Source organism: Klebsiella sp. P1954 (assembly GCF_018199955.1).
Lineage (GTDB): Bacteria > Pseudomonadota > Gammaproteobacteria > Enterobacterales > Enterobacteriaceae > Klebsiella > Klebsiella pneumoniae.
In genome coordinates, this window is the sequence record NZ_CP073373.1 from 2,742,233 (window position 1) to 2,799,903 (window position 57,671).

Here is a 57,671-nt window from a genome sequence, read left to right on the forward strand (position 1 = left end):
TATCGTCTTGGCGAAGCGTTCAATGCCAAAGGTATTCCAGGGTTTGAGGGAGTGGTTCATAGTGGCTTCCTGATGCAAAATCGGCGTTAGTTTATCGTATCTGGCGGGGGAAGGCTTGTCTGATTACAGGGGCAATGATATTGCGGGGCGTTACCGGTGGTGATGTGGTGTACCGGTGCGGGCTACAGAACGCGACAGGCCCGTAGCCCCGGTAAGCGCAGCGCCACCGGGGGAGATATACCCCACACAGCAAAAAAACCCGCACCTTTCGGGACGGGGTTCTTTTTAAACGCAAAAACAAAAAGCCCGGTCTTTTGACCGGGCTTTCTGCTTTATTTGATGCCTGGCAGTTCCCTACTCTCACATGGGGAGACCCCACACTACCATCGGCGCTACGGCGTTTCACTTCTGAGTTCGGCATGGGGTCAGGTGGGACCACCGCGCTAGTGCCGCCAGGCAAATTCTGTTTTATCAACACGTCTCACCAACGTATCGATTAATCTGTATCAGAGCTGAAAATCTTCTCAATCCGCCAAAACATCTTCGGCGTTGTAAGGTTAAGCCTCACGGTTCATTAGTACCGGTTAGCTCAACGCATCGCTGCGCTTACACACCCGGCCTATCAACGTCGTCGTCTTCAACGTTCCTTCAGGAGACTTAAAGTCTCAGGGAGAACTCATCTCGGGGCAAGTTTCGTGCTTAGATGCTTTCAGCACTTATCTCTTCCGCATTTAGCTACCGGGCAGTGCCATTGGCATGACAACCCGAACACCAGTGATGCGTCCACTCCGGTCCTCTCGTACTAGGAGCAGCCCCCCTCAATTCTCCAGCGCCCACGGCAGATAGGGACCGAACTGTCTCACGACGTTCTAAACCCAGCTCGCGTACCACTTTAAATGGCGAACAGCCATACCCTTGGGACCTACTTCAGCCCCAGGATGTGATGAGCCGACATCGAGGTGCCAAACACCGCCGTCGATATGAACTCTTGGGCGGTATCAGCCTGTTATCCCCGGAGTACCTTTTATCCGTTGAGCGATGGCCCTTCCATTCAGAACCACCGGATCACTATGACCTGCTTTCGCACCTGCTCGCGCCGTCACGCTCGCAGTCAAGCTAGCTTATGCCATTGCACTAACCTCCTGATGTCCGACCAGGATTAGCTAACCTTCGTGCTCCTCCGTTACGCTTTGGGAGGAGACCGCCCCAGTCAAACTACCCACCAGACACTGTCCGCAACCCCGGTAAGGGGCCAACGTTAGAACATCAAACATTAAAGGGTGGTATTTCAAGGTTGGCTCCACGCAGACTGGCGTCCACGCTTCAAAGCCTCCCACCTATCCTACACATCAAGGCTCAATGTTCAGTGTCAAGCTATAGTAAAGGTTCACGGGGTCTTTCCGTCTTGCCGCGGGTACACTGCATCTTCACAGCGAGTTCAATTTCACTGAGTCTCGGGTGGAGACAGCCTGGCCATCATTACGCCATTCGTGCAGGTCGGAACTTACCCGACAAGGAATTTCGCTACCTTAGGACCGTTATAGTTACGGCCGCCGTTTACCGGGGCTTCGATCAAGAGCTTCTCCTTACGGATAACCCCATCAATTAACCTTCCGGCACCGGGCAGGCGTCACACCGTATACGTCCACTTTCGTGTTTGCACAGTGCTGTGTTTTTAATAAACAGTTGCAGCCAGCTGGTATCTTCGACTGGTCTCAGCTCCACCCGCAGGGGCTTCACCTACACACCAGCGTGCCTTCTCCCGAAGTTACGGCACCATTTTGCCTAGTTCCTTCACCCGAGTTCTCTCAAGCGCCTTGGTATTCTCTACCTGACCACCTGTGTCGGTTTGGGGTACGATTTGATGTTACCTGATGCTTAGAGGCTTTTCCTGGAAGCAGGGCATTTGTTACTTCAGCACCGTAGTGCCTCGTCATCACACCTCAGCCTTGATTATCCGGATTTGCCTGGATAATCAGCCTACATGCTTAAACCGGGACAACCGTCGCCCGGCTAACATAGCCTTCTCCGTCCCCCCTTCGCAGTAACACCAAGTACAGGAATATTAACCTGTTTCCCATCGACTACGCCTTTCGGCCTCGCCTTAGGGGTCGACTCACCCTGCCCCGATTAACGTTGGACAGGAACCCTTGGTCTTCCGGCGAGCGGGCTTTTCACCCGCTTTATCGTTACTTATGTCAGCATTCGCACTTCTGATACCTCCAGCATGCCTCACAGCACACCTTCGCAGGCTTACAGAACGCTCCCCTACCCAACAACACATAGTGTCGCTGCCGCAGCTTCGGTGCATGGTTTAGCCCCGTTACATCTTCCGCGCAGGCCGACTCGACCAGTGAGCTATTACGCTTTCTTTAAATGATGGCTGCTTCTAAGCCAACATCCTGGCTGTCTGTGCCTTCCCACATCGTTTCCCACTTAACCATGACTTTGGGACCTTAGCTGGCGGTCTGGGTTGTTTCCCTCTTCACGACGGACGTTAGCACCCGCCGTGTGTCTCCCGTGATAACATTCTTCGGTATTCGTAGTTTGCATCGGGTTGGTAAGTCGGGATGACCCCCTAGCCGAAACAGTGCTCTACCCCCGAAGATGAATTCACGAGGCGCTACCTAAATAGCTTTCGGGGAGAACCAGCTATCTCCCGGTTTGATTGGCCTTTCACCCCCAGCCACAAGTCATCCGCTAATTTTTCAACATTAGTCGGTTCGGTCCTCCAGTTAGTGTTACCCAACCTTCAACCTGCCCATGGCTAGATCACCGGGTTTCGGGTCTATACCCTGCAACTTAACGCCCAGTTAAGACTCGGTTTCCCTGCGGCTCCCCTATACGGTTAACCTTGCTACAGAATATAAGTCGCTGACCCATTATACAAAAGGTACGCAGTCACACCCGAAGGTGCTCCCACTGCTTGTACGTACACGGTTTCAGGTTCTTTTTCACTCCCCTCGCCGGGGTTCTTTTCGCCTTTCCCTCACGGTACTGGTTCACTATCGGTCAGTCAGGAGTATTTAGCCTTGGAGGATGGTCCCCCCATATTCAGACAGGATACCACGTGTCCCGCCCTACTCTTCGAGTTCACAACCTGTGCATTTTGGTGTACGGGACTATCACCCTGTACCGTCGGACTTTCCAGACCGTTCCACTAACACACAAGCTGATTCAGACTCTGGGCTGCTCCCCGTTCGCTCGCCGCTACTGGGGGAATCTCGGTTGATTTCTTTTCCTCGGGGTACTTAGATGTTTCAGTTCCCCCGGTTCGCCTCGTTAACCTATGTATTCAGTTAACGATAGTGCAACGAATTGCACTGGGTTTCCCCATTCGGACATCGCCGGTTATAACGGTTCATATCACCTTACCGACGCTTTTCGCAGATTAGCACGTCCTTCATCGCCTCTGACTGCCAGGGCATCCACCGTGTACGCTTAGTCGCTTAACCTCACAACCCGAAGATGTTTCGTAAAACATCATCGTGTCGCGAAAATTTGAGAGACTCGAACACACATTAACTGTGTGTCGTTTCAATTTTCAGCTTGATCCAGATTTTTAAAGAGCAAAACTTCGCAGTGCACCTTTTCAGGTTCACTCTGAAGTTTTCTTGTGTTCGCAGTAAAGATGGTGGAGCTATGCGGGATCGAACCGCAGACCTCCTGCGTGCAAAGCAGGCGCTCTCCCAGCTGAGCTATAGCCCCATCGTTTGCAACCTCTTCAAATTTGCTTCGCAAATTTGGTAGGCCTGAGTGGACTTGAACCACCGACCTCACCCTTATCAGGGGTGCGCTCTAACCACCTGAGCTACAAGCCTGTAGAGGTTTTTACTGCTGTTTTTCATCAGACAATCTGTGTGAGCACTGCAAAGGCAGGTTCTTTAAGGTAAGGAGGTGATCCAACCGCAGGTTCCCCTACGGTTACCTTGTTACGACTTCACCCCAGTCATGAATCACAAAGTGGTAAGCGCCCTCCCGAAGGTTAAGCTACCTACTTCTTTTGCAACCCACTCCCATGGTGTGACGGGCGGTGTGTACAAGGCCCGGGAACGTATTCACCGTAGCATTCTGATCTACGATTACTAGCGATTCCGACTTCATGGAGTCGAGTTGCAGACTCCAATCCGGACTACGACATACTTTATGAGGTCCGCTTGCTCTCGCGAGGTCGCTTCTCTTTGTATATGCCATTGTAGCACGTGTGTAGCCCTGGTCGTAAGGGCCATGATGACTTGACGTCATCCCCACCTTCCTCCAGTTTATCACTGGCAGTCTCCTTTGAGTTCCCGGCCTAACCGCTGGCAACAAAGGATAAGGGTTGCGCTCGTTGCGGGACTTAACCCAACATTTCACAACACGAGCTGACGACAGCCATGCAGCACCTGTCTCACAGTTCCCGAAGGCACCAATCCATCTCTGGAAAGTTCTGTGGATGTCAAGACCAGGTAAGGTTCTTCGCGTTGCATCGAATTAAACCACATGCTCCACCGCTTGTGCGGGCCCCCGTCAATTCATTTGAGTTTTAACCTTGCGGCCGTACTCCCCAGGCGGTCGATTTAACGCGTTAGCTCCGGAAGCCACGCCTCAAGGGCACAACCTCCAAATCGACATCGTTTACGGCGTGGACTACCAGGGTATCTAATCCTGTTTGCTCCCCACGCTTTCGCACCTGAGCGTCAGTCTTTGTCCAGGGGGCCGCCTTCGCCACCGGTATTCCTCCAGATCTCTACGCATTTCACCGCTACACCTGGAATTCTACCCCCCTCTACAAGACTCTAGCCTGCCAGTTTCGAATGCAGTTCCCAGGTTGAGCCCGGGGATTTCACATCCGACTTGACAGACCGCCTGCGTGCGCTTTACGCCCAGTAATTCCGATTAACGCTTGCACCCTCCGTATTACCGCGGCTGCTGGCACGGAGTTAGCCGGTGCTTCTTCTGCGGGTAACGTCAATCGCCAAGGTTATTAACCTTAACGCCTTCCTCCCCGCTGAAAGTGCTTTACAACCCGAAGGCCTTCTTCACACACGCGGCATGGCTGCATCAGGCTTGCGCCCATTGTGCAATATTCCCCACTGCTGCCTCCCGTAGGAGTCTGGACCGTGTCTCAGTTCCAGTGTGGCTGGTCATCCTCTCAGACCAGCTAGGGATCGTCGCCTAGGTGAGCCGTTACCCCACCTACTAGCTAATCCCATCTGGGCACATCTGATGGCATGAGGCCCGAAGGTCCCCCACTTTGGTCTTGCGACATTATGCGGTATTAGCTACCGTTTCCAGTAGTTATCCCCCTCCATCAGGCAGTTTCCCAGACATTACTCACCCGTCCGCCGCTCGTCACCCGAGAGCAAGCTCTCTGTGCTACCGCTCGACTTGCATGTGTTAGGCCTGCCGCCAGCGTTCAATCTGAGCCATGATCAAACTCTTCAATTTAAGTTTGATGCTCAAAGAATTAAACTTCGTAATGAATTACGTGTTCACTCTTGAGACTTGGTATTCATTTTTCGTCCGAGGACGTTAAGAATCCATGTCACTTTGAGTGCCCACACAGATTGTCTGATAAATTGTTAAAGAGCAGTGCCGCTTCGTTTTCGCTGCGGCGCGGGGTGTGCATATTACGCTTTCCCGCTGCAGAGTCAAGCATTTATTTTTGCTTTTCTCTGCGAGGTTCTCACCGGAACCCCGCTGACCCGGCGGCTTGTTTGCCGTTGTTCCGTGTCAGTGGAGGCGCATTATAGGGAGTAATTCTGAGGTGACAAGGGGAAATGCAAAAAAACTTTTCGTTCGCTCGATTTTCCATCACAACGCGAGTTTTACGCGCTATTTGCGCGCCATTTGTGCGATTTCCCGAGCAAACCGGGATACCTGTTGCCAGTCGGTATAGACCACTTCTTTGCGGGTATCCGTTTCACCCCCGGTCATTTTCATAATCAGGCGGATCATAAACCGATCGTACCAGCTGTAGCGCGGGTAGCGCAGCGCGCCGGCAAATACCGCGCAGCTCTGCGGCTGCCACGGCGAGTTCAGCAGAAACTTACGCGTATAGCTGTTGGTCTGCGGCGTGCGCTTCTCAGGTTTACGCGCCACCAGGTTAACCGAAAAGAATGCCCCCGGCAGCGCCTGCAATGCTGCCAGATGCTTTTTCACAAAGCGGTCCACCGCCGGATGAAAGTGCCCGTAGCGAATCGACGCGCCAATGACCACCCGATCGTAGTGATGCCATTCGACGACATCGGTACGGTTCAGGTTCAGGGTGTCCGCATCGATGCCCAGCTCTTTAAGCTCAGAGGCGAGAAACGAAGCGATTTCACGGGTCTGCCCGTCGCGGGTGGAGAAGAGAATTAAAGTTTTCACGAGCACTCCTGTTATTCGCGCCAGAAAGTGGGGGTAAAGAGCACCAGCAAGGTGAACACTTCCAGACGACCAAACAGCATATTAGCAATCAGGATCCATTTCGCGACCGGGTTCATGGTGGCAAAGTTATCCGCGACGACGCCGAGCCCAGGCCCGAGGTTGTTCAATGTCGCCACCACGGAGGCGAAAGCAGAGAAGTCATCCACCCCGGTGGCGATAATCGCCAGCATACTAATGATAAAGACCAGCGCATAGGCGGAGAAGAATCCCCATACCGCTTCCAGAATACGTTCCGGCAGCGCGCGGTTACCTAATTTAATGCTATACACCGCATTCGGGTGCACCAGCCGCTTCAGCTCACGGTTGCCCTGCTTGAACAGCAACAGGATACGGATCACTTTTAATCCACCGCCCGTGGAGCCAGCGCAGCCGCCGATAAATGCGGAGCACAGCAACAGCACCGGAAGGAACAGCGGCCAGCGTGCAATGCTATCGGTGGTGAACCCCGCGGTGGTCGCCATCGACACCACCTGGAAAAACGCCTGGTTCAGCGTCGTCAACACCGAGCCGTACACGTTATGAAGCCATAGCACCAGCGTACAGACGATGACCAGCGTCAACTGGACGCCAATGAACATCCTAAATTCGGGGTCGCGCCAGTACACCTTAAGGCTGCGTCCGCTCAACAACGAAAAATGCAGACCGTAATTACAGCCGGAGATCAGCAGGAAGATGGCAATGATGGAGTTGATCATCGGGCTGTTGAAATAGCCGACGCTGGCATCGTGAGTCGAGAAACCGCCGATGGCGATGGTGGCGAAACTGTGCCCGATCGCATCGAACGCCGGCATACCGGCAAACCAGAGCGCCAATGCGCAGGCGATCGTGAGTAACACATAGATGAGCCACAATGTCTTCGCCGTCTCGGCAATACGCGGACGCATCTTGTTATCCTTCAGCGGGCCGGGCATTTCCGCGCGGTAGAGCTGCATCCCCCCGACGCCGAGGATAGGCAGAATCGCTACCGCCAGCACAATGATCCCCATGCCGCCGAACCACTGCAGCATCTGGCGATAAAAGAGGATAGCGTGCGGAAGCGAGTCCAGCCCCACCAGAGTGGTCGCCCCGGTCGTCGTCAGGCCGGAAAATGACTCGAAGAAGGCATCCGTCACCGTCAGGTTCGGCTGTTCGGAGAAGATAAAGGGCAAGGCCCCCACGCTCCCCAGCACGGTCCAGAACAGCACCACGATCAGAAACCCTTCACGAGATTTCAGTTCGCCTTTTTGCTTACGATTCGGCCACCACAGCATGGAGCCGATCGCCAGAGCGACAAAGAAGGTTTGAGTGAAGGCCCGTCCCGCGCCATCGCGATATATCAGGGCCACTAATCCCGGGACGATCATCGTCCCCGAAAACAAGATGACCAGCAGTCCAACGATTCGGGTTATGGCGCGAAAATGCATCTCTGGCGCTTCCTTTGATAGGCAAAAAACAGAGGGGATTATTCGTTAATCTTCAGTAATTGCAATGAACCACGACTAAAATCAGCCAGTCTTGCTGAAAAAGCCGCCACTTCGGCCTGGGGAAGCGCCACGCGCAGCCGAACTGACGCCAGATATTCGCTTTCAACGACGTTCCCGGAGAATTGGGCGAGCAGCGCTTCAACGCCGGCCAGTTGCCCATACTCACACTGCAAAGTATATGCCGTTAACGGCGTCTTGCGCAGCGTCGTCAGCTGCGCCAGCGCCTGATGCACCCCGCCGCCATAGGCCTTAACCAGACCGCCGGTGCCCAGCAGGATACCACCGTAGTAACGCACGACGACAGCGGTTATCTCGCCGACGCCGCTTCCCATCAGCTGCGCCAGCATCGGTTTACCCGCCGTTCCCGCCGGTTCGCCATCGTCTGAAAACCCCAGCTGTTGCGAATCATCAGGCGGCCCCGCGACCCACGCCACGCAGTGGTGGCGGGCATCAGGGTGATCCGCTCTGACGGACTCGACAAAAGCTTTTGCCGCCGCCACGCCGTCGGTATGCGCCAACAGCGTGATAAAACGGCTTTTTTTAATCTCCTCAACGACGGTAACCGGCGCCGCCGGGATTAACCAGCTCTCCATCAGGCCAGCTTCAGATCGCGCGTCATATTTTCGATACTGTTTTCGTGAATCACCACGTTATCTTCGATACGGATCCCACCGAACGGCTTCATGGCGTCAATTTTTTGCCAGTTAAAGTGCTTGCTGAACGGGCCTTCACGCCACGGTGCCAGTAACGACTCGATGAAGTAGATGCCGGGTTCAATAGTTAACACCATCCGCGGCTCGATAATACGGGTGCAGCGCAGATACGGGTATTTCGACGGCGCCGCCAGATGCGTACCGGTGTCATCCTGCATAAAGCCAGCGACATCATGCACCTGCAGACCCAGCGGATGGCCAATCCCGTGCGGCATAAACGGCCCGGTCAGGTCATTCTCCACCATCGCCTCTTCGCTCATGTCGGTAACCAACTGGTGTTTACGCAACAGCTTCGCGATACGCTGATGGAACTGGATATGGTAATCAATGTAACTGGTACCGGCCTTCATGGTACTAATCAGCGCCAGCTGCTCATCGTTAACGTCTTTGATCAGATGGGCAAAGTCGTTATCGCCGTGCGCCGCCCAGGTGCGCGTCAGATCTGCGGCATAGCCGTTATATTCCGCACCGGCGTCGAGCAGGAAACTGCGCATCTCCGCCGGGGCACGATGGTCCAGTTTGGTGTAGTGCAGGACGGAGGCATGCTCATTCAGCGCGACAATATTGCTGTAAGGCACGTCGGTATCACGATGGCCGGTGGCGGTGAGATAGGCCTGGTTGATATCGAATTCGCTCATTCCCGACTGGAAAGCTTCGTAGGCCGCACGATGACCATTCACCGCCGACTTCTGCGCTTCACGCATGCAGGCCAGCTCGTAATCGGTTTTGTAAGCCCGGTAGTAATGCAGGTAGTCGATAACCCCTTTCGGGTTGATCTTATCCGCGGCGATACCCAGGCCCAGCGCGCGCTCAGGCACCGGGCCGATATAGCCAATATTACCGCGAGCGGCAGGCAGCTGGCTGCCGATGCCATCGGCCTTCGGTAGCGCGATCACGTCTATCTCTTCGGTCCAGAAAGAGGTCGGCAACGGCTCAACGTTATGCCAGTAATCTACCGGCAGATAGAACCACAGCTTCGGTTTATTCACACCGTCCACCAGCAGCCAGCAGTTAGGCACCTGAGTCACAGGCACCCAGGCTTTGAACTGCGGATTGACCTTGAACGGGTACGGATGGTCATCAAGGAAGACGTTAACCAGCTCGCCGGAGTGAATCAGCAGAGCATCCATTTGAAAACGGGCCAGGACGTCGCGGGTACGTTCTTGTAGGGTAACAATATGATTTTTATAGAGCGCGGCCAGGGATTCCATCTTTTATCCTTTGCTTTTATGGGATCGTGATACACCGCATCTTAGCACATCGACCTGCGTGCGGGTGATTTCCGCCGGATGTGATCCGACCAGCAATTATTTAAAGAGTAATTTGCAATTCTTTAACATAAATTCCACACTCCGTTTCATCTGGTATGACCAGATCATATTGCTGGATTCAGGAGACTGACATGCTCTACAAAGGCGACACCCTGTACCTCGACTGGCTGGAAGATGGCATCGCCGAACTGGTGTTCGATGCCCCAGGTTCGGTCAACAAGCTTGATACCGCAACCGTAGCCAGCCTCGGTCATGCGCTGGACGTACTGGAAAAACAAAGCGATCTCAAAGGTCTGCTGCTGCGCTCTGAAAAAGCGGCATTTATCGTCGGCGCGGATATCACCGAATTCCTCTCGCTGTTCCTGGTCCCTGAGGAGCAGTTAAGCCAGTGGCTGCATTTTGCTAACAGCGTCTTCAATCGTCTGGAAGATCTCCCCGTCCCCACTATCTCTGCCGTCAATGGCTATGCGCTGGGCGGCGGCTGCGAATGCGTGCTGGCGACCGACTATCGCCTCGCCACGCCGGATCTGCGCATTGGGCTGCCGGAAACCAAGCTCGGCATTATGCCGGGCTTCGGCGGTTCCGTGCGTCTGCCGCGCCTGCTCGGCGCCGATAGCGCGCTGGAAATTATTGCCGCCGGGAAAGACGTCGGCGCCGATCAAGCACTGAAAATCGGCCTGGTGGATGGCGTGGTCGCTGCGGAAAAACTACGCGACGGCGCGCTGGCGATCCTACGTCAGGCCATGAATGGCGACCTGGACTGGAAAGCGAAACGTCAGCCGAAGCTGGAGCCGCTGAAGCTCAGCAAAATTGAAGCCGCCATGAGCTTCACGATTGCCAAAGGCATGGTCGCGCAAACCGCCGGGAAGCATTACCCGGCGCCGATCACCGCGGTCAAAACCATTGAAGCCGCCGCGCGTCTTGGTCGTGAAGAAGCCCTGGTGCTGGAAAATAAAAGCTTTGTCCCGCTGGCCCATACCAATGAGGCCCGCGCGCTGGTTGGTATCTTCCTGAACGACCAGTACGTCAAAGCGAAAGCGAAAAAGCTGACCAAAGATGTCGAGACGCCGAAGCATGCTGCCGTCCTGGGCGCTGGCATTATGGGCGGCGGTATCGCTTACCAGTCGGCCTGGAAGGGCGTGCCGGTGGTGATGAAAGACATCAGCGACAAATCGCTGACCCTGGGCATGACCGAAGCGGCGAAACTGCTGAATAAACAGCTGGAACGCGGCAAAATCGACGGTCTGAAGCTGGCCGGAGTGATTAGCACCATTCAGCCAACCCTGGAATACAGCGGTTTTGACCGCGTGGACGTCGTCGTTGAAGCGGTGGTGGAAAACCCGAAAGTGAAGAAAGCCGTACTAGCGGAAACCGAGGCAAAAGTGCGCCCGGATACCGTGCTGGCGTCCAACACCTCAACGATCCCCATCAGCGAGCTGGCCAGCGTTCTGCAGCGCCCGGAAAACTTCTGCGGTATGCACTTCTTTAACCCGGTGCATCGCATGCCGCTGGTTGAAGTGATCCGCGGCGAAAAAACCTCGGATAATACCATTGCCAAAGTGGTGGCCTGGGCCAGCAAAATGGGCAAAACGCCGATTGTGGTGAATGATTGTCCCGGCTTCTTCGTCAACCGGGTACTGTTCCCCTACTTCGCCGGCTTCAGCCAGCTGCTGCGCGACGGAGCGGACTTCCGCAAAGTCGACAAAGTGATGGAGAAACAGTTTGGCTGGCCGATGGGCCCGGCTTATCTACTGGACGTGGTCGGCATCGATACCGCGCACCATGCTCAGGCGGTCATGGCGGCGGGCTTCCCGCAGCGGATGCAGAAAGATTATCGCGACGCCATCGACGCCCTGTTTGACGCCAACCGTTTCGGCCAGAAGAACGGCCTCGGCTTCTGGCGCTATAAAGACGACAGCAAAGGTAAGCCGAAGAAAGAAGAAGATGCTGCCGTCGACAGCCTGCTGGCCGACGTCAGCCAGTCGAAGCGCGATTTCAGCGATGAAGAGATTATCGCCCGCATGATGATCCCGATGGTTAACGAAGTCGTCCGCTGCCTGGAAGAAGGCATTATCGCCAGCCCGGCGGAAGCGGATATGGCGCTGGTATACGGCCTGGGCTTCCCTCCGTTCCACGGCGGCGCATTCCGCTGGCTGGACACCATCGGCAGCGCGAAGTATCTCGATATGGCACAGCAATACCAGCACCTTGGCCCGCTGTATGAAGTGCCAGCCGGTCTTCGTGACAAAGCGCGCCATAACGAAGCGTATTATCCCCAGGTAGAGCCAGCCCGTCCGGTTGGCGCTCTGAAAACGGCTTAAGGAGTCACAATGGAACAGGTTGTCATTGTCGATGCAATTCGCACCCCGATGGGCCGTTCGAAGGGCGGCGCATTTCGCCACGTGCGCGCGGAAGACCTCTCCGCGCACCTGATGCGTAGCCTGCTGTCGCGCAATCCGTCGCTTGAGGCAAGCGCGATAGACGATATCTACTGGGGTTGCGTGCAGCAAACCCTCGAGCAGGGTTTTAACATCGCCCGAAACGCGGCGCTGCTGGCGGAGATCCCGCATTCGGTACCAGCAAATACGGTCAACCGTCTGTGCGGTTCTTCCATGCAGGCGCTGCACGATGCGGCCCGTATGATCATGACCGGCGATGCCAGCGTCTGCCTGATTGGCGGCGTCGAGCACATGGGCCATGTGCCAATGAGCCACGGCGTCGATTTCCATCCGGGCCTCAGCCGCAACGTGGCAAAGGCGGCAGGAATGATGGGGCTGACTGCGGAGATGCTGGCGCGTCTGCACGGTATTAGCCGCGAGATGCAGGATCAGTTCGCCGCGCGCTCTCACGCTCGTGCCTGGGCTGCAACCCAGTCCGGCGCATTCAAAGCGGAGATTATCCCCACCGGCGGCCACGATGCCGATGGCGTACTCAAGTCCTTTAACTATGACGAGGTGATCCGCCCGGAAACCACCGTCGAGACGCTGTCCACGCTTAAACCGGCGTTTGACCCGGTGACCGGTACGGTAACGGCGGGTACCTCTTCCGCCCTTTCCGATGGCGCAGCGGCGATGCTGCTGATGAGCGAAAGCCGCGCTCGCGAGCTGGGGCTGAAGCCGCGCGCTCGCGTCCGTTCAATGGCGGTGGTCGGCTGCGACCCGTCCATTATGGGTTATGGCCCGGTTCCGGCCTCAAAGCTGGCGCTGAAAAAAGCGGGCTTATCCACCAGCGATATCGACGTTTTTGAAATGAATGAAGCATTTGCCGCGCAGATCCTACCGTGTATTAAAGATCTGGGCTTAATGGAGCAGATCGATGAGAAGATCAACCTCAACGGCGGGGCGATCGCGCTCGGTCATCCGCTGGGCTGTTCCGGGGCGCGTATTAGCACCACGCTGATCAACCAGATGGAGCGCAAAGACGCTCAGTTCGGCCTCGCCACCATGTGTATCGGCCTGGGACAAGGGATCGCTACCGTGTTTGAGCGGGTTTAAGCGAAAGGGTATCTCAACGCCATTGCCACCAGAACCTGGCGGCTATGGCGAAGAGAGCAGGTTTAGTTGCCGTTCTTCCCGCCTGTCAGGGGCGGGTTTTTTATTTTCAGATAAACGCAAACGCATCGCCAAACAGGCGATCTTCACGCGCGCCGCGCTCATTACAGAACAGGTCGCGAGCGATCTTGGCCATCTCAAAACGACCGGCAATGTAGATGTCATGCTCGGCCAGCGTACCGTAATCCTGCAGCACGGCGGTGAGTACCGTACCGGAGCGACCACGCCACCCTTCTTCCGGCTGTTCGACCACCGGCTCGATGCGCAGATTCGGATGCTTGATGCTTAACGCTTCCAGCTCGGCCAGATCGTACAGATGCTTAGCCTCGCGGCCGCCCCAATAAATGGCGATATCGCGATCCGGGTTACGCGCCAGCGCGCTTAACAGAATAGAACGCACATAAGAGAATCCGGTACCGCCGGCGATCAGAATCAGCGGGCGATCTTCGTCATCGCGCAGCCACGCTTCGCCATGCGGAATATCAACCTCAATTTCACGCTCTTTCAGAATGCGATCCATGACCGCCATCGCGTACAGATTGAGCTCCGAGGCGCCGATATGCAGCTCGATAAATTCCTGTTCCGCCGGCGTGGAAGCCATGGAGAACGGGCGCTTGTCGCGCTCATCCATTACCACCATCAGATACTGGCCGGCACGGAAGGAAAATGCCGCTTCCGGCACTAATCGAACACGATATACGGTATCGGTAATCGCCTCCACCGAGGTCACTTTACAGCTTAAGGTTGTCATGCGTCCCCTCTGTCGGGTCAATAGAGCAAAACAGCGGCGTTAGCCCCGCTTACTGTTGTTTAAAGATGGCCAGTTCATCCCAGATGGCGTCAATACGCGCCGTAACGGCAGGATCTTTTTTGATTGGGCGACCCCATTCACGCTGGGTTTCGCCAGGCCATTTATTGGTGGCATCCAGCCCCATTTTTGAACCCAGGCCGGAAACCGGCGAGGCAAAATCCAGATAATCAATTGGCGTATTCTCTACCAGTACCGTATCACGAGCCGGGTCCATACGGGTAGTGATCGCCCAAATCACATCGTTCCAGTCGCGTGCGTTGACGTCGTCATCGCAGACAATCACGAACTTGGTGTACATAAACTGGCGCAGGAACGACCAGACGCCCATCATTACGCGCTTGGCATGTCCCGCGTACTGTTTTTTCATGGTCACCACCGCCAGGCGATAGGAGCACCCTTCCGGCGGCAGATAGAAATCAACGATTTCCGGGAACTGCTTTTGCAGGATCGGCACAAAGACTTCATTCAGCGCCACGCCCAGCACCGCTGGCTCATCGGGCGGTCGGCCGGTATAGGTAGAATGATAAATCGCGTCTTCACGCTGGGTAATATGGGTTACCGTAAATACCGGGAAGCTGTCCACTTCATTGTAGTAACCGGTGTGATCGCCATACGGGCCTTCCGGCGCCATTTCACCGGCCTCAATGTAGCCTTCAAGCACAATTTCCGCGCTGGCCGGCACTTCAAGGTCATTGGAAACGCACTTAACCACTTCGGTCTTGGTGCCGCGCAGCAGGCCTGCGAAAGCATATTCCGACAGGGTATCGGGCACCGGCGTCACCGCGCCAAGAATGGTTGCCGGATCGGCGCCAAGCGCCACGGAAACCGGGAAGCGTTCGCCCGGACGCGCCGCGCACCACTCCTGGAAATCCAGCGCGCCGCCGCGATGAGACAGCCAGCGCATAATCAGTTTGTTTTTGCCGATCAGCTGCTGGCGATAAATTCCCAGGTTCTGCCGCTCTTTGTGCGGCCCGCGGGTTACCGTCAACCCCCAGGTGATCAGCGGCGCGGCATCTTCCGGCCAGCAGGTCATAATCGGGATTTTATTCAGATCGACATCATCGCCCTGGATGATTTTTTGCTGACAGGGGGCGCCGCGCAGGCGTTTGGTCGGCATATTCAGCACTTGCTTGAACTGCGGCAGCTTATCAAACAGGTCGCGGAAGCCTTTTGGCGGCTCAGGTTCTTTCAGAAAGGCCAACAGTTTACCCACCTCGCGCAGCGAACTGACATCCTCCTGCCCCATCCCCAACGCCACGCGACGCGGCGTGCCGAACAGATTGCACAGCACCGGCATGGTGTAGCCTTTCGGATTCTCAAACAGCAGCGCCGGGCCGCCGGCGCGCAGAGTCCGGTCGGCAATTTCGGTGATTTCCAGGTGAGGATCGACCGGCAGAGTGATACGTTTTAGTTCGCCCTGTTGTTCCAGGAGTGTCAGAAAGTCGCGAAGATCGTGATATTTCATGGAAGTGTTATTGACCTCTCTACAGGCGGCTAATTATACGGTGTTCGACGGCGCGATGCTGTAATTTTGTTAAATTAGCGTGAAAGAACGCTGAAATTTGGATTTCAATTATAATGGCTTTCGCGATTACACCAGCCATTTGTTATGCTTGCCGTTATTAGAAGTGGAATGAGTCATTATGCAAGCCTGGTACTTACTGTATTGCAAACGTGGGCAGCTACAACGAGCCCAGGAACATCTGGAACGTCAGTCAGTTAACTGCCTGATGCCGACGATTGCGCTGGAAAAAATCATTCGCGGTAAACGCACCATGGTCAGCGAACCGTTGTTCCCGAACTACCTGTTTATTGAGTTCGATCCAGAGGTGATTCATACCACCACCATCAGCGCCACTCGCGGGGTTAACAACTTCGTGCGCTTTGGCGCCCTACCCGCTATCGTCCCCTCGGCGGTCATCCATCAGCTTTCTATCTACAAACCGGAAGGGATTACCGACCCGGAAACGCCGCATGAGGGCGATAGCGTGCTAATCACCGACGGCGCGTTTGAAGGCCTGGAGGCGATCTTCACCGAGCCCGACGGCGAAGCGCGCTCTATGTTGCTGTTAAACCTGCTGAATAAGCAAGTCCTGCAGAGCGTTAAAAATACCGACTTCCAGAAAATCTAAACGCCATTAATGTCGACGCCAAACAGCGCCCTGACGTTTGCGTCCGTTTGCGCCTCCAGCCATTGCGCCTCCTCGCCGCGCCAGGCCGCGACGCTGGCCAGGATATGCGGCAAATACGCGGGCTCGTTACGCCGCGATGCCGGTTTCGGCTTGAGGTCGCGCGGCAGCAGATAAGGCGCATCGGTCTCCAGCAGCAGACGTTCCGCCGGGATCGCCGGCAGCAGCTCGCGCAGCTCCAGTCCCCGCCGCTCATCGCATACCCAACCGGTAATACCGATAAACAGGCCCAGATCCAGGCATTCCTGCACCTCGCTGCGGCTGCCGGTAAAGCAGTGCAGCACCGCGCCCGGGATCTTCTCAAGCCAGGGTTTAAGCAGCGTCAGAAACCGATCGTGGGCGTCGCGGCAGTGCAAAAACACCGGCATCGACAGCTCAGCGGCCAGCGCCAACTGGGCGCTGAACGCTACCTCCTGCTCGTGCGGCGTGGAAAAATTCCGGTTAAAATCCAGACCGCACTCGCCTATCGCCACCACCTGCGGCTCGCCGGCGAGGGTATAAATCGCCTCGGCGACCGCTGGCGTCCAGCTGCTACCGTCATGGGGATGAACCCCCGCCGTGGACCAGCAGCCGGAATAGCGGCTCGCCAGTTTCTGCGCCTGCTGGCTCTCCGCCAAATTTGTGCCGGTCAGCAGCATGCCGTTAACCCCCGCCGCCAGGGCGCGCGCCACTACCTCATCATGATCGCGGGAAAACTGCGAACTGGTCAGATTAACGCCGATATCAAACATGATCGCTCCCATATGCCAACCGCCCTGACGGGCGGTTGGCGGTATTACTCTTCTCTGTGCTCTGCGGCTTCAGCTTCGGCCGCGGCGTCGTCATCGCGCGTCAGGCGCTTCCCGGTGTAGAAGCGGGCGAAGAACACCCCGACTTCAAACAGACAGTACATCGGAATGGCCAGCAGTGTCTGCGAGAATACGTCCGGCGGCGTCAGCAGCATGCCCACCACGAAGGCACCCACCAGCACATACGGCCTTTTTTTACGCAAGTCTTCCGGCGTGGTAACGCCCATCCAGCAGAGCAACACAATGGCGACCGGCACCTCAAAGGAGACCCCGAATGCCATAAACAGCGCCATCACGAAGTCGAGATAGCTGCGAATATCGGTCGAGACCAGCACCCCTTCCGGCGCCGCATGGGTCAGGAAGCCGAACGCCAGCGGAAACACGACAAAATAGGCGAAAGCCATGCCGATATAGAACAGCAGGGTACTGGATACCAGTAAAGGCACCACCAGCCGGCGTTCGTGCTTATACAACGCCGGCGCGACGAAGGCCCATACCTGGTAAAGAATAATCGGCACCGACAGGATCACCGACACCATGAAGGTCAACTTTATCGGCGTAAAGAAAGGTGAAGCGACATCGGTGGCGATCATCGTCGCGCCCACAGGCATCTTACTGATAAGCGGGGCCGAGACCAGCTGGTAGATATCATTGGCGAAATAGACCAGCGCCAGGAAGATCACCAGAATAGCAATGATGCTGTTGAGCAGACGCTTGCGCAGCTCAATCAGATGCGAAATTAGCGGTTGTGTATCGTCTACGCCCATGTTTACGGTTTATCACTCGATGCGGGGGAAGAATGGGGAACTGCCGCCGTAGCGGACGTTTTCTCTGCCTGAAGGTCAGCCGGTGAAGCAGATTGCTCGTCGGCAACGGGATCTGGCGCATGAGCCGGAGCGCTGGCTTGATGTTCTGCCGTCGCCGGCGTGACGTCCTGGCGCTGCGCTTCGCTGCCTTTGACCACCGGATTAAGGATGGTATTGGCTTCGTCGCTGGCTTTTTCGGGATCGTGGGCGCTATAGGAGCGCTTCATCGACTCCGCGGCCTCGCGCAGTTCATCCATCGAGGCTTTCAGCTCCGGCGTCAGGTTATTCAGGCTAGCCTTTTCCACCTTCTTCAGGCTCTCCTGGAACTCCTGCAGTTTTAGCTCCTGGGCCAGCTCATTTTGTACCGTGGTCGCCAGCGAGCGTAACGTACGGATCCAGCCAACTACCGTTTTAACCGCTACGGGAAGCCGCTGTGGCCCCAGAACAATGAGGCCAATCACAAACACCAGCAGTAGTTCACTAAAACCAATATCGAACACGAGTTACACCTGCTCTTTGTCGTGGCGTTTTGTCTCGTCTTTTTTTGCATCATCCTGTTTATCGGCGATGGTTTTCGCCGTGAAATCTGCGTCTGGCGCCGACTTTTCGGGTTTATCATCATCACTCATGGCTTTTTTAAAGCCTTTGATAGATGCCCCTAAGTCAGACCCCAGCGAGCTCAGCTTCTTCGTCCCAAAAAGCAGAACTACGATGACGACAACAATTAATAACTGCCAAATACTGATACCACCCATACACGTTCCCCTATGACAGATGATGAATTGTGTGGACGCATTATACACGCCATCCTGCGAGCCGCCTCTTCGTCAGGCCGCCGACATGATTTTGCGCAAATAAGCCTGCGTCATGAAGAGGCGAACCGATCAGTGGGTTTTCCGCCAGCCAATAAGCCAGGTCACCACACCGCCGGCCATCAGCCAACCGGGCATCATTCCCCACTCAGGGCGATGGATAAAGAGCAGCGTACCACTAAGCAATAAAACCGCGCCTATACCAAACAGGTAACGGGATTGGCCCTGGCGCACATGACGCACATGCATATCCCGTACAATAGTATCGACGCTGGTCTGCAGCTGTTTGCTCTGCTGCAGGCTCTGATACACCAGCTCAGGTATTTCCGGCATTCTTTCGATCCAGAACGGCGCTTTGTCTTTAAACGCGCGCACCAGCGCCGGAATGCCGACCTGATCTTTGATCCACGACTCGAGGAAAGGCTTCGCCGTTTTCCACAAGTCTAACTGAGGATAGAGCTGCCGGCCTACCCCTTCTACGTAAAGTAATGTCTTCTGTAGTAAAACGAGCTGCGGCTGGACTTCCATATTGAAACGCCGCGCGGTATTGAACAGATTAAGCAGCACGTGGCCGAAGGAGATCTCCGCCAGCGGCTTCTCAAAGATCGGCTCGCAGACCGTGCGGATCGCGAACTCAAACTCTTCAACGTTGGTATCGGGCGGAACCCAACCGGAATCGACGTGCAGCTCGGCAACTTTACGATAATCGCGGTTGAAAAAGGCGATAAAGTTTTCCGCCAGATAGCGCTTATCTTCTTTGTTCAGTGAGCCGACAATACCGCAGTCGATGCCGATATACTGCGGATCTTCCGGATGCTCGTAGCTGACGAATATGTTGCCAGGATGCATATCGGCATGGAAGAAGCTGTCGCGGAACACCTGGGTGAAGAAGACCTGCACGCCCCGCTCCGCCAGCAGCTGCATATTGGTGCCCTGGGCCTCCAGCGCCTCCACATCGGACACCGGGATACCGTAAATGCGCTCCATTACCATCATGCTTTCGCTGCAGTAGTCGGGGTACACCTCAGGCACGTACAGCATCGGGCTGTCTTCGAAATTACGCCGCAGCTGAATAGCGTTGGCGGATTCCCGCAGCAGGTTCAGCTCATCCAGCAGCGTTTTTTCATATTCACGAACTACCTCCTGCGGGCGCAGACGGCGACCGTCAGGCAGCAGACGCGGTACCCAGCGCGCCAGGCGGTAGATGAGCTTCATGTCCGCTTTAATGATCGGCAAAATATCCGGGCGGATAACCTTGATCACCACCTCTTTGCCATTCTCCTTCAGACGCGCGGTATGCACCTGGGCGATGGACGCCGAGGCTAACGGCTCAACGGAGAAATCATCAAACCAGGTCTCGACCGGCAGCCCCCCCATCGCTTTCTCTATCTGCTGCTGCGCGAGCTTCCCTTCAAAGGGCGCCACGCGGTCCTGCAACAGCGCCAGCTGATCGGCAATATGCGGCGGAAAGAGATCCCGGCGGGTGGAAAGCATCTGGCCGAATTTTATCCACACCGGCCCCAACTCCTGGAGCGCCAGCCGAAGGCGGGCGCCAAGAGGCTGATCCTGATGGCGGTTTGGCATCCAGAACAGCATCCGCCGCCAGATACGCAGCGGCAGCGTGATCCGCATTTTGGGGATGAGCTCATCGAGCCCGTAGCTCAAAAAGGTGTGGATGATGAAATACAGGCGCCGTAATTCTCCTGGCGTCATTTGCCCTCCAGCGTTTCCAGCCGTTTTTCCAGTGCGGCCAGCGCGCGCTCAATAGCCGTTGTCTCTTCAGCAAACCAGGCCAGCTCCAGCGGCCCCGGCGCCAGGCGCCACTCTTCAGTGATCGCTTCCGCGACATAGCGCTGCTGGCGCTCTGCGCCCTTCAGCAGAAACTGAGCGCCGCCTCGCAGGACTTTACCGACGCCTTCGGCCACAATATCGCCGGTATAGGGCGCCAGCAGTTCAGCGGGATCAAACTCTGCCAGGTCGCACAGGGAGACCATATTCTGCACCACCTGCAGATCGCCCTGCACTTCCAGATCACCGCTGCGAATAAGCGCCGTGAGCTGCTGACGATTGCGCAGTTTTGGCAGCACGCTGAGCCGGGTAATCACGGTGCAATCGGCCTCTCCGTCCCAGGCGCTCAGGACGTCAACCTGGCGTTCGCTGAATACCAGCACCACGGGCGTGGCGAAATCCTGCAGCTGGACCCGCAATACCTTGCCCAGCAGGCGCTGACGAGCGGGTTTAAGCGCTTTGTCGCGCCAGAGGAAAGTATTCAGCGCCGTTTCAATGCCAGCGGTAACCAGGGGTGTGAAAGGCATAGCGTCCCTCCTGTCAGAACTTGTAACCGCGATGCAAAGCAACGATACCCGCCGTCAGGTTGTAGTAATCCACGTTTTCGAAGCCCGCATCCTGCATCATCCCTTTCAGGGTTTCCTGGTCCGGATGCATACGAATAGATTCCGCCAGGTAGCGATAGCTGTCGCCATCCTTTGCCACCAGCTCGCCCACCTTCGGCAGGATATGGAAGGAGTAAGCGTCGTAGGCTTTGCTCAGCGGTTCGATAATGGGTTTAGAAAACTCCAGCACCAGCAGACGTCCGCCCGGCTTCAGCACGCGGTACATCGAACGCAGCGCTTTCTCTTTGTCGGTCACGTTACGCAGACCGAAAGAAATGGTAATGCAGTCAAAGGTATTATCAGCAAAAGGCAGGGCTTCCGCGTTGGCCTGAACATACTCAACGTTGCCTACGATGCCGATATTGCGCAGCTTTTCGCGGCCCATTTTGAGCATAGAATCATTGATATCAGCAAGCATGACGCGGCCGGTTTCCCCTACCAGGCGGGAGAACTTGGCCGTCAAATCACCGGTACCACCAGCCAGATCCAGCACGGTCTGCCCGCGACGTACGCCGCTGCAGTCGATGGTGAAACGCTTCCACAAACGATGGATCCCAAACGACATCAGGTCGTTCATCACATCATATTTTGCGGCGACAGAATGGAATACATGCGCCACCATATCTGCTTTCTGCTCTTTAGCGACCGTCTGAAAGCCAAAATGCGTCGTTTCTTGTGAATCCTCAACCATCTCTATGCCTGCTTGCTTTTCAAGAAAATGTTCACTGAGTGTATCAGACTCAGCGCATTTCCCATACGTTTCAGCATGGCGGAGCCGCCTCCCGGCTACGCACCGTCTCGGCAGAGTCGGGTGAAAATGCGTCATTTTCCGGCAGGTTATCCTCATCTTCGAGACGATATTGCTCGTCCTGAGCCGTAGCTTGTTCGACTAAATCAGGATTAATCCCGCGCTTGACCTCCACGCCCAGGCCGCGAAAGGCCTCCGCCTGGGCCAGCAGATTACCACGCCCGGAAGCGAGCTTTTTCATCGCCTGGCGATAGCTCTCTTGCGCCTTATCCAGGCTCTGGCCAATGGCGGACATATCATCCACAAACAGGCGCATTTTGTCGTAAAGGCGCCCCGCCCGCTCGGCAATCTTTTGCGCGTTACGACTCTGGTGCTCATAGCGCCACAGATTGGCGATAGTGCGCAGGGCTACCAGCAGCGTCGTCGGGCTGACCAGCATAATATTATTTTGCAACGCCTCGCTGATGAGCTCAGGCTGGCGATCGATGGCCAGCAGGAACGCCGGCTCAACGGGAATAAACATCAGCACATAGTCGAGCGAGCGCAGGCCAGGCAGCTGTTGATAATCCTTGCGTCCCAGCAGGCGAATATGGTTACGCACCGAGGCAAGGTGTTCCTGCAGCGCGACTTCGCGGGTGTAGTCGTCTTCGGCGTTGAAATAGCGCTCATAGGCGACCAGGGTCATTTTGGCGTCGATCACCACGTCCTTACCCTGCGGCAGGCGCACGATAACGTCCGGCTGCATCCGCGAGCGGTTGTCGGTCTCAATACTGACCTGAGTCTGGTACTCATAGCCTTCGCGCAGGCCGGAGGCCTCCAGCACGCGGGTTAAGACCACTTCCCCCCAGTTGCCCTGAGTTTTGTTATCCCCCTTCAGCGCTTTGGTCAGGTTCAGCGCCTCCTGTGCCATCTGCGCGTTCAACTGCTGCAGATTGCGGATCTCATGCGCCAGGGTATGTCTTTCACGCGCCTCCTGGCCAAAGCTCTCCTGCACCTGGCGGCGGAACCCGTCCAGCTGTTCGCGTAGCGGCGTCAGCAGGCCATGCAGGCTCTGGCGGTTTTGCTCATCGACCCGCCGGTTGCTGTGTTCGAAAATACGGTTGGCGAGGTTTTCAAACTGCTCGCTAAGGCGCTGCTCGCTGTTCATCATCTGGCGGATCTTATCTTCCGCATGCAGCTGGGTGGATTCGAGCCGGGTGGTGACCTCACGGAGATCGGCCTCGAGCGAGGTATTGATATCCCGTAGGCTGCGCAGCTCGTTGTTCAGCAGCTCACACTCCTCACGCCAGTGGGCCTCCTGCGCCAGTTGCTGGCGGGCGGCGCTCAGCTCAATATCCAACTCTCGCCGTTCCTCGATGAGATCGGCCCGAATTTGATCGGCACGCGCTTTGGTCGCCAGCCAGCCGACCATTAACCCGGCTGCCAGTGCGATAACCGCGCTGATAATAATGGAGAGATCCACGACGCCCCCTGCGATAACCTGATGACACAAAATAGAATTGTGCTGTACAAACGTCCAGTTTAAAAGGAATTTCCTGCGAGAGGCGACGCAAAAAAGAAAGGCCGGAGGATCCGGCCTGACAGGGAAAGAGTTGAATTACAGCAGACGACGCGCCGCTTCCACGACGATTTTCACCGCGTGGCTTTCGGTTTGCTTCATGGTTTCGGCGTTAGGGATCTCTTGCTGGGTACGGTTCACGATAACCCCAGCCACCATCCCGGCGCGCAGGCCCTGGCTGGCGCACATGGTCAGCAGCGTGGCGGATTCCATTTCATAGTTCATCACGCCCATTGCCTGCCACTCTTCCATTGAGCCCTTGAAGCGGCTCACCACGCGGCCGGAGAAGGTGTCGTAACGCTCCTGGCCCGGGTAGAAGGTATCCGAGGAGGCAGTCACGCCGATATGGGTGGTGGCGCCGATTGATTTCGCCGCTTCCACCAGCGCGGTGGTACAGGCGAAGTCTGCGACGGCCGGGAACTCCATCGGCGCGAAGTGCAGGCTGGCACCGTCCAGACGGACAGAACCGGTCGTCACCAGTACATCGCCAACATTGATATGTGGCTGAATCGCGCCGGTGGTGCCGATACGCAGGAAGGTACGCACCCCCAGCTGCGCCAGCTCTTCCACGGCGATGGAAGTCGACGGGCCGCCGATGCCAGTAGAGCAGACGATCACTGGTTTGCCGTCCAGCTCCGCGCGCCAGGAGGTAAATTCGCGATGAGATGCCAGTTTAACCGGCTTATCCATCAGCGCGGCGATCTTTTCCACACGCTCCGGATCGCCAGGGACGATAGCCAGCGTAGCCCCTTGTAAATCGTTCTTGGTGAGGCCGAGATGAAAAACATCAGACTTGGACATAAAAAACTCCTCTGTGGGTCGAATTATCAGCAGAAGCAAAACGGTACTGTACAGAAGCCCCTGGCAACATTTTGTGATGATAGTCACCAAGACCAATAATGATTGCAGTTGTTTTTCAGTAAATAGTGATACACATCACATTAACAAGTTATATTCATCATCACAGAACAAAAGATAGCCGCTTTCAGGCACTGTGCTTTATTACCGCCCGAACTAAAGGTAAAGGGTCTATAGTTACTGATGCGCTAATAAATAAGGGTACGGAGAATACCATGACCACCACCAAGCAACCTGGATTCGCACCTGCAGCTTCACCACACGCCGCAACCGCCGTTCATACGCCGGAAGAGCATATTATCGCCGGAGAGACGTCGATTCCCTCTCAGGGTGAAAACATGCCGGCCTACCACGCCCGCCCGAAAAATGCCGACGGTCCGCTGCCGATCGTTATCGTGGTACAGGAAATTTTCGGCGTGCATGAACATATTCGCGATCTTTGTCGCCGCCTGGCACAGGAAGGCTATCTGGCTATCGCGCCTGAATTGTACTTCCGTCAGGGCGATCCGAATGAGTACCACGATATCCCGACCCTGTTCAAAGAGCTGGTCAGCAAGGTGCCGGACGCGCAGGTGCTGGCGGATCTCGACCACGTCGCCAGCTGGGCGGCGCGCCACGGCGGCGATGCCCATCGTCTGCTGATCACCGGCTTCTGCTGGGGCGGACGCATTACCTGGCTGTATGCCGCGCACAACCCGCAGCTTAAAGCGGCGGTGGCCTGGTACGGTAAGCTGGTGGGAGAAAAATCACTGAATTCGCCGAAGCACCCGGTAGATATCGCCGTCGATCTCAACGCCCCGGTGCTTGGTCTGTACGGCGCTAAAGACGCCAGCATTCCGCAGGACACCGTCGAGACTATGCGTCAGGCGCTGCGGGCAGCCAACGCCACGGCGGAAATCGTGGTCTATCCCGAAGCCGATCATGCCTTTAATGCCGACTATCGCGCCAGCTATCATGAAGAGTCAGCCAAAGATGGCTGGCAGCGGATGCTCGCCTGGTTTGCTCAGTATGGCGGTAAAAAAGGCTAATCGCCCTAAGCATGAAAAAAGGAGGCAAATGCCTCCTTTTTGATTTTTCGCGTAACGATTAGGCGGACTGGCGCAGATTTCGCGCCGCTTGCACCATATTCGCCAGCGCGGCGCGGGTTTCCGGCCAGCCGCGAGTTTTCAGGCCGCAGTCCGGGTTAACCCACAGTCGCTCCACCGGGATACGCTGCGCAGCTTTCTTCAGCAGCGCTTCGATCCACTCCACGCTCGGCACGTTTGGCGAGTGAATATCATATACTCCCGGCCCGATCTCATTGGGGTACTCGAACGCTTCGAACGACTCCAGCAGCTCCATATCGGACCGCGAGGTTTCAATGGTGATCACGTCAGCGTCCAGCGCGGCAATGGAGTCCATGATGTCATTGAACTCGCAATAGCACATGTGAGTATGGATCTGCGTGTCGTCTTTGGCGACCGCAGCATTAAGGCGGAAGGCTTCCACACCCCACTGCAGATAGGCATCCCAGTCGCTGCGCTTCAGCGGTAACCCTTCGCGCAGCGCCGGCTCATCAATCTGGATGATGCCGATCCCCGCCGCCTCCAGATCCGCCACTTCATCACGCAGGGCCAGCGCAATCTGTTTCGCGATGGTTTCACGGCTGACATCCTCCCGCGGGAAGGACCAGCACAGAATGGTCACCGGTCCAGTGAGCATCCCTTTCACCGGCTTGTCGGTCAGCGACTGCGCATACTTCGCCCAGTCGACGGTGATCGCCTGCGGACGGCTGACGTCGCCGATCACCACCGGCGGCTTCACGCAGCGGGAACCATAGCTCTGCACCCAGCCGTTTTGCGTGAAGATAAAACCGTCCAGATGTTCGCCGAAGTATTCCACCATGTCGTTCCGCTCGGCCTCCCCGTGCACCAGTACGTCTAAACCTAACCGCTCCTGCTCGACGATCGCCTGCTTAATATGTTCCGCAATCCCCGTCCGATAATGACTGGCGTCAAGGTTACCCTTTTTGAAGTCCAGGCGCAGGCCGCGGATCTCGGTCGTTTGCGGGAATGACCCGATGGTGGTGGTCGGCCATTTCGGCAGGTTAAAGCGCTGGCGCTGTGCCTGCGCGCGAACCTCATAGGGGCTGGCGCGCTGGCTGTCCTGAGCAGTGATCGCCGCCAGCCGTTTTTCCACCTCCGCGTTGTGCACGCGGGTCGAATGGCGACGGGCCTGGATTGGCGCGCTCCACTCGGTAATCGCCGCTGTATCGCCGCTGTTCAGCGCATCGCGCAGCAGCGCCAGCTCACCGCATTTCTGCAGCGCGAAGGCAAACCAGCTCTTCACTTCCGCATCAAGGCGCGTCTCCACGCTTAGATCGATCGGGCTATGCAGCAGAGAGCAGGATGACGCGACCCATAGCTCGCGCTTACCGACGAGGTCTTTAATTTGCGCATACTTTTCGGTGAGATCGGCGCGCCAGACGTTACGCCCATTGATCAAGCCCGCGGACAGCAGCCAGTCGGCCGGCAGGTGGTTGTGCAGTTCGGCAACATCATCTTTGCCGTGCACCAGATCGACGTGCAGCCCCTGGACCGGTAGCGCAGCAATGGTCGCGAGATTGTCGCTAACGCCTTCAAAATAGGTAGTCAGCAGCAGCTTCACCTGGCCCTGCAGGGCGTCATAAGCCGGTTGAAAGGCCTCCAGCCACGCTGGCGGCAGCTCCAGCACCAGCGCCGGTTCATCAATCTGCACCCAATCGATGCCGCGCTTCGCCAGTTCGGCCAGCACCTGCTGGTAAACCGGCAGGATGGTATTCAGCAGGGTCAGGCGGTCAAACGGTTCACCTTTCACTTTACCCAGCCACAGATAGGTTACCGGCCCCAGCAGCACGGGCTTGATCTTGTGGCCCAGCGCCAGCGCTTCGTCTACTTCATCCAGCAGTTGGGTCCAGCTCAGTTTGAACTGCTGGCCCTTCACGAACTCCGGCACCATATAGTGATAGTTGGTGTTGAACCATTTGGTCATTTCCGCAGCGGCGGCCGGTTCGCCAGTCGGCGCGCGGCCGCGGCCAATGCGGAACAGGGTATCGATGTCGATGGATCCGTCTTTGTTCTGATGACGAGCCGGCACGTTGCCAAGCAGCAGGCTGGTAGTCAGAACATGGTCGTACCAGGCGAAATCCCCCACCGGCAGCAGATCAACGCCCGCCTGTTTCTGCTGCTCCCAGTGACGGGCGCGCAGCTCACGGCCTACCGCCAGCAGTTCCTCGCGAGTGGCGTTGCCCGCCCAGTAGCTCTCTTGCGCTTTTTTCAGCTCGCGGCGCAGGCCAACGCGAGGAAAACCGAGGGTGTGGTTAATAATTGTCATTTATGTTCCTCTCTTATTTCATTGAATCTGAAGAAAAAATCTCAATAGTTCGGCTTGCAGGAAGGCGGCAACGATGCGCATCCCCAGGAGCTTACTGAAGGAAGTGACTGGGGTAAGCAAGGCAGCCAACGCATCTGCAAGTCGAAATATGACGAGTTTTAGACGTCCAGATGTTTACACATCCATAATTGACAGTTACTGTATATTCCTCAAGCGCAAATTGCTCATGGCGAAGTGAAGGACTTTCATGATCGAAATTAAACATCTGAAAACGCTGCAAGCGTTGCGGAACAGCGGTTCACTGGCGGGTGCGGCAGCGGCCCTGCACCAGACCCAGTCCGCCTTGTCTCACCAGTTCAGCGATCTGGAACAGCGCCTTGGCTTTCGTCTCTTTGTGCGTAAGAGCCAGCCGCTGCGTTTTACGCCTCAGGGGGAAATCCTCTTACAGCTGGCCAACCAGGTGCTGCCGCAGATCGCTCGCGCCCTGCAGGACTGTAACGAACCACAGCAGACCCGGCTGAGGCTGGCTATCGAATGTCACAGCTGTATTCAGTGGCTGACGCCGGCGCTGGAGAATTTCCGCGCCCGCTGGCCACATGTGGAGGTCGACTTCCATTCCGGCGTCACCTTCGACCCACAGCCTGCGCTGCAGCAGGGTGAACTGGATCTGGTGATGACCTCCGATATTCTGCCGCGCAGCGGCCTGCACTACTCGCCGATGTTTGATTTTGAGGTGCGTCTGGTGCTGGCGCCCGAGCATCCGTTAGCTATGAAGACGCTGGTTACCCCGGAGGATCTGGCCGCGGAAACGCTGTTGATTTATCCCGTGCAGCGCGGGCGCCTCGATATCTGGCGCCACTTCCTGCAGCCGGCCGGCATCAGCCCGCAGCTGAAAAGCGTCGATAACACGCTGTTGTTGATCCAGATGGTGGCTGCCCGGATGGGCATCGCCGCGCTGCCGCACTGGGTGGTGGAAAGCTTTGAACGCCAGGGCCTGGTGGTCACCAAAACCCTGGGTGAGGGATTATGGAGCCGGTTGTACGCGGCCGTTCGCGATGGCGAACAGCGTCAACCGGTCACCGAAGCGTTTATTCGCTCTGCGCGGAACCACGCCTGCGATCATCTGCCGTTTGTCCGGAGTGCGGAGCGACCCAGCGGCGATGGACCCACAGCGAGGCCAGGATCACCAACGCTCCGCTAATAAAGCTCGGCCAGTGCGGCTGCTCCTGCCAGATGGCAAGGTTAACCAGCAGCCCGGCGGGGACATGGACGTTATTCATGATCCCCAGCGTGCCGGCATCCACCTGGGTGGCGCCATAGTTCCACATAAAGTAACCCAGCCCGGAAGCCACCACGCCGAGCCACACCAGCACGCTCCACTGCAGCGTGGTGGTCGGCAGCTTCTGGGCGTTGCCGAGCATAAACCACGCCGCCACCGCCACGATAAAGGCCCCGACATAGAACCAGGCAAAGGCATTGTGCTGCGGCATCGGACGCACCTCCATCAGACGCTTATACCCCACCATACCGATGGCGAAGCAGAGGTTTGACAGCTGTACCAGTAACAGCCCGGTCCAGAAATGATCGCTGACTTTGTCATAGCGGATAATCGCCGCCCCCAGCACCGCCAGCGCGGCACTCAGCAGATAGCCCCAGCGCAGCTTACGTCCGCTGAGCAGGTCGTAGATCAGCGTGATATACAGGGGAGTAAACACGGTAAACAGCAGAAATTCCGAGACCGTCAGATAGAGATAGGCGCGGAAAGCCAGCAGGTACATGATGCCTAGCTGCATCGCGCCCACCAGCATATAGAGCACGATCGTGCGCGGAGACTGGCCGCGCGTGCGCAGGAAAGGCAGGAACACCAGCGCCGCCAGGCCCACGCGCATCAGCACCGAAAAATAGCTGTCGACGCTACCGGCCAGGTATTCGCCAATCAGGCTAAAAGAAAAGGCCCACAGGATAGTGGTGATAATTAACAGCGCCACAATGGTCGTCTCGTTGGATAAAGAACAGGCATTGTAGCGAAGAGTCAGGTTGACGACTGGACACTTATTCGCCAGTCGTCAATCTTTTTCAGTCGAGGTATAGCTTACGCAGGTAGTGCGGGACAGCATCGTCGGCGTTACTGCCGATCACTTCCAGTTCCGGATGCAGATCCTTCAGCCGCTGGTGGGCGTTGGCCATGATGCAGCCTTTGCCAGCCATCGACAGCATCTCAGCGTCGTTCATACCGTCGCCGAAGGCGATGCAATCGGAAAGAGTGTAGCCGAGCATCTTCGCCACCGCCTCCAGCGCATGCCCCTTCGATACCCCACCCGCCATGACTTCCAGGCAGGTTAAGGTGGAGAAGCTGACGTTCACCCGATCGCCCCAGCGGGCGTTCATCGCCTGCTCCAGCGGCAGCAGATGCTCATGATCCTCGCAGGTAAAGAATACTTTGCTGATCCCCTGCGGATCCAGTTCGCCCGGCTCATACAGCTTGTAGTTAAACACCGCCTCCTTGAAGAAGCGCATCTCTTCCGGACGATGGCGGTTCATATACCACTCGTCTTCCCGATAAACGTTAGTGACGATTTTCGGGTCGTTACGCACGATCTCAAACAGGTCGGCGGCAATATCGCGATCGAGGTTATGGGCAAAGATTTGCTGACCATCGCTATCGTGAACGCGGGCGCCGTTAGAGGTGATCATGTACGACCGGATGCCGAGATTATCGCGGATTTGCCCGACGTCGATGTAGTGACGGCCGGTGGCGAAGACGAAATTGATCCCACGGGCGGTAAGCAGCTTCAGCGTCTCTTTGGCATACGGGGTCAGGAAATGATCGGGGGAAAGCAGCGTGCCGTCTAAATCAGACGCAACAACCTGGTACATAAAAAAGTTAACCTCTAAGCAGGGCGACGAGCGTTATCGTCGGATTAAGTATGTCGATTGAAAAACTCGACGATGGCATTGAGCGCGACTGAGCGCATAGCGTCCTTTTCAAAAAGGATCTCATGATATGCCCCTTCAATGACGAGCGGCTTACCGCCCTCACAGGGATGGCCGGCAGCGGCCCGTAATTCGCAATAGCGGTCGTGCATCAGATTATCGACCACCCGCTCCTCCTCCGCCTGTAAAAGCAGCGTCGGGGCGGTATCTTTTTCCACATTCGCCAGCACTTCGTCGCCGGCCAGCATGCCCTCACGCACCCAGTGCCAGGTCGGACCGCCGACCTGCAGCCGCGGCTCATCGGCATAGAAGCGCAGGTTGCGACGATAGCGTTGCCGACTGTGCGTCAGCACGTTAACGGCAAAAGGCAGCGCCCGCCAGCGCCCGGTGCCGATGGCATACTCTTCGCGAATGCGCTGATGGCCCTCAGCCCAGTCGAGAATATGGCGCACCATCCAGTCCGGCAGCCGAATGATAATCCCGAACATCGGCGCGCAGAGCGCTATTGCATCGCAATGCGCCCGGTAACGTTGCAGAAAAAGCGTGGCAATCGCTCCGCCCATAGAATGAGCAAGGATAAACCGTTTTCGCCAGTGTCCAGGAACCACCTGCTGCTGCCAGAGCGCGGCCAGGTCATCAACATAGTCGCTGAAGTTAACCACGTGTCCGCGGTGGGTATCTGAGAGCAGGCGGCCCGAGCGTCCCTGCCCGCGATGGTCAATGATCATCACGTCAAAGCCGCAGTGAAAGAGATCGTAGGCCACTTCAGCATACTTCACGTAGCTTTCAATGCGCCCGGGGCAAATCAACACCAGACGATCGTTATGTTGCGCGCAAAAGCGGACAAAGCGTACCGGTACATCGTCGACGCCTTTAAATTCAGCTTCTTCGCGCTGTCGCCAGAAATCCGTCAGCGGCCCCATGCTAAAGGCCGCAAACGCGTTTTCTCGTGTTTCCCAGTCCTTTTTCTGCCCAAACATCGGGTTTACACCCCTGTTAACCGCTGAAAATCGTTTTTTTACCGTGTATCACACAATGCTGACACAATAGCGTATTGTGGCATAAAAACAGACAATCAGGGAGTTTCTCATGACCATTGAGTGGTGGTTCGCCTACCTGCTGACATCAATTATTCTCAGCCTGTCGCCGGGTTCCGGAGCGATTAATACCATGACCACCTCCATTAACCACGGATACCGCGGCGCGGCGGCGTCGATTGCCGGTTTGCAGACTGGGCTGGCCATTCATATCGTGCTGGTTGGCGTTGGTCTCGGCACTCTCTTCTCCCGCTCGGTGCTGGCCTTTGAGGTGCTGAAGTGGGCCGGCGCCGCCTACCTGATCTGGCTGGGTATCCAGCAATGGCGGGCGGCAGGGGCGATCGACCTGAATACGCTGGCGAAGGCGCAGACGCGCGGCAAACTGTTTCAGCGCGCGGTGTTCGTAAATCTCACCAATCCCAAAAGCATTGTTTTTCTGGCCGCCCTGTTTCCGCAGTTTATCCTGCCGCACCAGCCGCAGGTGATGCAATATATCGTTCTGGGCGTCACCACCATCGTCGTCGATATCATTGTGATGATTGGCTATGCGACCCTGGCGCAGCGCATTTCCGCATGGATCAAAGGGCCAAAGCAGATGAAGGCGTTGAACAAAGTCTTTGGTTCACTGTTTATGCTGGTCGGGGCGCTGCTCGCCTCCGCCCGCCATGCCTGAATCATGGAATCTCGCTCGCAAAGAGAGGTTCGCCAGGTGAACGACGCTTTCTCTCTGCGCGAGCCGGCGCGCAAAGTGGGTAATTAATTTTTTTGCCCGCTGTCGGCGCTGAACCCGCCGTGCCAGGATGCCGCCAGATACGTGATTCATGGATGAACGGCAATGGCGGAAACGGCGACCCCTCATGATGCGGTATTTAAAACTTTTCTCTCACGGGTAGAGACGGCGCGCGATTTTATCGAGCTCCACCTGCCTCCGTCATTAACACAGATCTGCAAACTGGACACCCTGCGTCTGGAATCCGGCAGCTTTCTCGAAGACGATCTCAGGCCTTACTACAGCGATATCCTTTATTCGCTGGAAACCACCCGCGGTGCGGGCTATGTCCATGTTCTGATCGAGCACCAGAGCGCACCCGATAAGCTGATGGCCTTTCGCTTAATGCGCTATGCCATCGCCGCCATGCAGCGGCACCTGGAGAGCGGCCATAAAACGCTGCCTCTGGTTATCCCTATTCTCTTCTATCAGGGACGACGCAGCCCCTATCCCTGGTCGATGCGCTGGCTGGATAATTTTGCCGATCCTGAGACCGCCAGCCAGCTCTATAGCGGGGCGTTTCCGCTGGTCGATATCACGGTGATCCCCGACGACGACATCATGCAGCACCGCAGCATGGCAGCCCTGACGCTGGTGCAAAAGCACATCCGCCAGCGCGATATGGCGCAATTGCTGGATAAGTTGACCCACCTCTTAATGCTGGAGCAGATGAGCGGACAACAAATCACCGTATTGGTAAACTATATGGCTCAGGCAGGGGATGCCGAAGATACTCGGACACTCTTGTACGGGCTGGCACAGCGCGTGCCGCAGCATGGAGGATTACTGATGACGCTGGCGGAAACATGGCTTGCAGAAGGTATGGAGAAAGGCATCAGGGAAGGCGTACAGCAAGGCATAAAAGAAGGTAAACACCAGGCTCTGGTGCAGGTTGCCGAAGCGATGCGCAGTCGCGGTATTGATGACCAGGCGATTATGGAAATGACCGGTCTGTCTGAAGACGAGCTGCAGCGGCTTCGCCACTGATACTTTCCCACCCGGAAACAACCGGGTGGGGAAACAGCATGCCGGTTAACGCGAGATAATCAGGTGGATGCCGAAGCCCGCAAACAGCGTACCGGCGATACCGTCGATCCACTTCGCCATCCGCTGATAGCCGCGGCGCATCCCCGGCAGGGCGAACAGGCTGGCAACCACCATAAACCAGGCCAGCGTCTCAACGATAATCAGCAGGAAAATGCCCCAGCGCGCGCCGGCGCCGACGCTGTCACCCACGAACAGCGAAAACACCGAGCCGAAGTAGATAATCGCTTTCGGATTCGCCAGATTGGTCAGCAATCCCTTCACGAAGCTGCGTCCGCTGCGGGCCAGCTCCACCTGCGGCTCCGCCGAGGCCACCTTCTCTTTTTTCAGCGCGCCACGCAGCATCTGGTAGCCCATCCAGCATAGATACAGGCCCCCGCCGACCATTATAATGTTATGCAGCCACGCCATCCGGGCGAGGATCAGGTTCAGGCCGAGCAGCGCCACTCCCGCCCAGACCATGACGCCGCAGGTGATCCCCAGCACACCCATCATCGCCTCTCTGCGCGAGCGGCTGATGGCCGTTTGTGAGACAAAGAAAAAGTCCGGCCCCGGGCTCATCAGCGCAATGATATGCACCAGCGCCACGGTGAGGAAAAGCATCAGCATAGTTAACTCGCAGGAAAATAATGAAGAGAGAAACTATTCTGGCACTTTTTCAGCCAGCTGACTACTCATCGTCGCCATCAACATGCGCCCGAATCAGCGCCATAAACGGCTTTCCGAAACGCTCGAGCTTGCGTGTCCCCACGCCGTTGACGCTGAGCATTTCGCCGGCGGTCAGCGGCGATTGTTCGGCCATCTCGATAAGCGTCGCGTCGTTGAAGACCACATATGGCGGGATGTTCTCTTCGTCGGCGATCGCTTTACGTAATTTGCGCAGCTTGGCGAACAGTTTACGGTCGTAATTGCCGCCAAAGGATTTCTGCATCGCCTTTGGCTTCAGCGCCACGATACGCGGCACGGCGAGCTGCAGCGGCACTTCGCCACGCAGCACCGGTCGCGCGGCTTCGGTCAGCTGCAGCGCGGAGTGCTGGGCGATATTCTGCGTCACCAGCCCAAGGTGGATCAGCTGGCGGATCACGCTCACCCAGTGCTCGTGACTTTGCTCCCGGCCGATACCGTAAACCGGCAGCTTATCGTGGCCCATCTCTCGGATGCGCTGGTTGTTGGCCCCGCGCAGGACCTCCACCACGTAACCCATTCCGAAGCGTTGATTGACCCGGTAAATCGTTGAAAGCGCCTTGCGGGCGTCCATTAAGCCATCGTACTGCTTTGGCGGGTCAAGACAGATATCGCAGTTGCCGCACGGCTCCTGACGCCCTTCGCCAAAATAGTTCAGCAACACCAGACGGCGACAGGTCTGCGCTTCGGCAAACGCCCCCATCGCATTCAGCTTATGCCGTTCGATATCCTGTAGCGGCCCGGCGGGTTTTTCTTCCAGACAGCGGCGCAGCCACGCCATATCCGCCGGATCGTAAAACAGCATCGCTTCCGCTGGCAGGCCATCACGCCCGGCGCGGCCGGTCTCCTGATAGTAGGATTCAATATTGCGCGGAATATCAAAATGCACCACAAAGCGGACGTTCGGCTTGTTAATGCCCATCCCGAAGGCCACCGTCGCCACCACGATCTGCAGATCGTCGCGCTGGAATTTCTCCTGCACCTCGGCGCGCACGTCGTTTTCCAGACCGGCATGGTAAGCCGCCGCGCTAATACCGCGGCTTTGCAGCCTGGCGGCGGTGTCTTCCACTTTCGAACGGCTGTTGCAGTAGATAATGCCCGATTTGCCGCGCTGATCCTGAACGTAGCGCATCAGCTGATCGAGCGGCTTGAATTTCTCCATCAGCATATAGCGGATGTTTGGCCGGTCGAAGCTGCTGACCTGAATCAGCGGATCGTTAAGCCCCAGCAGGCGGACGATATCGCGGCGGGTGGTATCATCGGCGGTGGCGGTCAACGCCATAAACGGGATCTGCGGCATCCGCTGACGCAGCTGGCCCAGCGCGGCATATTCCGGACGGAAGTCATGGCCCCACTGCGAGATACAGTGCGCCTCGTCTACCGCCAGCATCGCCAGGTTCCAGTTCGCCAGATGCTCAAGAAAGTTATCCAGCATCAGCCGTTCCGGCGCGATATACAGCAGACGAACCTGCCCGCTGCGGCAGCCGGCCATCACCTCCTGCTGCTGCTCGCGGCTTTGCGTCGAGTTCAGACAAGCCGCCGCCACGCCGTTGGCCAGCAGCTGATCGACCTGGTCCTTCATCAGCGAGATCAGCGGTGAGACCACGACCGTCAGACCGCCCATGACCAGCGCCGGCACCTGATAGCACAGCGACTTGCCGCCACCGGTCGGCATGACCACCAGGCAGTCCCGGCCTTCGAGCGCCGTCTCGATAATCGTTTCCTGGCCAGGACGGAACTGCTGGTAGCCGAAGGTCTCTTGTAAAACCTGCTTAGCCAGCGATTCCTGATTTAATACTTCCGCCTGTGCCACGTTGACCCCATTTGCCTGAAAAGAAAACAGGCGCTATTTTCAGCGCCTGCGAGCCAGAGTGCAACGATTAAAACAGATCGTTGAGCATTAGCCCGACGCCGACGCGCGTTTGGTTAAAGTTATAGTCGATAAGCGACTCGCCATAGCCGCTGTAGATCTGCGTATAGGCGCGAACATGTTTGGTAATGGGATAGCTCACGCCAAGTTCCGCCCCGCCGTAGCCGGTGTTCCAGTTGTATTGCCCCTGCGCGCTGAGGATCGCCTCTCCCAGCTGGTAGCCCACCTTCAGCCGGTAATAGCCCATATAATTGGTGATATCCGGGTTATCATCGGTGTTGCCCACCACATACCAGGGCTTCACTTCCACCAGCCAGTTACCGTTTTGCGCCATCAGGCGGGCATAAAGCCGATTCCAGCTGCGCGAGGTGGGGTCGGAACGCCCATTCGAGTCGTGGTTATACCCCATCTCGATATCGCGCAGCGTCCAGCCGGCAAACTGGTAGTCGGTCGCAAAGCCCAAAAACAGCTGGGGTTCATAATTGGTTTCGCGAAACGGCGCCGACTCTTTGCTGTTAGAGAGCTGCCACCAGGATTTCTGGGTATAGGACGCGCCCAGCAGCGAATTATCGCCCAGGATACCGCGCCACAGCGGGAACGCCAGGCTTAGCTGAAACTTCACTTCATCTTTACGGGCATTTTCGGCCCAGTCATAGCTGCGGATCGCCTCTTTATTGAGGTCGCTGGTCCACGTATAGAGCAGATAGTTGCTCTCATAAGGGTAGAGCAGGAAAGGATTATCATGGTCCTGGAGCAGGTTGGCGATAATGCTGCCGCGCACTGCCGGTTTGTCGTGTACCGACGCGTCCTGCGCCATAACACCGGCCGGTAGCGCGCACAGCGCCACCAGGCAGGCCAAAGAGATACGCATGCTGGTCTCCTGAAAAATAGTTTTTATTTTTGTTTAACCTGAAGCCATTCTACCTGTTTATTAATCACCTGCCCCCTAATCCGCTCCGAAAGTGGAAATCAATATTTTAGAAGCATAAAATCAACATTTTATTAACGAATGGAACCGGTGTTATGTCTGAACTTACTGCCGAAGCAGCCCTGAAACTGGTAGGGGAGATTTTCGTCTATCACATGCCGTTTAACCGCGCCCTCGGTCTCGAACTGGAACGCTACGAAAAAGCGTTTGCCCAGCTTAGCTTTAATAATCAGCCGATGATGGTCGGCAACTGGGCGCAAAGCATTCTGCATGGCGGGGTGATCGCCTCCGCGCTGGACGTTGCCGCTGGCCTGGTCTGCGTCGGCAGTACCCTTACCCGCCATGACACCATCAACGAAGAAGAGTTGCGCCAACGGCTTTCCCGTATGGGAACCATCGACCTGCGCGTGGACTACCTGCGTCCGGGCCGCGGCGAACGTTTTACCGCCACCAGCACCCTGCTGCGCGCCGGCAATAAAGTGGCGGTTGCCCGCGTGGAACTGCATAACGAAGCTCAGGTCTATATTGCCAGCGCAACGGCCACCTATATGGTGGGTTGATTGGCCAAAATCGAGTAACATCACTCTCTTTGGCAATGGATTTTACCGATGGATGCGAAACAGACGCGGTTGGGGATCATTCTGGCCCTCGCCGCCTACTTTATCTGGGGTATCGCGCCAGCGTACTTCAAACTTATCTACTATGTTCCCGCCGATGAAATTCTGACCCATCGCGTGATCTGGTCTTTCTTCTTCATGGTGGCGCTCATCAGCGTCAGCCGCCAGTGGCCACAGGTGAAAAAGCTGCTGAAAACGCCGCGCAAGATCTTCCTGCTGGCGCTCTCGGCAGTGCTGGTCGGCGGTAACTGGCTGTTGTTCATCTGGGCGGTGAATAACCACCATATGCTGGAAGCCAGCCTCGGCTACTTTATCAACCCGCTGGTGAATATTTTGTTGGGGATGATTTTCCTCGGCGAACGCTTTCGTCGTCTGCAGTGGCTGGCGGTGATCCTCGCCTTTTGCGGCGTGCTGGTCCAGCTGTGGACCTTTGGTTCGCTGCCGATAATCGGTCTTGGGCTGGCTTTCAGTTTTGCCTTTTACGGCCTGGTGCGAAAGAAAATTGCTGTCGATGCGCAAACCGGCATGCTGGTGGAAACGCTGTGGCTGCTGCCGGTGGCGGCAATCTGGTTGTTCGGCATCACCGACAGCCCGACCAGCCATATGGGCGAGAACCCCTGGTCGCTCAATCTGCTGCTGATGGCCGCGGGCGTGGTGACCACCATCCCTTTGCTGTGCTTTACCGGGGCGGCAACGCGTCTGCGGCTCTCCACGCTGGGCTTTTTCCAGTACATCGGTCCAACGCTGATGTTCCTGCTGGCGGTGACATTCTACGGCGAAGTGCCGGGCAAGGATAAAATGGTGACCTTTGGCTTTATCTGGGTCGCGCTGGCGGTGTTTATCGTCGATGCGCTGTATACCCAACGCCGGTTGCGCAGAGGCTAAGCCTGCATCAGCCAGTAAAGAAGGGAGCCGACGCTCCCTTTTTTTACAGCCAGTTTTTACGCTTGAAGTAGAGATATGGCGCCAGGCCGGCCAGCATCATAAACACGATGGCTCCCGGATAACCAAAGCTCCAATGCAGCTCCGGCATAAATTCAAAGTTCATCCCGTAGCTGGAGGCCACCAGAGTTGGCGGCAGGAATACCACCGAGACCACCGAGAAGATCTTGATGATGCGGTTCTGCTCGATATTGATAAAACCCATCGCCGCCTGCATCAGGAAGTTCACCTTCTGGAACAGCGATTCGTTGTGCGGCAGCAGAGATTCGATATCGCGCAGGATCTCCCGCGCCTGCTCCAGCTGGCCCGCCGGCAGGCGCGCCTTGCGCACGAGGAAGTTCAGCGCGCGCTGGGTATCCATCAGACAGAGGCGCACCTTCCAGCCGATATCTTCCAGTTCCGCCAGCGTCGACAGCGCTTCGTCGTACTCGTCGCCCTGATGGCCTTCCATAATGACGCGGCTCAGCTTTTCCAGGTCGCTGTAGATGTTTTCAATTTCATCCGCCAGCTGCTCGATTTTGGTCTCGAACAGGTCGAGCAGCAGTTCGTAGGCGTTGCCGTCGACCAGCGTCTGGTTACGCACGCGCATACGGTAGAGGCGGAAAGCGGGTAGTTCGCGCTCGCGCAGTGTGAACAGGCGGCCTTCGCGGATGGTAAACGCCACGGTAGAGTTGCCGGCGTGATCGTCGGCATCTTCAAAAAAGAAGAACGAGTGGATGTGTAACCCGTCTTCATCTTCAAAGAAACGCGCGGAGGCTTCGATATCTTCCAGTTCCGGGCGCGTCGCCAGGTTTTGACCCAGTTCCGTCTGCACGCGGCTTCGCTCATCGTCGTCAGGCTCGACCAGATCGACCCACACCGAGCTGGCGAGGTGTTTGATCTCATCGGCTTCCAGGCGCGTTAAACGATTGTTTTCCAGTTGAAATGCGCTCAGCATGACCGGGACTCCCAATGCAAAAAAATTATCGGACAGTTCGGTGGGCACACAGAAACAAATTGGGTTTCAGACCATTAAGCCTGACTCAGCGCGACGGGAATGGGGCAGGTCGCTGACAACCGCTAAGGCTATCAGCATAAGAGGATAGCCTTAGGAGTTGTTCCTGAATGACAGGAAGTTGAGCCAGCATCTACTGGGTGTGTCCAAGGCGAATGTCCTCTTAGCGTAATCGTGCGCGCATGTTACGCCAGCGCAAAATCGGCGTCAACACGCAACGGAACGCGAAAGCGCAAATCAGGCGCCTTAACGTATAAAGGTAGCAGAATATTACAAAATAATGATATTTTTCTTAAAGTTACACTGCCTCCAGCCGGGCGTAAGCCGCCACCAGCCATTTGATTCCCTGGCCCTGAAAAGCCACCTGCAGTCGGCTGTGCTCGCCGCTGCCTTCGAGGTTGACAATAGTGCCTTCGCCAAACTTCGGATGCCGTACGCGCTGGCCTAACTTGTAGCCGGTATCGCTCTCGGCAATCGGCGCGCCCAGTCGCTGATGGTTTACCGGGCGGCTCACCGTGGCTCGCAGACGCACTTCTTCTACGCACTCCTGCGGCAGCTCGCCGATAAAGCGCGACGGACGGTGATAAACCTCTTTCCCGTACAGACGGCGGGTTTCCGCATAGGTCAGCGTCAGCTTCTGCATGGCGCGCGTTACGCCGACGTAGGCCAGGCGACGCTCCTCCTCCAGGCGGCCGCCTTCATCAAGGGCCATCTGGCTCGGGAACATCCCTTCTTCGACGCCGACGATGAACACCTGCGGGAACTCCAGCCCTTTCGCCGAGTGCAGGGTCATCAGCTGAACCGCGTCCTGCCAGGTGTCCGCCTGCCCCTCGCCCGCTTCCAGCGCGGCGTGGGAGAGAAACGCCTGCAGCGGCATCAGATCTTCATCTTCTTCGTTGTAGCTGAACTGGCGCGTCGCCGTCACCAGCTCCTCTAAGTTTTCAATACGGGTCTGGCCCTTCTCGCCTTTCTCCTGCTCGTACATCGCGCGCAGGCCGGAGTCTTTAATCACCCGATCGGTCTGAACGTGCAGCGGCATATCGGTGGTCTCCTGCGCCAGCGCGTCAATCAGCTCCATAAAGCGCTGCAGGGCGCTGGCGGCGCGACCGGCCAGCGCTTTTTCTTTCAATAGCTCGCGACTGGCCTGCCATAGCGTCAGCTGGCGATCGCGCGACGTCTGGCGCACCACGTCCAGCGTGCGGTCGCCAATGCCGCGGGTCGGCGTATTGACTACGCGCTCAAAGGCCGCGTCGTCGTTGCGGTTGGCGATAAGGCGCAGGTAAGAGAGCGCGTCTTTGATTTCCTGACGCTCGAAGAAGCGCATGCCGCCGTAGATACGGTACGGCATACTGGCCTGCAGGAGGGCCTCTTCCAGCACGCGCGACTGGGCGTTACTGCGATAGAGAATGGCGCATTGCTCCAGCGCACCGCCGTTCTCCTGCCAGGTTTTAATTCGGTTCACCACAAAGCGCGCTTCGTCGAGATCGTTGAAGGCGCAGTACAGCGAAATCGGCTCGCCGTCGGCGCCGTCGGTCCACAGCTTTTTGCCCAGCCGACCGTTGTTGTTTTCAATCAGGGCGTTGGCAGCGCTGAGAATATTGCTGGTCGAGCGATAGTTCTGCTCCAGGCGGATGGTTTCCGCGCCGGGGAAGTCGTTAAGGAAGCGCTGAATGTTCTCGACCTGCGCGCCGCGCCAGCCATAGATAGACTGATCGTCATCGCCGACGATCATCACCTTGCCGGTATCGCCCGCCAGCAGGCGGATCCAGGCGTACTGAATGTTGTTGGTATCCTGGAATTCATCGACGAGGATATTGGTGAAGCGCTCGCGGTAGTGCTGCAGGATATGCGGTTTGTTCAGCCACAGCTCGTGGGCGCGCAGCAGCAGCTCGGCGAAGTCCACCAGCCCGGCGCGGTCGCAGGCTTCCTGATAGGCCTGATAGACCTTCTGCCAGGTCTGCTCGACCGGGTTGCCGTAGCTCTGAATATGATGCGGGCGCAGTCCTTCATCTTTCTGGCTGTTGATGTACCACATCGCCTGGCGCGGCGGCCACTGTTTCTCATCGAGATTCATCGCCTTAATCAGACGCTTCAGCAGACGCAGCTGGTCTTCGCTGTCGAGGATTTGGAAGTCCTGCGGCAGGTTGGCATCCAGATGGTGCGCGCGCAGCAAACGGTGCGCCAGGCCGTGGAAGGTGCCCACCCACATGCCGCCCTGGGTGGTGCCCATCAGCTGGCCGATACGGTGGCGCATCTCCGCCGCCGCTTTGTTGGTAAAGGTCACCGCCATAATGGAATACGGGGAACAGTTCTCCACGCTCAGCAGCCAGGCGATACGGTGCACCAGAACGCGCGTCTTACCACTGCCCGCCCCTGCCAGAACCAGCATATTGGTGCGCGAGGCCGCTACGGCTTCACGTTGTTTGTCATTAAGGCTGTCGAGCAGGTAAGAAACGTCCATTGGCACCGCCGGAAGAGAAGGGGTTCCACGAACCCCTGTTAATATATACAGAGTGACTGGTGATTATATCAGCGAGGTCAGAGATGCCAACCGTGAAATTTCAATATGCGGCAGCAGGCGGCTGTCCGCGGTGTGCATCAGGTCCGCGCCTTGCGGTTTGATCCAGCAGGCCTGCATCCCACAGCGAATAGCGCCGGCCACGTCGGTGGTCAGATCATCGCCGACGTGCAGAATCTGCCCGAGCGGCACATTCAGACGCTCCGCCGCAAGGTGGTACATGTCGGCAAACGGCTTGGAGCGGCCATCCGGCCCGGCGCGCAGCACGAAGCGGAAATAGTCGCTCAGACCGAACAGTTCCGGGCGGGCGTTGCCATTGGTAATGGCCACCAGCGGCCACTTCTCCGCCAGCTTCGCCAGCGTATCGTGGGTCTCCTGCGGAACATCGACGCGGCTGCGCCAGTGAGCGAAGTGTTCCATCGCCGCATCGGCCCCCGCTTTCGCCGCTTCGGCGGAGAGCCCGGCATTACGCATACCTAACTCCAGCGCACGGTGGCGCCAGACGGTCACGTCATGATAAATCTCAGGTTCAGCAGCCAGCAGCGTCTGACGCAGCTGATTAAGCTCATGGGCGTCGAACTGGCTGAGCGAAGGATGGTAGCTGCGCACAAAGCCCAGCGACTCGTGCATCGTCCGGTCAATCACCGGGCGGTTATCGTAAAGGGTATCGTCCAGGTCAAACGTCAGCGCGGAAATCTGGCCCAGAGGTCGGTAAAAACGCATTATTTCCCCCGTTTAGCGCGCGGATGCGCGGCATCGTACACCGAGGCAAGGTGTTGAAAATCAAGATGGGTATAGATTTGGGTGGTGGAGAGGTTAGCATGCCCCAGCAGCTCCTGCACGCCGCGCAGATCGCCGCTCGACTCCAGCATATGGGTGGCAAAGGAGTGGCGCAGCTTGTGCGGGTGCACATGGCTGTTCAGCCCCTGCTTAATGCCCCACTCGGCGAATCGCTTCTGTACGTTGCGCGCCGAAATACGTTTGCCCAGCTTCGACAAAAACAGCGCGTCGTCATCGGTACCGAACAGGCCGCGCAAATCCAGCCAGTGCTCAATCCATGCCACCGCGTTGCGACCGATCGGCAAACGACGCTCCTTGCTGCCTTTGCCCATCACCCAGACCTCACCGCTTTCGAGATCGAGGTGTTTGATATCCAGGTTGACCAGTTCGGACAAACGCAATCCCGCGCCGTACATCACCTCCAGCATCGCCCGATCGCGCACCGCCAGCGGATCGTTGAGATCGATATCCAGCAGTCGATTGACGTCATCGACGTCAATATTTTTTGGCAGGTGGCGGGGAATTTTCGGCGCGGCAATCCCCTTCGCCGGATTGGCGCTGAGCTCGCCCTGGCCGACCAGCCAGTCGAAGAAACTGCGCAGCGCCGACAGGCGAAGCGCCAGGCTTGCCGGGCCTAACCCCGCGCGGCGACTACGCACCGCAAAGCTTCGCACCTGAGCGGCATCGCACTGCGACCAGCTTTTCAGGCCCGCCTCATCCGCCAGGGCGATCAGCGCGTCCAGCTGTCGCTGGTAATTCAGTAACGTGATCGGGCTGAGCTGGCGTTCAACGCCAAGATGGCGAAGAAAGCGGGCGACGGCGGAGAAGAGAGGAGAATCGGTCATGCGCGTTCAATCCAGCGCTCCAGCAGGCCGGGCAGCATCTGGGCAATCTCCTGCAACAGCTGCGTCCCCTGCCCTGGCTGATAATGCTGCGCATCGCGGCTGCTGAAGAGCATCACCCCCGGGGCATTATCGCCCCCCAGCAGCGATATCGCCACAGACCCAATGGCCTTCGCCTCCGGCAGCACCACCAGCAGCTCCGGGCCGTTCAGCGGTCCAAGATAGTGGCGCGCCTGGCCCAGACGTTGAATACGGATCGGCTCAAACGCCTGCCGGTTTAATGCCAGATGGGTAAACTTCGAGGGCGCGCCGAGGCGCCAGCAGTCAGGAAACAGGCGCACCGTGGCGCCCGCCAGCCCCAGCTCGCGTGCCCAGCGGTGAAGGCGGTTGAGCATATCGTCGAGGCTCTCCGCCGCCGCCAGCCGCGTTTGCAGCTGCAGCAGGCGCTGGAACAGGCTTTCATTAGCGACCGCCTGCTCCATCAGCAGCGACATATTCTCTTCCAGCACATGAATATGGTTACGCGCCCGCATCATGTGCCACTCCACCAGCGAAATCGTACCGCGTACCGGATGCGGGACGCGGAGATGTTCGACCTGGGCGGCATTACGAATAAAAAATTCAGGATGTTGCAACAGATAGTCCACCACTGCGCGATCGTTCAACGCGCTGGCAACCTCCTGCTGTTCTTCCCCGATTGGTTTCATAAATGAATAAATCCATCATAGACATGGGCCGCCGGGCCGGTCATAAACAGCGGCTGGCCCGGGCCTTTCCAGGCGATATCAAGACGACCGCCGGGTAATTCCACGCGTACCGTTTCCGCCAGCAGCCCCTGCTGGATCCCCACCGCCACCGCGGCGCAGGCGCCGCTGCCGCAGGCCTGGGTTTCCCCCGCGCCGCGTTCGTAGACGCGCAGACGGATATGAGACCGGCCGACCACCTGCATAAAGCCGATATTGGCGCGCTCCGGAAAACGCTCATGGCTTTCCATCACCGGGCCGAGAGTTTCCACCGCTGCCGTATCCACATCATCAACCTGGATGACGCAGTGCGGATTTCCCATGGACACCACGCCGCACAATACTGTCTGCTCGGCGGCACGCATGATATAGGTCTTTTCCGCTTTGTTGGCGCGGAACGGCACCTGGGACGGCTCGAAGTTGGGCTCGCCCATGTTCACCCGCACCAGATCGTCTTCCGTTACGCTTAATACCATACGCCCGTTGGCCGTACTCACGCGGATATCACGTTTATTGGTCAGGCCTTTCAGCCGGACGAAGCGGGCAAAACAGCGCGCGCCGTTGCCGCACTGCGACACTTCGCTGCCGTCGGCGTTAAAGATCCGGTAGTGGAAATCCAGATCCGGATCGTAGGGCGGTTCGACGACCAATAGCTGATCGAACCCGACGCCAAGGTGGCGATCCGCCAGGCGGCGAATCAGCTCCGGCGAGAAAAAAACATTCTGCGTTACCGCGTCAACGACCATAAAATCGTTGCCAAGGCCATGCATTTTAGAGAACTGCATCATCTACTCCAGTTGCGCGGAACAGAACGTTATCGTTAGTAATTGACCTGGCTCGGACCACCGGTATCGCCACGATCGTTACGATCCGGCGTTGCGCTCTGAATGCCAGGGTTAACCGGTTTGGTCGGCGGCGGCGCGGTTTTGTCCGCCGGTGGGAAATAGAGAGGCCCTTTCAGACCGCAGCCGGTCAGGCTGAAGATCGCAAACAAAACGGCAAGCGTAGGAAAAACGTTTTTCATTGATAGTTGCCCGTGATTCATTCTTTCTGCTTTCTATCATCGCAGGAGAAGACGTAAAAGCAAGCCTTTAGCATCCGACTGCGCGCGCTTTTGTTTCGCGCTATACTGCGACCCATCTTCAAAAATCAAAAAAGCAGAATCAAATTATGAACGACAGTGAATTCCATCGCCTGGCCGATAGCCTGTGGATGACCATCGAAGAACGTCTGGACGACTGGGACGGCGATAGCGACATCGACTGCGAAATCAACGGCGGCGTGCTGACCATCAGCTTTGAAAACGGCAGCAAAATCATTATTAACCGTCAGGAGCCGCTGCACCAGGTGTGGCTGGCCACCAAACAGGGCGGCTATCACTTCGATCTCAAAGGCGACGAGTGGATCTGCGATCGCAGCGGCGAAACCTTCTGGGATCTGCTGGAGCAGGCTGCGAGCCAGCAGGCCGGTGAGACGGTGAAATTCCGTTAATGACGTGTTTCCCGGATAGCGGCGCATCGCGCCTTATCCGGGCTACCCGACGACTTAGAACCGTAGCCCTGCTAAGCGCAGTGCCAGCAGGGAATATCTGCGGATAGCGGCTCACGCCTTATCCGGGCCAAATCTACGAGTAGCGCTGCTGCAGCACCGGCGAGGCGGTAACGTCCTGGCTGGTGGGTATCGCGGCGGCAATCGCCTGAGTGCGGAAAGGGATCACCTGGGTGCGCCCGTCTACCTCGACAATCTGATAGAACTGCGGCAGGTTGAAGTTGATAAAGCTGGAGCCGTAGGTGAAACGATCGTGCGATGACGAATAGAAGCGGCTGACGTCGCGCACCAGCTCCTCTTTACTGCCCTCGCAGTGATGATAGACCTCGGCGCGGTTGCTCTCATCAAGAATATAGATGTTAAAGCCGCTGTCGTTGTTATCCGCGTCTTCAAAGAAGAACTGAATAATCCCTTCGCTGGCGAAGCCATCCACCACCGCCGGCAGCTTAACGTGATTGGTTTCCACCTGCACCGACAGCCCGTGCAGCTTGTTGTGCGAGATAGCGCCGTAGAACTCAATGGCGTTTTCCAGCTTCTGCACCGAAACGTTAAGCCGCTCGAAGAACAGCCCCCACGTCTGGCCGGAGACGCGCAGCGCTTTGAAGCGCCCGGTATCCTGGCGGGTACTGGAGAGACGCAGTTCGATACATTCGGAGATCATCTGCTGCACGCGGGTGCGGATCAGGCCGCGCAGGTGCTGGCTATAGCAGAACACCTCCACGCTGTCCGGCGGCGCGGCGTCCTGGTGCATTTTGCCGAGGATCGTTTTCAGCGCCTCGATCATCGCCTGTTCGCCGTTAAAGTGCAGCGTACGCACTTCGTTCCACGAGTTGCGATACAGCAGGTCGACGCTGCCGATCAGGCATTTTTGCTCTTCGCCGAAGCTGAAAACATCCAGCTTACGGAAATCGAAGTGCACCACCTGGTTGCGGAAGGCCGCGGTTGGGTCATATTCGAGGTTGACGATAATCGCCAGGTGGCGGATTTCGCACGGGCTGTACAGCGCCTTTGGCGTCGGCGCCGGCAGGCGCAGCGGGAAGTGGTGCGACACGTCGGCCACCATCTCCTGCAGCTTCGCCAGATCGACGATGCCGTTGCCCTTAATAAACAGGCGGGTGCGTGAGGTCAGCAGGCCGTTAAACCAGGCCCAGGCCACCAGTTTATTAAGATAACGGTTATATTCCAGCGGCTGATGGCTGATGATCGATTCCATGTCCGGCGCGCGGTTGTACAGATACCAACCGGTACGGTTGGCACGGCCCGGCGGCACGTGGATAAAGGTCAGGTTCGGTTCCGACAGATCCGGCGAAATTTGCGGGTTTACCAGCGTCACTTTCCCCGGCAGCGCTTCAAAGGCCGCATACAGCTTACGGGTCAGCACGCCAATATCCTGCGGGCTGGCGGAGACGCTAAGGTTATTGCGCCGCGCGAAGCGGATCAGATTACGATAGCTCTGCATCATGGCGTCGAGCAGTTCGTTGTGCGCCTTGCGCACTTCATCGATTTTCCAGTTGGCGCGGTTGTCGAGCATCATCAGACGCTTTTCGTCCCAGCCCCAGGCATTCACCAACTGGCTGACGACTTCGCGACGCCAGCCGACGCAGGCGCGTTCGCGGCTGAGTTTTTCACAAACTTTCAGGTAGAAGCAGCGGCGCACCAGATCGAGGCGGGTTTCATCTTCTATGGCCTGCAGATAGGTGGTCACGCGCTCCAGCATCATGCAGTACGGGTCGAGGCCGAAGGAGACAATCTCCCCGTCGTGCAGACGCTGTTTGATATCTTTCGCTAACAGGCGGTTATTGGGGTATTCCCAGGAGTAGGCTTCCAGCAGCAGCGTTTTCAGCACCGCTTTATAGGGGGAGTCGATACTTTTATACAGCTGCCACAGGCTGGCGCCGAAGTACTCTTCCGCCGACAGCGAACTGAGGCCGCCGAGATCGAGCCATTCGTTAGGCGTCAGCACGCCCTGGGCATACAGCCCCATCACGTAATCATCGTAATGCTCTTCTTCATCGCACGGTACCATATTCCACAGAATACGCTTGCCGGCGAGGCGCACCGCGGTGCGGTAGAACTCATCAAGCAACAGGATATGCTGGGTCGAACCGCAGTCTTCGCCGCCGAGGCTACCGCTTTCGTTATGACGGAAACGGTTTTCGTCGATCAGGAAGAAGCTGACTTCCACGCCGAGCGAGGCAGCCCAGCTCTCAAGCAGGCTGCATTTTCGCTGCAGCAGCTGACGCTCTTCGCTATCCAGCCAGGCCTGGTGACATACCCAGATATCAAGATCGGAAGAGCAGCTCTGGCCGACGGAGGAAGTACTGCCCATCGAGTAGACGCCGGTGATCGGCAGCTCGCCTTTCGGCGGCTCCTGAGTCTGCATACCGCGATGCAGTTCCAGTTCCTCAAGATAGTGGCGTTGGGTTTCATCAGGCGTGTAGAGGCAAATGCCACGGGGAACGTTACCGTCAAGGTAACCCGGCATCAGCGGGTGATGATAATGTAATAACGTTGGCAGTAGACTGTAAACCTGCTGGAAAGCGGGTCCCATGGCAGCAAGCGCGCGATCCACGCGCAATTGGTTGATGGCATCCAGTCTCTGTTTCAGTGTCTCAATATAGAGGTACAAGACATATCGCCTGATGTTCAAAAACCCGAGGTACAATAGTACGGAGGATTTCAGTATTTCAACAAAAACCGTCACCATTCGTCGTCGGTGTGGTTGTGATGAGCAGCGGACTGACAAATGGTTTAAAACGTGATCAATTTAACACCTTGCTCATTGACCGTAAAGAAAGATGCGCTACATACAAGTGTAGCACCGTTTATTACCTGTAAATTCCTCACTACGCCTCCGGCAACCGCCACGCGCATGAAAGGTTAAAAAAGAGTGGGCCGGAGCCACCTCCCACATAAACCGTGAAAACTAACATCCGTAAGACAACAATGTTAGGATGGATAGTGGTCGATAATGACGGTAACAAGCATGTTAGACAAAGTTTTGAAAATTGCCACACGGCAAAGCCCGCTTGCGCTATGGCAGGCGCAGTATGTTAAAGCGCGCCTGGAACAAGCGCATCCCGGACTGAAGGTCGAGCTGGTGCCGATGGTCACGCGCGGGGATGTCATCCTTGATACTCCGCTGGCAAAGGTGGGGGGCAAAGGCTTATTTGTGAAAGAGTTAGAGCTCGCCATGCTCGAAGGGCGCGCCGATATCGCCGTCCATTCGATGAAAGATGTGCCGGTGGAATTCCCGGAGGGCCTGGGGCTGGTGACTATCTGCGAGCGCGACGATCCGCGCGACGCGTTTGTCTCCAATCGCTATGCCTCGATTGACGAACTGCCGGCCGGCAGCGTCGTTGGCACGTCAAGTTTACGCCGTCAGTGCCAGCTGGCCGCCACCCGTCCGGACCTGGCGATCCGCTCTCTGCGCGGTAACGTCGGTACCCGGCTGAGTAAGCTGGATAACGGCGAGTACGACGCCATCATCCTCGCCGCCGCCGGCCTGAAGCGCCTGCAGCTGGAAGCGCGTATTCGCCAGCCGCTGTCGCCTGAGCAATCTCTGCCGGCGGTCGGCCAGGGCGCGGTCGGCATCGAATGCCGTCTTGATGATGCATGGACCCGGGGGCTGTTAGCGCCTCTCAACCATACGGAAACGGCGGTGCGCGTGCGCGCCGAGCGGGCGATGAACACCCGCCTCGAAGGCGGCTGCCAGGTGCCGATCGGCAGCTATGCGGAACTGAAGGACGGGGAACTGTGGCTGCGGGCGCTGGTTGGCGCTCCGGATGGTTCACAGCTGGTGCGCGGCGAACGACGCGGGCCAGCGGAACAAGCGGAAGCCCTCGGCATCTCGCTGGCGGAAGAGCTTCTGGATAATGGCGCCCGCGAGATTCTCGCGGCGGTTTATGATGGAGAAGCCCCGCGATGAGCATCCTGGTCACTCGTCCACTACCGCAAGGAGAAGCGCTGGTCAGCCGTCTGCGGGCCATGGGACGCGTGGCCTGGAGCTTTCCGCTGATAGAATTTACGCCCGGCAGGGAGCTTCCCGCGCTGGGCGATGCGCTTGCCCGACTGGGACCCGACGATCTGCTATTTGCGCTATCCCAGCATGCGGTGGAATTCGCCCATGCCCGTCTGCAGCAGCAGGGCCTGCTCTGGCCCACTTCTCCGCGCTATTTTGCCATTGGCCGCACGACGGCGCTGGCCCTGCATACGGTCAGTGGGCAGCATATCCATTACCCGTTAGATCGGGAAATTAGCGAAGTCTTGCTACAATTACCTGAATTACAAAACATTGCCGGGAAAAATGCGCTGATCCTACGCGGCAATGGCGGGCGGGAACTCTTAGGCGCAACGCTGACCGAGCGCGGCGCCAGGGTCACATTTTGTGAATGTTATCAACGTAGTGCAAAACATTACGATGGCGCAGAAGAAGCGATGCGCTGGCAATCTCGCGGAGTCACCACGCTGGTGGTCACCAGCGGCGAGATGCTGCAGCAGCTATGGTCGTTAATACCGCAATGGTATCGCGAACAGTGGCTCCTGCACTGCCGCGTTGTCGTTGTCAGCGAACGTCTGGCCCTTCAGGCCCGGGAACTGGGCTGGCAGGAGATTCAGGTTGCCGATAGCGCCGACAACGATGCGCTGCTACGCGCATTACAATAACTCTCAACATTGGAAGCCATAATGACGGAACAACAAAATCAATCCGCCGTGGTTGAAGAGACCAGGGAGGCCGTGGAGACCACACCACAGCCAGAGAACACTGAGAAGAAGAAGGCAGGCAATAAAACCAGCCTGGCGCTCAGCGCGATCGCTATCGCCATTGCGATAGCCGCCGGCATCGGCCTGTATGGCCTGAACAAACAACAGGCCACGCGGCAAAACGCAACTACCTCTGAATTAGCAAGCCAGGTCGCGGCGCTGCAAAAAGCGCAGGAAAATCAAAAAAGTGAACTGGAAGGTGTTATCAAACAGCAGGCCGACCAGCTAAACGAAGCCAAACATCAGCAGGAGACGCTGGCCAAACAGTTGGATGAGCTGCAGCAAAAAGTGGCGGTGATTTCCGGTAGCGATGCCAAAACCTGGCTGCTGGCCCAGGCCGACTTCCTCGTCAAGCTGGCGGGACGTAAGCTGTGGAGCGATCAGGATGTCACTACCGCCGCCGCGCTGCTGAAAAGCGCTGACGCCAGCCTCGCCGACATGAACGACCCAAGCCTCATCGGCGCCCGCCAGGCGATCACCGACGACATCGCCACCCTCTCCGCGGTAAGCCAGGTGGACTACGACGGCATGATCCTCAAGGTTAATCAGCTGGCGAACCAAATCGATAACCTGCGGCTGGCCGATAATAACGATGACGATTCGCCGATGGACGCTGATAGCGATGAGCTTTCCAGCTCTATCAGCGAATGGCGCGTCAACCTGCAGAAAAGCTGGCAGAACTTTATGGACAGCTTTATCACCGTGCGCCGCCGCGATGAAACGGCGGTCCCGCTGCTGGCGCCGAATCAGGATATCTATCTGCGGGAAAATATTCGCTCTCGCCTGCTGGTCGCCGCGCAGGCAGTTCCGCGCCATCAGGAAGAGACCTGGAAACAGTCGCTGGATAACGTCTCGACCTGGGTACGCGCCTATTATGATACCGATGACGCCACCACCAAAGCCTTCCTCGACGAGGTGGATAAGCTCAGTCAGCAAAGCATTACCATGACGGTGCCGGAAACGCTGCAGAGCCAGGCGTTGCTGGAAAAACTGATGCAGACCCGAGTGCGCAACCTGATGGCACAGCCTGCCGTTACCGCGGGCGGCGCGCCTTCGCCCGCACCTGCTGCGCCGGCCGCCCCCGCTGCGCCGCAAGGAGAGTAACGCATGCTGAAAATTCTTTTACTCTTCGCACTGTTGATCGCCGGGATCGTGCTTGGCCCGATGATCGCCGGGCATCAGGGCTACGTCCTGATCCAGACCGATAATTACAATATCGAGACCAGCGTGACCGGGCTGGTGATCATCCTGATCCTCGCCATGGTGCTGCTGTTCGCCATTGAATGGCTGCTGCGCCGCATTTTCCGCACCGGGGCGCATACGCGCGGCTGGTTTGTCGGCCGTAAACGCCGTCGCGCGCGTAAGCAAACCGAGCAGGCGCTGCTTAAGCTGGCGGAAGGTGATTACCAGCAGGTTGAGAAGCTGATGGCGAAAAATGCCGATCACGCCGAACAGCCGGTGGTGAACTATCTGCTGGCGGCGGAAGCGGCCCAGCAGCGCGGCGATGAAGCGCGGGCCAACCAGCATCTGGAGCGCGCCACCGAGCTGGCGGGCGATGACCTGATCCCGGTGGAAATCACTCGCGTTCGCCTGCAGCTGGCGCGTAATGAAAATCACGCTGCGCGCCATGGCATCGATAAGCTGCTGGAAATTACCCCGCGTCATCCGGAAGTGCTGCGCCTCGCCGAACAGGCATACACCCGCACCGGCGCCTGGCAGTCGCTGCTGGACATCATTCCGTCGATGGCGAAAGCTAACGTCGGCGATGAAGCGCACCGCGCGGCGCTGGAACAGCTGGCCTGGGTTGGCCTGATGGATAAAGCGCTGGCCGATGGCGGCAGCGAAGGAGTACGCGAATGGTGGCGCAACCAGAGCCGTAAAACGCGGGCGCTGGTGCCGCTGCAGGTGGCGATGGCCGAGCGCCTCATCGAGAGCGACGATCACGATACCGCGCAGCAAATTATCATTGATGGTCTGAAGAAACAGTATGATGACCGTCTGGTGATGCCGATCCCGCGTCTGAAGACCAATAACCCGGAACAGCTGGAGAAAGTGCTGCGCCAGCAGATCAAAGCCGTTGGCGACCGTCCGCTGCTGTGGAGCACCCTGGGCCAGTCGCTGATGCGGCACGGCGAATGGCAGGAGGCCAGCATCGCCTTCCGCGCCGCGCTTAAGCAGCGTCCGGATGCCTTTGATTACGCCTGGCTGGCGGATGCCCTGGACCGCCTGCATCAGCCGGAAGAAGCCGCCGCTATGCGCCGCGATGGACTGCTGCTGACGCTGCAGAATAATCCTCAGCCATAACCTGGCATGGCTATCGCCTCCTGCGGGGCGATAGCCCTTCTCCCCCGCCTTCGCATTGACGGATCCCTGAAAGAAAAAAACGCCTGCGCTGAAATCAGGGCAGGCGTTAAAACAGGTCTGTTTGACAACAAATTGGGTGCTTCACTCAACGTAATGTCCATGGTGTTTGATGAGGCATAAATGCGACATCTGTCAGTGGACGATAAGCACCGTAAGAACGGCTCTGCATCATTCCGGAGTTTATGAGGCACGAAGGCGAACATAAGAGATGGAATGAGCATCTACCCGGTTATTATCGCACAGGATCCGGGGAAATTGCATCTACCACAGTGATGAATTGAGAGTTTTCCTGACGCGTATTCTTAAGCAAAGAGAAGATTTTTTATCAGCAAGATCAGAGAAATAAGAGATGGCGGACGGCAGCAGAAAACAAAAAACCCCGCCGAAGCGGGGTTCAAAATTGGTCGGCGAGAGAGGATTCGAACCTCCGACCCACTGGTCCCAAACCAGTTGCGCTACCAAGCTGCGCTACTCGCCGAAATACTGCTTTTTGAATTTTTAGTTCAATTCGTTAAAGTCGTGGTGCGAGGGGGGGGACTTGAACCCCCACGTCCGTAAGAACACTAACACCTGAAGCTAGCGCGTCTACCAATTCCGCCACCTTCGCAAATTCACAACTCTATCAAATAATGGGGTGGCTAATGGGATTCGAACCCACGACAACTGGAATCACAATCCAGGGCTCTACCAACTGAGCTATAGCCACCACTGCAAACCTTTTACGCGGTATTAAAACCACCGCAGCTCCAGCACCGGGTTAATGGTGCGCCCGACAGGATTCGAACCTGAGACCTCTGCCTCCGGAGGGCAGCGCTCTATCCAGCTGAGCTACGGGCGCTTAGCGCCGTTGCGGGGTCGGATAATACGGACTTCCTACCCCGCTGTCTAGTGCCTTTTTAAAGAAAATTATCGTTTGCTCATGCTTTGTTCGTTTTGACGGTTATTCAGCCGTATTATTGACTTGCCCCTGTCTTCCGAGGCCAAACACCTTATAAATCAGGGTGACGGCGGCCAGAAAAATAATGCCGACGAAGAGCGACATGCGGGTTTCATCATTCAGTCCCATCCCGACCAGCACGCAGATCAGGAAGGCCATCGTGAAATAGTTGGCCCACGGAAACAGCAGCGAACGGAACGGATGGCTGGCAATCGCCGCCTGATGCACGCGACGGAAACGCAGCTGACTAATCAGGATCACAAACCAGGGCACCATCCCCGGCAGGACGCTGGCGCTATAGACATAGACGAACACCCGCTGCGGATTAGGAATAATGTAATTCAGGCAGGAGCCCACCAGCAGGATCAGAATCGACAGCGCCACACCGACGGACGGAACGCCGTTGCGCGATACCTTACCGATCGCCGCCGGCAGCTGACGGTTCTTCGCCAGGGCGTACAGCATACGTCCGCAGCTGTACATTCCGCTGTTGCAGCCGGAAAGCGCTGCCGTCAGCACCACGAAGTTGATAATTCCCGCCGCCGCGGTAATACCGATCTTGGCAAACGTCAGTACGAACGGGCTGCCGTTGGAGCCGATTTGATCCCACGGGAAGATAGTGACGATAACAAAAATCGCGCCGACGTAGAAAATCAGGATCCGCCACAGCACTTTGCCCACCGCGCTGCGCAGCGTCACCTGCGGGTTTTTCGCTTCACCTGCGGTAATGCCGATGAGCTCCACCCCCTGATAGGACGCGACCACGATACACAGCGCCGTCAGGAAGCCCTTCCAGCCGCCAGCAAAGAAACCACCATGTTCGGTGAGATTACCAAAACCGATGGAGTGGCCGCCGTTGCCAAAGCCGAAGAAAATGACGCCCAGACCCACGACGATCATCACGATAATGGTGGTCACTTTTATCATGGCGAACCAGAACTCGATTTCACCGTATAGCCGGACCGCCGCGAGGTTAGCCAACGCCACCAGCCCCACGGCAATCAACGCCGGGATCCACTGCGCCATCTCCGGGAACCAGAACTGCACATAGACCCCGATGGCGGTAATCTCCGAGATCCCCACCGCCATCCACATAAACCAGTAGGACCACGCGGTCAGATAGCCGAAGAAGGGGCTCATATAGCGATGCGCATACACCGCGAAGGAGCCTGTGACAGGCTCAAGGAACAGCATTTCGCCCATTGAGCGCATAATGAAAAAGACGAACAGGCCAGCGATAATGTACGCCAGCAGCACGGAAGGCCCAGCCCATTTCAAGGTACTGGCCGCCCCCATAAACAACCCCACGCCAATCGTCCCGCCAAGGGCGATCAGTTCAATATGCCGGGCCTCCAGTCCACGCTGGAGCTCCGCTTTTTTCTCAGTCATATATCCTCTTGTGTTTGCCGTATTCCGGGTGCTCCCGGTTATTGTTATTAACTGAAACCATAGCCTTGCCGACGCGCAGGTCTCCCCGGCGCGTATGAAGCCTGCGAATGGTTAATTAATTTTGCGGAAATGGCAAATAAAGTATCAGGCGAGTGAAGAGATTACACAGAATATGTATGCAAACTCGCCTGGTTGCAGTGGAATATCAGAGCTTACCGGAATAATGCCAACGTAAATAGCGCAGTAGGCGGAACTGTCTCTTGATGCGGCTCGGCTGTAAAAGCAGACGATAGAACCACTCCAGCCCCAGATCCTGCCAGAACTTCGGCGCCCGATGGACGTGCCCGGTAAAAACATCGTAAGTGCCGCCGACGCCCATATACAGCGCGTGCGGATACAGGCGCCGGCAGTCGCGCATAAAGATCTCCTGGCGCGGCGACCCCATCGCGACGGTGACGATTTTCGCCCCGCTGTCGCGAATGCGTTCGAACAATGCCTGGCGTTGCTCAGGGGTGAAATAACCGTCCTGGCTGCCGACGATGTTCACCTGCCAGCGCTGACGCAGCCTGGATTCTGTCTGCGCCAGGACCTCAGGTTTACCACCAACCAAAAACACCGGTGTCCCTTCAGCGCCAGCGCGCTGCATTAACGCTTCCCAGAGATCGGCCCCGGCGACGCGGGATACCTGGGCCTGCGGGTATTTTTTGCGCAGCGAACGCACCACGCTGATGCCATCGGCATATTTAAACTCCGCCGCCTCAATCAGCGCCCGTACCTCCGGGTTATCCTCTACGGCCAGCATTTTCTCAGCATTAATGGCTACCAGCGTCCCCTCGCGGAGAACGCCGTCGGCAAACAAATAATCCAGAGCGTGCGGCATATCGCGCCAGCCTATGAGCTGCAGCCCTCTTAACAGGTACAACGGCGCGGAAATGGTCCCAGTCATGTCCATCCTTCTCAGACTTGCGGTTGCGAAAGCGGTTTTACGCGCTTATGAATCAGTCCCACGCTATCCAGGAACCAGTACAGCAGTTTCGCCGCCAGCAAGCAGATACCAAAGATCACGAGGAAAAACACCACGCGGGAGCCGAACGAATCCAGCCCCTCGCGCGCCAGCACTATCATGTTGAAGATAGCGCCGAAACAGAAACTGTGCAGGATAGCCGCTTTATAGCGATTGCTCTCCCGGTTGCCCAGCTCATACAGCCAGTCGAACCATTTAATAATCAACCCTACCGCCACGGCGCCCAGCGGTACGAACCAGACGCCGCCCATCACCACCAGCGAGCCAATCAGCGTCGGCGAGATCGCCAGCCCCGAATGGTTGTTTAATACTTCCCAGGTAAAGTAGTTGGCGGTATTGAGCACCATCGTCGGGCGACCGTGCCACATCCAGCTGGGGATAAAGACGTAGAAGTCGCGGATCATCGGCGCCAGACCCTGGAAATCGATCTTGTCGTAGTTCTGCAGCAGCAGCGCCAGGTTCTCCCACGGTGAGAAGGTATCGCGTGTGAGATAGAGGAAGGTATAAAACGCTTCGTCGCCGCTGACGTTCATCCCGTAGCGCTTCAGCGCCAGCCAGAACATGCCGACAATACCCAGCACACCCGCCGCCGCCAGCATCCACAGGCTGATCCAGCCGCGAATAATACCGATGAACAGAAAGATGGCGAAGGCGATGATGATATTGGCGCGGGTCCCGCCGACGATGGCGTAGGTCAGCAAACCAAAGGCCACCGTGCTGACGAGGAAGAAGATCCATGCCTTATAATCCTGGCGCAGAAAATAGACCACCAGCATCGCCGGAATAAAGAAGTAAAAGAAGCGCTTCAACGCCACGCCGGACACTTCAGCAGAGAAAATCTGGCTGTAGGAGTTGAGCTTAAACAGCAGGAAACCGTTGTGGGCGAAGAAGATGCCGACGCACAGCAGCGCCAGCCCCATCAAAATGCCCCACGCCAGATGGGTTTCCACCCGGTTCATGGTAAACAGCGGGCGATGCGCAACCTCACGCGATGCCGAACGCAGCCGCGTTTTATAGGTCACGTAGTAGACTGCGTAGAAGCACACCGCGATCAGCAGCGTCTGCAGCAAAATCTCCGGCGGCGCCACGCTGACGTCAAAGCGGAACACCAGAATACTGGTCAGCGGGAAGCCGAAGAAAAAGGTCAGCAGAAACAGCAACGAGAAAAAAACGTTGAAGTTAAAGCGTACCCGACGGAACTCAAACCAGGTGGCGGTGGC

General features: G+C 57.1%; 49 protein-coding genes, 6 tRNA genes and 3 rRNA genes (2 of these 58 running past the window's edge). 14 read left to right on the forward strand and 44 right to left on the reverse strand.

The genetic code is table 11. From position 1 onward, the window contains the following. The 10 genes from murB to pepQ all read right to left on the reverse strand — a co-directional run. On the reverse strand, nucleotides 1-60 hold the beginning of the coding sequence (gene murB / locus KB890_RS13130) for a UDP-N-acetylmuramate dehydrogenase (protein ID WP_002883510.1). 969 nt of this gene lie to the left of the window's left edge; 60 of the gene's 1,029 nt are visible here — the first part of the coding sequence; the start codon lies at nucleotides 58-60; its stop codon lies off the left edge, out of view. Between the two features lie 281 nt (nucleotides 61-341). After that, a 5S ribosomal RNA gene (gene rrf / locus KB890_RS13135) occupies nucleotides 342-457 on the reverse strand. Nucleotides 458-553: 96 nt separating this feature from the next. Continuing rightward, nucleotides 554-3,455: ribosomal RNA gene (locus KB890_RS13140) — 23S ribosomal RNA — on the reverse strand. Nucleotides 3,456-3,632: 177 nt separating this feature from the next. Next, a tRNA-Ala gene (locus KB890_RS13145) sits at nucleotides 3,633-3,708 on the reverse strand. Nucleotides 3,709-3,744: 36 nt separating this feature from the next. Beyond that, nucleotides 3,745-3,821: transfer RNA gene (locus tag KB890_RS13150), tRNA-Ile, on the reverse strand. Between the two features lie 69 nt (nucleotides 3,822-3,890). Next, nucleotides 3,891-5,430, reverse strand: a 16S ribosomal RNA gene (locus tag KB890_RS13155). The 16S, 23S and 5S rRNA genes sit together here with 2 tRNA genes alongside, the layout of an rRNA operon. A 387-nt stretch (nucleotides 5,431-5,817) precedes the next feature. Beyond that, nucleotides 5,818-6,351, reverse strand: a complete 534-nt coding sequence (gene hemG, locus KB890_RS13160; protein WP_002883453.1) for a menaquinone-dependent protoporphyrinogen IX dehydrogenase — start codon at nucleotides 6,349-6,351, stop codon at nucleotides 5,818-5,820. Nucleotides 6,352-6,362: 11 nt separating this feature from the next. After that, nucleotides 6,363-7,814 carry a Trk system potassium transporter TrkH gene (trkH, locus tag KB890_RS13165; RefSeq protein WP_002883450.1) on the reverse strand — a complete coding sequence of 484 codons (1,452 nt, stop codon included), beginning with the start codon at nucleotides 7,812-7,814 and terminating at the stop codon, nucleotides 6,363-6,365. 38 nt (nucleotides 7,815-7,852) lie between these two features. Then, nucleotides 7,853-8,467: an IMPACT family protein gene (locus tag KB890_RS13170; RefSeq protein WP_002883449.1), complete on the reverse strand. Its 615-nt coding sequence runs from the start codon at nucleotides 8,465-8,467 to the stop codon at nucleotides 7,853-7,855. After that, on the reverse strand, nucleotides 8,467-9,798 hold the full coding sequence (pepQ, locus tag KB890_RS13175; protein WP_004181656.1) for a Xaa-Pro dipeptidase: 1,332 nt from the start codon (nucleotides 9,796-9,798) through the stop codon (nucleotides 8,467-8,469). The genes KB890_RS13170 and pepQ overlap by 1 nt, the downstream gene beginning before the upstream one ends. Before the next feature lie 191 nt (nucleotides 9,799-9,989). Here pepQ and fadB point away from each other — a divergent pair, with 191 nt between their 5' ends. Both fadB and fadA read left to right on the forward strand, forming a co-directional pair. Further along, entirely contained in the window at nucleotides 9,990-12,179 is a 2,190-nt protein-coding gene (gene fadB / locus KB890_RS13180) for a fatty acid oxidation complex subunit alpha FadB (protein ID WP_004181655.1), read from the forward strand. Nucleotides 12,180-12,188: 9 nt separating this feature from the next. Then, nucleotides 12,189-13,352 carry an acetyl-CoA C-acyltransferase FadA gene (gene fadA, locus KB890_RS13185; RefSeq protein WP_004150456.1) on the forward strand — a complete coding sequence of 388 codons (1,164 nt, stop codon included), beginning with the start codon at nucleotides 12,189-12,191 and terminating at the stop codon, nucleotides 13,350-13,352. Between the two features lie 106 nt (nucleotides 13,353-13,458). Here fadA and fre read toward each other — a convergent pair whose 3' ends face one another. Beyond that, nucleotides 13,459-14,160: an NAD(P)H-flavin reductase gene (fre, locus tag KB890_RS13190; protein ID WP_002883448.1), complete on the reverse strand. Its 702-nt coding sequence runs from the start codon at nucleotides 14,158-14,160 to the stop codon at nucleotides 13,459-13,461. A gap of 49 nt (nucleotides 14,161-14,209) precedes the next feature. After that, a complete protein-coding gene (ubiD, locus tag KB890_RS13195) occupies nucleotides 14,210-15,685 on the reverse strand; it encodes a 4-hydroxy-3-polyprenylbenzoate decarboxylase (RefSeq protein WP_004146456.1) in 1,476 nt (491 codons plus the stop codon). Between the two features lie 178 nt (nucleotides 15,686-15,863). On the opposite strand from ubiD, the gene rfaH reads away from it, so the two are divergent. Beyond that, nucleotides 15,864-16,352: a transcription/translation regulatory transformer protein RfaH gene (rfaH, locus tag KB890_RS13200; protein ID WP_002883430.1), complete on the forward strand. Its 489-nt coding sequence runs from the start codon at nucleotides 15,864-15,866 to the stop codon at nucleotides 16,350-16,352. Here rfaH and tatD read toward each other — a convergent pair. The 9 genes from tatD to udp all read right to left on the reverse strand — a co-directional run bounded on the left by tatD (nucleotide 16,349) and on the right by udp (nucleotide 24,315). After that, entirely contained in the window at nucleotides 16,349-17,152 is an 804-nt protein-coding gene (tatD, locus tag KB890_RS13205) for a 3'-5' ssDNA/RNA exonuclease TatD (protein ID WP_004146458.1), read from the reverse strand. The two genes, rfaH and tatD, sit on opposite strands and share 4 nt — an antisense overlap. Nucleotides 17,153-17,184: 32 nt before the next feature. Next, a complete protein-coding gene (gene tatC / locus KB890_RS13210; protein WP_002883427.1) occupies nucleotides 17,185-17,964 on the reverse strand; it encodes a Sec-independent protein translocase subunit TatC in 780 nt (259 codons plus the stop codon). Nucleotides 17,965-17,966: 2 nt separating this feature from the next. Beyond that, nucleotides 17,967-18,503, reverse strand: coding sequence for a Sec-independent protein translocase protein TatB (gene tatB, locus KB890_RS13215; protein WP_002883426.1), 537 nt, complete (start codon nucleotides 18,501-18,503; stop codon nucleotides 17,967-17,969). Nucleotides 18,504-18,506: 3 nt separating this feature from the next. After that, nucleotides 18,507-18,758: a Sec-independent protein translocase subunit TatA gene (gene tatA / locus KB890_RS13220; protein ID WP_002883425.1), complete on the reverse strand. Its 252-nt coding sequence runs from the start codon at nucleotides 18,756-18,758 to the stop codon at nucleotides 18,507-18,509. Nucleotides 18,759-18,887: 129 nt separating this feature from the next. Then, nucleotides 18,888-20,528 carry a ubiquinone biosynthesis regulatory protein kinase UbiB gene (gene ubiB, locus KB890_RS13225; RefSeq protein WP_004177924.1) on the reverse strand — a complete coding sequence of 547 codons (1,641 nt, stop codon included), beginning with the start codon at nucleotides 20,526-20,528 and terminating at the stop codon, nucleotides 18,888-18,890. Beyond that, nucleotides 20,525-21,130, reverse strand: coding sequence for a ubiquinone biosynthesis protein UbiJ (gene ubiJ, locus KB890_RS13230; RefSeq protein WP_002883422.1), 606 nt, complete (start codon nucleotides 21,128-21,130; stop codon nucleotides 20,525-20,527). The genes ubiB and ubiJ overlap by 4 nt, the downstream gene beginning before the upstream one ends. 13 nt (nucleotides 21,131-21,143) lie before the next feature. After that, nucleotides 21,144-21,899, reverse strand: coding sequence for a bifunctional demethylmenaquinone methyltransferase/2-methoxy-6-polyprenyl-1,4-benzoquinol methylase UbiE (ubiE, locus tag KB890_RS13235; RefSeq protein ID WP_002883421.1), 756 nt, complete (start codon nucleotides 21,897-21,899; stop codon nucleotides 21,144-21,146). A gap of 70 nt (nucleotides 21,900-21,969) precedes the next feature. After that, entirely contained in the window at nucleotides 21,970-23,418 is a 1,449-nt protein-coding gene (gene rmuC / locus KB890_RS13240; protein ID WP_004895061.1) for a DNA recombination protein RmuC, read from the reverse strand. A 135-nt stretch (nucleotides 23,419-23,553) separates the two neighbouring features. Continuing rightward, on the reverse strand, nucleotides 23,554-24,315 hold the full coding sequence (udp, locus tag KB890_RS13245; protein WP_004181652.1) for a uridine phosphorylase: 762 nt from the start codon (nucleotides 24,313-24,315) through the stop codon (nucleotides 23,554-23,556). Nucleotides 24,316-24,587: 272 nt separating this feature from the next. Here udp and KB890_RS13250 point away from each other — a divergent pair, with 272 nt between their 5' ends. Continuing rightward, the gene (locus KB890_RS13250; protein ID WP_002883417.1) at nucleotides 24,588-25,400 is read left to right on the forward strand and encodes a dienelactone hydrolase family protein; all 813 of its coding nucleotides are present in this window, start codon (nucleotides 24,588-24,590) and stop codon (nucleotides 25,398-25,400) included. 58 nt (nucleotides 25,401-25,458) lie between these two features. On the opposite strand, the gene metE is transcribed toward KB890_RS13250, so the two are convergent. Then, on the reverse strand, nucleotides 25,459-27,723 hold the full coding sequence (gene metE / locus KB890_RS13255; protein ID WP_020324048.1) for a 5-methyltetrahydropteroyltriglutamate--homocysteine S-methyltransferase: 2,265 nt from the start codon (nucleotides 27,721-27,723) through the stop codon (nucleotides 25,459-25,461). 247 nt (nucleotides 27,724-27,970) lie between these two features. Between metE and metR the strand changes: the two genes are divergently transcribed. Then, nucleotides 27,971-28,924: an HTH-type transcriptional regulator MetR gene (gene metR / locus KB890_RS13260; RefSeq protein ID WP_002883415.1), complete on the forward strand. Its 954-nt coding sequence runs from the start codon at nucleotides 27,971-27,973 to the stop codon at nucleotides 28,922-28,924. Here metR and KB890_RS13265 read toward each other — a convergent pair. The 3 genes from KB890_RS13265 to pldB form a co-directional block, all read right to left on the reverse strand. Then, complete coding sequence (locus KB890_RS13265; protein WP_002883414.1) at nucleotides 28,812-29,711, reverse strand: carboxylate/amino acid/amine transporter; 900 nt, start codon at nucleotides 29,709-29,711, stop codon at nucleotides 28,812-28,814. The genes metR and KB890_RS13265 overlap by 113 nt on opposite strands. An 88-nt stretch (nucleotides 29,712-29,799) precedes the next feature. Next, a complete protein-coding gene (gene yigL / locus KB890_RS13270) occupies nucleotides 29,800-30,600 on the reverse strand; it encodes a sugar/pyridoxal phosphate phosphatase YigL (RefSeq protein ID WP_004146466.1) in 801 nt (266 codons plus the stop codon). Nucleotides 30,601-30,644: 44 nt separating this feature from the next. Further along, nucleotides 30,645-31,637: a lysophospholipase L2 gene (gene pldB / locus KB890_RS13275; protein ID WP_002883412.1), complete on the reverse strand. Its 993-nt coding sequence runs from the start codon at nucleotides 31,635-31,637 to the stop codon at nucleotides 30,645-30,647. Nucleotides 31,638-31,746: 109 nt separating this feature from the next. Between pldB and rhtB the strand changes: the two genes are divergently transcribed. After that, entirely contained in the window at nucleotides 31,747-32,367 is a 621-nt protein-coding gene (rhtB, locus tag KB890_RS13280) for a homoserine/homoserine lactone efflux protein (RefSeq protein ID WP_004181651.1), read from the forward strand. Nucleotides 32,368-32,529: 162 nt separating this feature from the next. Next, nucleotides 32,530-33,450: an Rpn family recombination-promoting nuclease/putative transposase gene (locus tag KB890_RS13285; protein WP_004901884.1), complete on the forward strand. Its 921-nt coding sequence runs from the start codon at nucleotides 32,530-32,532 to the stop codon at nucleotides 33,448-33,450. Nucleotides 33,451-33,495: 45 nt separating this feature from the next. On the opposite strand, the gene rhtC is transcribed toward KB890_RS13285, so the two are convergent. The 3 genes from rhtC to pldA all read right to left on the reverse strand — a co-directional run bounded on the left by rhtC (nucleotide 33,496) and on the right by pldA (nucleotide 36,932). Continuing rightward, nucleotides 33,496-34,116 carry a threonine export protein RhtC gene (rhtC, locus tag KB890_RS13290; RefSeq protein ID WP_004152056.1) on the reverse strand — a complete coding sequence of 207 codons (621 nt, stop codon included), beginning with the start codon at nucleotides 34,114-34,116 and terminating at the stop codon, nucleotides 33,496-33,498. Nucleotides 34,117-34,177: 61 nt separating this feature from the next. After that, entirely contained in the window at nucleotides 34,178-36,004 is a 1,827-nt protein-coding gene (gene recQ / locus KB890_RS13295) for an ATP-dependent DNA helicase RecQ (RefSeq protein ID WP_004152055.1), read from the reverse strand. Nucleotides 36,005-36,071: 67 nt separating this feature from the next. Continuing rightward, nucleotides 36,072-36,932, reverse strand: coding sequence for a phospholipase A (gene pldA / locus KB890_RS13300; RefSeq protein ID WP_020324058.1), 861 nt, complete (start codon nucleotides 36,930-36,932; stop codon nucleotides 36,072-36,074). Nucleotides 36,933-37,084: 152 nt separating this feature from the next. Between pldA and yigI the strand changes: the two genes are divergently transcribed. Both yigI and rarD read left to right on the forward strand, forming a co-directional pair. Next, complete coding sequence (yigI, locus tag KB890_RS13305; RefSeq protein ID WP_002883404.1) at nucleotides 37,085-37,549, forward strand: acyl-CoA thioesterase YigI; 465 nt, start codon at nucleotides 37,085-37,087, stop codon at nucleotides 37,547-37,549. Between the two features lie 48 nt (nucleotides 37,550-37,597). Beyond that, the gene (gene rarD / locus KB890_RS13310; RefSeq protein WP_002883402.1) at nucleotides 37,598-38,491 is read left to right on the forward strand and encodes an EamA family transporter RarD; all 894 of its coding nucleotides are present in this window, start codon (nucleotides 37,598-37,600) and stop codon (nucleotides 38,489-38,491) included. 43 nt (nucleotides 38,492-38,534) lie between these two features. Here the strand turns inward: rarD and corA are convergent, their stop codons facing one another. The 8 genes from corA to lptM all read right to left on the reverse strand — a co-directional run bounded on the left by corA (nucleotide 38,535) and on the right by lptM (nucleotide 45,449). Then, nucleotides 38,535-39,485 carry a magnesium/cobalt transporter CorA gene (corA, locus tag KB890_RS13315; protein WP_002883400.1) on the reverse strand — a complete coding sequence of 317 codons (951 nt, stop codon included), beginning with the start codon at nucleotides 39,483-39,485 and terminating at the stop codon, nucleotides 38,535-38,537. A gap of 150 nt (nucleotides 39,486-39,635) precedes the next feature. After that, nucleotides 39,636-39,692, reverse strand: coding sequence for a YsgD/CorL family protein (ysgD, locus tag KB890_RS27815; protein ID WP_349815745.1), 57 nt, complete (start codon nucleotides 39,690-39,692; stop codon nucleotides 39,636-39,638). A gap of 148 nt (nucleotides 39,693-39,840) precedes the next feature. Beyond that, nucleotides 39,841-42,003: a DNA helicase II gene (gene uvrD / locus KB890_RS13320; RefSeq protein WP_002883398.1), complete on the reverse strand. Its 2,163-nt coding sequence runs from the start codon at nucleotides 42,001-42,003 to the stop codon at nucleotides 39,841-39,843. Between the two features lie 63 nt (nucleotides 42,004-42,066). Beyond that, nucleotides 42,067-42,783, reverse strand: a complete 717-nt coding sequence (gene yigB / locus KB890_RS13325) for a 5-amino-6-(5-phospho-D-ribitylamino)uracil phosphatase YigB (protein WP_004895082.1) — start codon at nucleotides 42,781-42,783, stop codon at nucleotides 42,067-42,069. Then, nucleotides 42,783-43,685 (reverse strand): tyrosine recombinase XerC, encoded by a 903-nt coding sequence (gene xerC, locus KB890_RS13330; RefSeq protein WP_002883396.1) that lies wholly within the window; start codon nucleotides 43,683-43,685, stop codon nucleotides 42,783-42,785. Before xerC ends, yigB begins: the two co-directional genes overlap by 1 nt. Further along, a complete protein-coding gene (locus tag KB890_RS13335; protein ID WP_002883395.1) occupies nucleotides 43,682-44,389 on the reverse strand; it encodes a DUF484 domain-containing protein in 708 nt (235 codons plus the stop codon). The genes xerC and KB890_RS13335 overlap by 4 nt, the downstream gene beginning before the upstream one ends. After that, the gene (gene dapF, locus KB890_RS13340; RefSeq protein ID WP_002883394.1) at nucleotides 44,386-45,210 is read right to left on the reverse strand and encodes a diaminopimelate epimerase; all 825 of its coding nucleotides are present in this window, start codon (nucleotides 45,208-45,210) and stop codon (nucleotides 44,386-44,388) included. Before dapF ends, KB890_RS13335 begins: the two co-directional genes overlap by 4 nt. Before the next feature lie 35 nt (nucleotides 45,211-45,245). Continuing rightward, entirely contained in the window at nucleotides 45,246-45,449 is a 204-nt protein-coding gene (lptM, locus tag KB890_RS13345; RefSeq protein ID WP_002883392.1) for an LPS translocon maturation chaperone LptM, read from the reverse strand. A 146-nt stretch (nucleotides 45,450-45,595) separates the two neighbouring features. Between lptM and cyaY the strand changes: the two genes are divergently transcribed. Then, on the forward strand, nucleotides 45,596-45,916 hold the full coding sequence (gene cyaY / locus KB890_RS13350; RefSeq protein WP_002883389.1) for an iron donor protein CyaY: 321 nt from the start codon (nucleotides 45,596-45,598) through the stop codon (nucleotides 45,914-45,916). Nucleotides 45,917-46,049: 133 nt separating this feature from the next. Here cyaY and cyaA read toward each other — a convergent pair whose 3' ends face one another. Beyond that, on the reverse strand, nucleotides 46,050-48,602 hold the full coding sequence (gene cyaA, locus KB890_RS13355) for a class I adenylate cyclase (protein ID WP_002883383.1): 2,553 nt from the start codon (nucleotides 48,600-48,602) through the stop codon (nucleotides 46,050-46,052). A gap of 357 nt (nucleotides 48,603-48,959) precedes the next feature. Between cyaA and hemC the strand changes: the two genes are divergently transcribed. Genes hemC through hemY form a run of 4 tightly spaced genes read left to right on the forward strand, consistent with a single transcriptional unit; the run spans nucleotide 48,960 to nucleotide 53,041 of the window. After that, entirely contained in the window at nucleotides 48,960-49,901 is a 942-nt protein-coding gene (gene hemC, locus KB890_RS13360) for a hydroxymethylbilane synthase (RefSeq protein WP_002883381.1), read from the forward strand. Further along, nucleotides 49,898-50,638 carry a uroporphyrinogen-III synthase gene (gene hemD, locus KB890_RS13365; RefSeq protein WP_012737128.1) on the forward strand — a complete coding sequence of 247 codons (741 nt, stop codon included), beginning with the start codon at nucleotides 49,898-49,900 and terminating at the stop codon, nucleotides 50,636-50,638. The genes hemC and hemD overlap by 4 nt, the downstream gene beginning before the upstream one ends. A gap of 21 nt (nucleotides 50,639-50,659) precedes the next feature. Next, nucleotides 50,660-51,841: a uroporphyrinogen-III C-methyltransferase gene (gene hemX / locus KB890_RS13370; RefSeq protein ID WP_020324055.1), complete on the forward strand. Its 1,182-nt coding sequence runs from the start codon at nucleotides 50,660-50,662 to the stop codon at nucleotides 51,839-51,841. A gap of 3 nt (nucleotides 51,842-51,844) precedes the next feature. Then, the gene (gene hemY, locus KB890_RS13375) at nucleotides 51,845-53,041 is read left to right on the forward strand and encodes a protoheme IX biogenesis protein HemY (RefSeq protein ID WP_020324057.1); all 1,197 of its coding nucleotides are present in this window, start codon (nucleotides 51,845-51,847) and stop codon (nucleotides 53,039-53,041) included. Between the two features lie 461 nt (nucleotides 53,042-53,502). Here the strand turns inward: hemY and KB890_RS13380 are convergent. The 7 genes from KB890_RS13380 to wzyE all read right to left on the reverse strand — a co-directional run. Then, nucleotides 53,503-53,579, reverse strand: a tRNA-Pro gene (locus KB890_RS13380). Nucleotides 53,580-53,621: 42 nt separating this feature from the next. Then, nucleotides 53,622-53,708: transfer RNA gene (locus tag KB890_RS13385), tRNA-Leu, on the reverse strand. A 23-nt stretch (nucleotides 53,709-53,731) separates the two neighbouring features. Then, nucleotides 53,732-53,807 (reverse strand) — tRNA-His (locus KB890_RS13390). A 55-nt stretch (nucleotides 53,808-53,862) separates the two neighbouring features. Beyond that, nucleotides 53,863-53,939 (reverse strand) — tRNA-Arg (locus KB890_RS13395). Nucleotides 53,940-54,041: 102 nt separating this feature from the next. Beyond that, nucleotides 54,042-55,427, reverse strand: coding sequence for a bifunctional threonine/serine APC transporter ThrP (gene thrP / locus KB890_RS13400; RefSeq protein ID WP_002883322.1), 1,386 nt, complete (start codon nucleotides 55,425-55,427; stop codon nucleotides 54,042-54,044). Between the two features lie 205 nt (nucleotides 55,428-55,632). Beyond that, nucleotides 55,633-56,373: a lipopolysaccharide N-acetylmannosaminouronosyltransferase gene (wecG, locus tag KB890_RS13405; RefSeq protein WP_004186366.1), complete on the reverse strand. Its 741-nt coding sequence runs from the start codon at nucleotides 56,371-56,373 to the stop codon at nucleotides 55,633-55,635. 11 nt (nucleotides 56,374-56,384) lie between these two features. Then, nucleotides 56,385-57,671, reverse strand: the 3' portion of a protein-coding gene (gene wzyE, locus KB890_RS13410) for an ECA oligosaccharide polymerase (RefSeq protein ID WP_004146500.1). The gene runs 60 nt beyond the window's last position; only the last 1,287 of its 1,347 coding nucleotides appear in the window; the start codon falls outside the window, past its right edge; its stop codon occupies nucleotides 56,385-56,387.

Bases quoted from the DNA above. Each gene is read 5' to 3' on its own strand.
- KB890_RS13335 (WP_002883395.1), bottom strand. From the start codon at position 44,389: ATGAAACCAATCGGGGAAGAACAGCAGGAGGTTGCCAGCGCGTTGAAC.
- pldB (WP_002883412.1), bottom strand. From the start codon at position 31,637: ATGTTTGGGCAGAAAAAGGACTGGGAAACACGAGAAAACGCGTTTGCG.
- trkH (WP_002883450.1), bottom strand. From the start codon at position 7,814: ATGCATTTTCGCGCCATAACCCGAATCGTTGGACTGCTGGTCATCTTG.
- metR (WP_002883415.1), top strand. From the start codon at position 27,971: ATGATCGAAATTAAACATCTGAAAACGCTGCAAGCGTTGCGGAACAGC.
- hemX (WP_020324055.1), top strand. From the start codon at position 50,660: ATGACGGAACAACAAAATCAATCCGCCGTGGTTGAAGAGACCAGGGAG.
- corA (WP_002883400.1), bottom strand. From the start codon at position 39,485: ATGCTGAGCGCATTTCAACTGGAAAACAATCGTTTAACGCGCCTGGAA.
- rhtC (WP_004152056.1), bottom strand. From the start codon at position 34,116: ATGCTGATGCTTTTCCTCACCGTGGCGCTGGTGCATATCATTGCGCTG.
- tatD (WP_004146458.1), bottom strand. From the start codon at position 17,152: ATGGGAGCGATCATGTTTGATATCGGCGTTAATCTGACCAGTTCGCAG.
- yigL (WP_004146466.1), bottom strand. From the start codon at position 30,600: ATGTACCAGGTTGTTGCGTCTGATTTAGACGGCACGCTGCTTTCCCCC.
- tatC (WP_002883427.1), bottom strand. From the start codon at position 17,964: ATGGGCGTAGACGATACACAACCGCTAATTTCGCATCTGATTGAGCTG.
- rarD (WP_002883402.1), top strand. From the start codon at position 37,598: ATGGATGCGAAACAGACGCGGTTGGGGATCATTCTGGCCCTCGCCGCC.
- ubiE (WP_002883421.1), bottom strand. From the start codon at position 21,899: ATGGTTGAGGATTCACAAGAAACGACGCATTTTGGCTTTCAGACGGTC.
- KB890_RS13170 (WP_002883449.1), bottom strand. From the start codon at position 8,467: ATGGAGAGCTGGTTAATCCCGGCGGCGCCGGTTACCGTCGTTGAGGAG.
- rfaH (WP_002883430.1), top strand. From the start codon at position 15,864: ATGCAAGCCTGGTACTTACTGTATTGCAAACGTGGGCAGCTACAACGA.
- hemY (WP_020324057.1), top strand. From the start codon at position 51,845: ATGCTGAAAATTCTTTTACTCTTCGCACTGTTGATCGCCGGGATCGTG.
- ubiD (WP_004146456.1), bottom strand. From the start codon at position 15,685: ATGAAATATCACGATCTTCGCGACTTTCTGACACTCCTGGAACAACAG.
- lptM (WP_002883392.1), bottom strand. From the start codon at position 45,449: ATGAAAAACGTTTTTCCTACGCTTGCCGTTTTGTTTGCGATCTTCAGC.
- hemD (WP_012737128.1), top strand. From the start codon at position 49,898: ATGAGCATCCTGGTCACTCGTCCACTACCGCAAGGAGAAGCGCTGGTC.
- thrP (WP_002883322.1), bottom strand. From the start codon at position 55,427: ATGACTGAGAAAAAAGCGGAGCTCCAGCGTGGACTGGAGGCCCGGCAT.
- dapF (WP_002883394.1), bottom strand. From the start codon at position 45,210: ATGCAGTTCTCTAAAATGCATGGCCTTGGCAACGATTTTATGGTCGTT.
- udp (WP_004181652.1), bottom strand. From the start codon at position 24,315: ATGTCCAAGTCTGATGTTTTTCATCTCGGCCTCACCAAGAACGATTTA.
- ubiJ (WP_002883422.1), bottom strand. From the start codon at position 21,130: ATGCCTTTCACACCCCTGGTTACCGCTGGCATTGAAACGGCGCTGAAT.
- fre (WP_002883448.1), bottom strand. From the start codon at position 14,160: ATGACAACCTTAAGCTGTAAAGTGACCTCGGTGGAGGCGATTACCGAT.
- metE (WP_020324048.1), bottom strand. From the start codon at position 27,723: ATGACAATTATTAACCACACCCTCGGTTTTCCTCGCGTTGGCCTGCGC.
- pepQ (WP_004181656.1), bottom strand. From the start codon at position 9,798: ATGGAATCCCTGGCCGCGCTCTATAAAAATCATATTGTTACCCTACAA.
- yigI (WP_002883404.1), top strand. From the start codon at position 37,085: ATGTCTGAACTTACTGCCGAAGCAGCCCTGAAACTGGTAGGGGAGATT.
- cyaY (WP_002883389.1), top strand. From the start codon at position 45,596: ATGAACGACAGTGAATTCCATCGCCTGGCCGATAGCCTGTGGATGACC.
- xerC (WP_002883396.1), bottom strand. From the start codon at position 43,685: ATGACCGATTCTCCTCTCTTCTCCGCCGTCGCCCGCTTTCTTCGCCAT.
- KB890_RS13250 (WP_002883417.1), top strand. From the start codon at position 24,588: ATGACCACCACCAAGCAACCTGGATTCGCACCTGCAGCTTCACCACAC.
- fadB (WP_004181655.1), top strand. From the start codon at position 9,990: ATGCTCTACAAAGGCGACACCCTGTACCTCGACTGGCTGGAAGATGGC.
- wecG (WP_004186366.1), bottom strand. From the start codon at position 56,373: ATGACTGGGACCATTTCCGCGCCGTTGTACCTGTTAAGAGGGCTGCAG.
- fadA (WP_004150456.1), top strand. From the start codon at position 12,189: ATGGAACAGGTTGTCATTGTCGATGCAATTCGCACCCCGATGGGCCGT.
- KB890_RS13285 (WP_004901884.1), top strand. From the start codon at position 32,530: ATGGCGGAAACGGCGACCCCTCATGATGCGGTATTTAAAACTTTTCTC.
- rhtB (WP_004181651.1), top strand. From the start codon at position 31,747: ATGACCATTGAGTGGTGGTTCGCCTACCTGCTGACATCAATTATTCTC.
- hemC (WP_002883381.1), top strand. From the start codon at position 48,960: ATGTTAGACAAAGTTTTGAAAATTGCCACACGGCAAAGCCCGCTTGCG.
- uvrD (WP_002883398.1), bottom strand. From the start codon at position 42,003: ATGGACGTTTCTTACCTGCTCGACAGCCTTAATGACAAACAACGTGAA.
- yigB (WP_004895082.1), bottom strand. From the start codon at position 42,783: ATGCGTTTTTACCGACCTCTGGGCCAGATTTCCGCGCTGACGTTTGAC.
- pldA (WP_020324058.1), bottom strand. From the start codon at position 36,932: ATGCGTATCTCTTTGGCCTGCCTGGTGGCGCTGTGCGCGCTACCGGCC.
- ubiB (WP_004177924.1), bottom strand. From the start codon at position 20,528: ATGACGCCAGGAGAATTACGGCGCCTGTATTTCATCATCCACACCTTT.
- tatA (WP_002883425.1), bottom strand. From the start codon at position 18,758: ATGGGTGGTATCAGTATTTGGCAGTTATTAATTGTTGTCGTCATCGTA.